This window comes from Methyloceanibacter sp. (genome assembly GCF_050728395.1).
GTDB lineage: Bacteria > Pseudomonadota > Alphaproteobacteria > Rhizobiales > Methyloligellaceae > Methyloceanibacter.
Map to the genome: position 1 here is coordinate 1 of NZ_JBOHJB010000004.1, position 57,671 is coordinate 57,671.

A 57,671-nucleotide genomic window follows, 5' to 3' on the forward strand; every position below is an offset into this window, starting at 1 on the left:
CCCTCACCCGGCGCGTTCCGCGCCGACCTCTCCCCGAGGGGAGAGGTGAAGCGAGGCTTGGACGACTAGCCCCCTCTCCCCTTGGGGAGAGGGTTGGGGTGAGGGGGAGAATCACTTCGAACGCCAAGCAGCTGACGCGCCCGGGCGAGGTCGGCGGGAGTATCGACACCGAGCGGTACGGTGTCAACGAGGGCGACGTGGATGCGCATCCCGGCTTCCAGCGCCCGAAGCTGCTCGAGCTTCTCGCGGGTCTCGAGCGGCGACGGCGGCAAGGACACGAAACGGGCAAGCGCCGCGCGCCGATAAGCATAGATGCCGATGTGATGGTAAAGCGGCCCGTCGCCGTAAGGCACCGTGGCCCTGGTGAAGTAGAGCGCGCGCAAGGCCCGCGGACCGAGCGGCGAGCCGACGACCTTCACCACGTTGGGGTCGGTGCGCTCCTCCACCCGCGCGATCGTCGCGGCGATGGTGCCGATATCCGCGGCACTGTCATCGAGCGCGCCGAGACAGGCACGGACCAGCCGTGGATCGAGCGTCGGCAAGTCTCCCTGCAGATTGACGATGGTCTCGATCTCAGCTTCCGGATCGATCCTGGAGACGGCCTCGAAAATCCGGTCCGAGCCGCTCATGTGATCGGGGCGCGTTATCAGCGCTTCGCCGCCGGCGAGCCGCACCGCCTCGCAGATGGCCTCGTCGTCGGCGACCACCACCACGGGGCCGCATTTGGCCTCGACGGCTCGGCGCCAGACATGGACGATCATGGGCTCGCCGGCGATGTCGGCGAGAGGCTTGTCCGGCAACCTTGTCGCCTTTAGCCTTGCCGGAATGACGATCAGATTGGGGGCCATTTGGGTCAGATAACACGGAGATTGTGGTCTCGCGACATCTTGGCAGGGCTAAATGCCTCGGCTACAACAGCCGCCTACGCCGAGTACTCTCATTTTCCGTAGCAAGAACTTCGAAAACTAGCCTCTGCATCCGGGGGGAAAATCGACCATGAAGCATTACCGCCTGAACCAGATCGCCATGGCCGTGCTCGGCGCTCTGCTGCTCATTTTCGGCACAAAAACGCTCATCAACATCGCCTTTGAGGAGCACGAGCCTGAGAAGCCTGGTTTTGAGGTTGCCACCAAGCAAGGGGAGAAGGCTGGGGAGAAACCGGCGCCCGCCCCTGGCAGCGACCTCCCGGCGCTGCTCGCCAAGGCCGACGTGGCCGAGGGTGAGACAACCGCTGCGATCTGCAAGGCGTGCCACGCCTTAGAGGCCGGCGCCCCGAGCCCGATCGGCCCCAATCTGCATAACGTGGTCGGGCGCAAGATCGCCTCGGTCGAGGGCTTCAACTATTCGCCGGCACTGAAGGCCAAGGCCGGAGAGGTTTGGTCCTACGAGAATCTCAACCACTGGATCACCAACCCGCAAGCCTTTGCCGCTGGCACGATCATGGCTTTCCCGGGCCTGCCCGACGGGCAGCAAAGAGCCGACGTGATCATGTTCTTGCGCAGCAAGACCGAAAACCCGCCGCCACTGCCTGAAGTCGTCGCCGCCAAGGAGGCGCCGGCAGCCGAAGGAGCGAAGCCGGCTGAAGGCGCCGCGAAGCCTGGCGGCGAGGCAGCCCCAGGGGCTGAGATCCTTCCCGCTTTGGCCAAGGCGGACCCGAAGAAAGGCGAAGCAAGCGTCGCACTGTGCAAGGTTTGCCACGCGTTCGATAAAGGGGCGCCAAGCCCGATCGGCCCCAATCTTTTTGGAGTCGTCGGACGCAAGATCGCATCGCTCGAGGGCTTCAACTATTCGCCGGCACTGAAGGCCAAGGCAAGCGAGGGCGATTGGACCTTCGAGCATCTCGACCTCTGGCTCACCAATCCGCAGGCCTATGCCCCGGGAACCATCATGGCGTTCCCAGGCATTCCGGATCTCAAAACCCGCGCCGACGTGATCGACTTCCTGCGCACCAAGTCCGACAGCCCGGCTCCCTTGCCCGAGGCGGCACCCGCCGCGGCTCCGGCCCCGGCAGCCGAGGAAAAGCCGGCCGAAACGCCGGCGGCGCCGGCGGCGGAAGTGAAGCCGGCCGAGGCGCCTGCAGCTCCCGCGGCCGAGGAGAAACCCGCCGAGGCTCCTGCCGCTCCCGCCGCCGAGGAGAAGCCGGCCGAGACTCCTGCCGCTCCCGCCACCGAGGAGGCTCCGGCCGAAACGCCGGCTCCAGCACCTGATGCGGATTTTTCGGAGCCCTCCACCGCTCGTCAGCCTCAGGCAGTCGTCCCTGGTGAGGAGCCAGCCGGGGAAGCGGCCCCGGCGCCTGAGGAAGCTCCCGCGTCAGCTGCTGATTTCTCCGAGCCGTCGACCGAAAGGCAACCGCAGCCTGCTTATCCCGACGGCGAGCCGCAGTAGTTCGACAATTCGATCCTCCCCCGCGCTCCAAGCGGGGGAGGATCAACATGAGCGATAATTCATGGAGGGCTCGGCTGGCCCCATGCTAAGAGGCCCCGAGGGGCTCAGGCCCGGTCCTTAGACCTACAATCCCGATCAATGCAGCCCGTCGCGGGCAGGCAACGGATCAACGTCAAGCGTAAGCGCCCGCCATGATGCTTCGCCGCTTTCTCCTCCCTTTCGTCCTTGTCAGCCTCCTCACCCTTCCGGCGCGCGCGCAGGAAGGGCCGCAACCGCAGCATCGCCATGCCCTCTCGCTGATCGGCACGCCGAAATACCCGGCGGACTTTCAGCATTTCGACTATGTGAACCCGGACGCGCCGAAGGGCGGCGTCGTGCGCATGGCCGATATCGGCTCCTTCGATAGTCTGAACCCGATCCTCTACAAGGGAGAGGCCGCCGGGGGTCTCGGCCTCCTCTACGAGGCCCTCATGGCCGACAGCCTCGAGGAGGCGTCCACCTCCTACGGCCTGATCGCCGAATGGGCGTCTCATCCGCCAGACTTCTCCTCGGTGACCTTCAAGCTCCGCGACGAAGCGCACTGGAATGACGGAACGCCGATCACGCCCGGGGACGTCGTCTACAGCCTCGAAGTGAACAAGGCTGCCAACCCACGCATGGCGCTCTACTACAAGAACGTGGCCAAGGCTGAGCAGACCGGGCCGAACCAGGTGACCTTCACCTTCGACGTCAAGGGCAATCGCGAGCTGCCGATGATCATGGGCCAGCTCACCATCCTGCCCAAGCATTACTGGACGGGGAAAGACGCATCCGGCAATCAGCGCGACCCGTTGAAGACGACGCTCGAGCCGCCGCTCGGCTCGGGTCCCTACCGCATCAAGCAGGTGACCCCGGGCCGCACCATCGCCTACGAGCGCGTGCCCAACTATTGGGGCAAGGATCTGCCGGTGAATCGCGGCCAGTGGAACTTCGACGAGATCCGCTTCGACTATTACCGCGACGAGACGGTCGCCTTCGAGAGCTTCAAGGCGGGCAATCTCGACTATCACCAGGAGATAAGCGCCAAGAACTGGGCGACGGCCTACGATTTCGCCGCGGTCCGCGATGGATGGGTGAAGCGCCAAGAGGTCCCGATCAAGAGTGCGCAGCCCATGCAGTGCTTCGTGCTCAATATCCGCCGGCCGCAATTCCAAGACCGCCGCGTGCGGCAGGCCTTCAACCTCGCCTACGACTTCGAATGGGCGAACAAGAATTTGTTCTACGGGCAATATGCCCGCGTCGGCAGCTTCTTCCAGGGGAGCGAGCTCGCGGCGCCCCTCGCGCTCCCGCAAGGACGCGAGCTCGAGATCCTGAACGAGGTGAAGGATCAGGTGCCTCCGGAAGTGTTCACCGAGGTGCACAAAAATCCGGTGAACGGCAATTCCGACGACATGCGCGGCAATCTGCGCAAAGCCGTGCAGCTCCTGAAAGAGGCGGGTTACGAGGTGAAGGACGGCGTGCTGGTCGACAGCAAGACCGGGCGGCCCTTCACCGTCGAGTTCCTGCTGGTCTCGCCGCTGTTCGAGCGCATCGTGCAGCCCTATATCGGCAACCTTGCGCGGCTCGGCATCAAGGGCAGCTTGCGCATGGTGGACAGCGCCCAATACACGCGACGCCTGAACGGCTTCGACTATGACATCGTGGTCGGCAATTTCGGCCAGTCGGAGTCGCCGGGCAACGAGCAGCGAGACTTCTGGGGCTCCGAAGCAGCGGGGCGTGAAGGCAGCCGCAACCTGATCGGCATCAAGGACCCGGCCGTAGACAAGCTGGTCGACCACGTGATCTTCGCCAAGAACCGCGAGGAGCTGGTTGCAGCCACCAACGCGCTCGACCGCGTGCTGCTGTGGAACGACTTCGTGGTGCCGCAATGGTACGCACCGGTGGTGCGCATCGCTTTTTGGGACCGCTACGGCCAGCCCGCGATCCTGCCAGGCCTCACCCCCGGCTTCACGCAAGTGTGGTGGTTCGACAAGGAGATGGCCGCCAAGCTGCCTGGAGCCTCCAAGCTTTGACGGCGCGGCCGATGCTTCGCGCGCTCGCTGTCGGCGCCGTTTGTGCCGGCGCCCTCCACATCACGGCAGGCGCCTGTCAGGCGGAGGCAAAGCATGGGCTTTCGTCTTTCGGCGATCTCGCCTACCCCGCCGACTTCCAGCACTTCGCCTATGCCAATCCCGACGCGCCGAAGGGAGGCACCTTCACGCTCGTCGGCTGGGGCGGCGTCACCACCTTCGATAGCCTCAACAACTACATTCTCAAGGGCGACGCGGCGCAGGGACTGGAGCTTCTGTTCGATTCGCTGATGGCGCGGGCGGCGGACGAGCCCGATGCGGTCTATGGCCTCGTCGCCAAAAGCGCCGAAATTGCGCCGGACGGCATGTCGGTGACCTTCGAGCTTCGCCCCGAAGCGAAGTTCAACGACGGAAGCTCCCTCACCGCCCACGATGTGGTGTTCTCCTTCGAAGCACTCAAGACCAAGGGCCATCCGCTCTACGGGCAAATGCTCGCCGACGTGGTGAAGGCGGAAGCGCTCGATCCGCATAGCGTGCGCTACAGCTTCAAGGGCACGCTCACACGCGATCTGCCGCTCACCGTGGCCGGTCTGCCGATCCTCTCCAAGGCCTATTACGCGACGCGCGACTTCGCCCAGACCACGCTCGATCCGCCACTCGGCTCAGGCCCCTATGTGGTCGGCGACTTGAAGCAGGGCCGCACCATCGCCTACAAGCGCAACCCCAATTATTGGGCCAAGGATCTGCCGGTCAATCGCGGGCGCTGGAACTTCGACGAGATCCGCTTCGAATATTTCCGCGACCGCACCGCCGGCATGGAGGCCTTCAAGGCCGGCACCTACGACTTCCGCGAGGAGTTCACCTCAAAGGTCTGGGCCACGGAATACGATTTCCCGGCGATCCGCGCCGGCAAGGTGAAGAAGGACGTGCTGCCCGACGAGACGCCCTCGGGCACGCAAGGCTACTTCCTCAACACGCGGCGCGAGCAGCTGAAAGACCCGCTGGTGCGAAAGGCGCTCGACTTAGCCTTCGATTTCGAATGGACCAACCGCAATCTGTTCTACGCGCTCTACACCCGCACCCAGAGCTTCTTCGAAAATTCCACCATGAAGGCGGAAGGCGCGCCGTCGCCGGCCGAGAAAAGCTTGCTTGAAAGTCTTGGCGCGCCGGTCTCCCCTGAGGCGCTCGGCCCTGCCTACCTCCCGCCAAAGACCGACGGCTCCGGCAACATTCGCAACCAGCTCGAGGAGGCCGGCAAGCTTCTCGATCAGGCCGGCTGGACCGTCAAGGACGGCAAGCGGGTGAACGACAAGGGCGAGCAGATGAAGCTCGAGATCCTGAATTTCGAGCCAGCCTTCGAGCGGGTCACGGCGCCCTTCGTCAAGAATTTGCAGTTGCTCGGCATCGACGCCTCGATGCGCATGGTCGATCCGGCGCAGTATCAGCGCCGGTTGAAGAGCTTCGACTTCGACATCACCACCGAACGCTACCAGATGCGCAACACGCCTGGCGTGGAGCTGCGCAGCTATTTCGGCTCCGACGCGGCCTCAATGGACGGATCGCTCAACCTCGCCGGCATCTCCGATCCAGCCGTCGACGCTCTGGTCGAGCGGGTGATCGCGGCGAAGAGCCGAGAGGAGCTTGAGACCGCGGCGCGTGCGCTCGACCGCGCGCTGCGCGCCGGACACTATTGGGTGCCGCATTGGTACAAGGCCTCGAACACGATCGCCTATTGGGACAAGTTCTCCCGGCCGGAAACCAAGCCGCGCTTCGACCGCGGCATCCTCGACACCTGGTGGTATGACGCGGCCAAGGCCGCCAAGCTGGCCACCGCGGCCGACGCCAAAACTTCCGACACGGAAGGCGGCAGCGCGCCCCGCCGCTCTTCCCCGGTCGCACTGATCTTCGGCACGCTGCTCGCGCTCGGCTTCGCCGGTTACGCGCTGATCAGGTTCCTCCGCCGCAAGCGGTAGGACGCCCCCGGACCGGGCCTGCGGCATACCGGCTTCTCCCAGGTGAGAGAGGGTGGTATCGGCGGCCGAAAGCTGCGAAACTCCCCGCGAATCTCAGCAAAAAAAGGGCCTCGCTCGGTACCAGCATGACTGCCTATATCCTGCGCCGGCTTCTGCTCATCGTGCCGACCATGATCGGCATCATGCTCGTGACCTTCGTCGTCGTGCAGTTCGCGCCAGGCGGCCCGGTCGAGCGGCTGATCGCGCAGCTCACCGGCACCGATGTCGGCGCCACGGCGAGATTCAGCGGCGGCGGCGGCGATTTCGGCGTCGGGCGGCCGCCAGGCGGCACGCCTGGCGACATATCGGCGCCGTCAAAATATCGCGGCGCGCAAGGTCTCGACCCTGAATTCGTCAAGAGCCTGGAGAAGCAGTTCGGCTTCGACAAGCCGGCCTATGAACGCTTCGGAATGCTGATGTGGAACTATTTCCGCTTCGATTTCGGCCAGAGCTATTTCCGCGATACCAGCGTGCTCAAGCTGATCGGCGAACGGTTACCGGTGTCGATCTCGCTCGGGCTGTGGATGACGCTCATCTCCTACGCCATCTCGATTCCGCTCGGTATCCGCAAGGCGGTGCAGGACGGCTCGCGCTTCGACGTGTGGACGAGCACGGTGATCGTCATCGGCTACGCCATTCCCGGCTTCCTGTTCGCCGTGTTCCTCATCGTGCTGTTCGCCGGCGGCTCGTTCTGGAACATCTTCCCGTTGCGCGGGCTGACCTCGGAAAATTGGGCGCAATTGTCCTGGCCCGACAAGATCCTCGATTATCTGTGGCATCTGGTGTTGCCGATGATCGCCATGTCGCTCTCGGCCTTCGCCACGCTCACCTTCCTCACCAAGAACTCGTTCCTCGAGGAAATCCGCAAGCAATACGTCACCACGGCGCACGCCAAGGGCCTGACCGATCACCAGGTGCTGTACGGGCATGTGTTCCGCAACGCCATGCTGATCGTCATCTCTGGCTTCCCCGGCGCCTTTATCAGCGCCTTCTTCGCCGGCTCCATCGTGATCGAGACCATCTTCTCGATCGAGGGGCTAGGATTGCTCGGCTTCGAATCGATCGTGAACCGCGACTATCCCGTGGTGTTCGCCACCGTCTACATCTTCTCGCTGATGGGACTCGTCATCAATCTCGTCTCCGACCTCACCTATACCTGGGTCGATCCGCGCATCGATTTCGAGACGCGCGAGGTTTAGTCGATGGATATACCCACCGACGCCGCAATCATCGACGAGGCCACCATCGCCGACCTTCCGGGGCGGCGGTTCGTGCTGTCGGCGCTCAATCAGCGGCGCTGGCAGACCTTCAAGGCGCATAGACGCGGCTACTGGTCTTTGTGGATCTTCCTCATCCTGTTCGTGGTCAGCCTGTTCGCCGAGTTCATCGCCAACGACAGGCCGCTGATTGTGAGATACGACGGCCAGTATTACTTCCCGGTGTTCAAGTCCTATCCGGAGACCGCCTTCGGCGGCATCTTCGAGACCGAAGCCGTCTATCGCGACCCTGCGGTCAAGGAGATGATCATGCAGAAGGACGGCTGGGTCCTGTGGCCGCCGATCCCCTTCTCCTACGACACGCCGAACAAGAACCCGCCAATGGCCTTCCCGGTGAAACCGACCTGGATGCTGACCAAGGAGGATTGCGAGGCGGCGATCAAGGGCGGATTCCACCCTTGCAATGCCGAGCTCGAATGGAACTGGCTCGGCACCGACGATCAGGGGCGTGACGTGGTCGCCCGGGTGATCTACGGCTTCCGCATCTCGGTGCTGTTTGGTCTGGTGCTGACTTTCTTCGCCTCGCTCATCGGCGTGATGGCGGGGGCGGTGCAGGGCTTTTTCGGCGGCTGGACCGATCTTTTGTTCCAGCGCTTCATCGAGATCTGGACCTCGGTGCCGCAGCTCTATCTCTTGATCATCATCGCCGCCGTGATTGAGCCGAATTTCTGGATCCTGCTCGGCATCCTGCTCGCCTTCTCCTGGGTGGCGCTGGTTGGCCTGGTCCGCGCCGAATTCTTGCGCGCCCGCAATTTCGAATATGTCACGGCGGCACGAGCGCTCGGCCTCTCCAATCCGAGGATCATCTTCAAGCATCTCCTGCCCAACGCTATGGTGGCGACGCTCACCTTCATGCCGTTCATTCTGAACGGCTCGATCGGCACGCTGACCTCGCTCGACTTTCTCGGCTTCGGTCTGCCTGCCGGCTCCCCATCGCTCGGTGAACTGCTCGCCCAAGGCAAGGATAATCTGCAGGCCCCTTGGCTCGGGCTCACGGCCTTCTTCGTCATCGGCGTCATGCTGAGCCTCCTGATCTTCATCGGCGAGGCGGTGCGCGACGCGCTTGACCCGCGCAAATCCTTCGGCTGAGGAGTAACGATGCACGGCTCCCATAACCACGCCCCCGGGCAAGCCCACAGCCACCGCCGTGATACCAACGAGCGGCGCATGGGGCTTGCTGCGCTCATCACCGGGCTCTTCATGTTCGTCGAGGTTGCCGGAGGCATCCTGTCAGGGTCGCTCGCGCTCTTGGCCGATGCCGGCCACATGCTCACCGATTTGGGCTCGCTGACATTGGCCTGGTTCGGGTTTCGCCTCGCACGCCGGCCCGCCGACTGGAAGCGGACCTATGGTTTCGATCGCTTCCAGGTGCTCGTCGCCTTCGCCAACGGCCTCGCGCTCTTCGCCATCGCGGCCTGGATCGTGCTCGAGGCTGTCGAGCGCCTCAACCAGCCGCAGCCCGTGGCCGGCGGAATCATGATGGTGGTGGGCGCGGCCGGCCTCGTCGTGAACCTGGTCGCCTTTGGCTTGTTGCATGGCGCGGACCGCGAGAACCTCAATGTCAAAAGCGCAGCCATCCACGTGCTCGGCGATCTCCTCGGCTCCGTGGCGGCTCTCGCTGCCGGCGCCGTGATCTTCCTCACCGGCTGGACGCCCATCGATCCTTTGCTTTCGATCCTCGTCGCCGTCATCGTGCTCAGGAGCGGCTGGAAGGTCGTGGAAGCCTCAGGCCATATCCTGCTCGAAGGGGCACCGCACGAATTGGACACGCGCAACATCGAACCAGACCTTGTCGCCAACGTCCCCGGCGTCACCGGGGTGCACCATGTGCATGTGTGGTCGATCACCCAGGAGCGGCAGATGGTGACACTGCATGCCTGCGTCGAGGACGGTCTCGAAGGGGACCGCATGGTGAAGGCCATCAAGCAGCGGCTGCATGCGCGCTTTGGGCTGGATCACGCCACGGTCGAGATCGAGCACGGCATCTGCGCCGATGCTGCGAGCGAGAAGCAGAACGCCTGATGTGCTAGAGTGCAGCCATGAACAAGATCGTGAAAGAGCATTATCCCGCGGCCAAGTTGCCGGTCGAGCTACGCGAGGGCATCGATCCTGGCGGGCATGTCACCGTGACGGTGGTCGAAGAGGAGAAGCCCCACAAGCACCTGAGGACTCTGGAAGAGATTTGGGAGGAAGCGGACAGGCTGATACGAGAAGGACAAATTCAACCTGTGACAACGGAAGAAGCTGTCGCACGTATCAGAGCATTGCGCGATGAGTGGGACTAGCGCCCTCCCACCATGCGCATCTACCTCGACACGAATGTGTTCGTCACCGCAGTCGAGCACACTGGCGAGCTGAGTGAGCTTGCGAAGGCAGTCATTGAGGCAGGCAAAATTCACCCCGGTTTGTTGGTAACAAGCGAGCTGACTTTGGCCGAACTATTGGTGAAGCCCTTTCAGCTTGCGCGTGACGGTATCGTTTTGCCAAGAGACACAGAAAATCCGATCATGTTGACGCCGGGCACCGTTGCCGCCATCTATGCCGACCTTGTCGAACAGCGCCCGGGATTAGATGTGATCGCTGTGGATCGCAGCATACTCATTCTAGCAGCGTTCCATCGAGCCGAAGAGCCGAGAACCAAATTGCCTGACGCGATCCATCTTGCAACCGCTGAACAGAGCGCTTGTACCGTCGTTGTGACCGGCGATCGAAAGCTGAAGCCATCAGCGCAGCATGTTTTCGAGCGCGTCGATCTAAAGATTGCTGACCTGAAGCGACTCCTGGATGAGGTCGCATCGCGATGACAGCGCCACTCGTCAACGTCGAGGACCTGGCCGTCGATTTTCGTGGCGGCGGAGGCAAGCTCGTCCACGCCGTGAGGAAGGTGTCCTTCGACATCGGCAAGGCCGAGACCGTGGCGTTGGTCGGCGAGTCTGGCTCGGGCAAGACGGTCACCGCGCTCTCCATCCTGCGCCTCCTCCCTTACCCCGCCGCCTCGCATCCCTCAGGCGTCATCAGATTCAAGGACGAGGATTTGATGGCGCTGCCGCTCGACGGATTGCGCCATGTCCGCGGTAATCAAATTTCCATGATTTTTCAAGAGCCTATGACCTCGCTCAACCCGCTTCACACCATCGAGCAGCAGATCGGCGAAGTGCTCAAGATCCATCGCGGCCTTTCCAACAGCGCGGCCCAGGCGCGCGTGCTCGATCTCCTCGACAAGGTCGGCATCGAGGACCCGAAAGGCCGCCTCGCCTCCTATCCGCATCAGCTCTCCGGCGGTCAGCGGCAGCGGGTGATGATCGCCATGGCGCTCGCCAACGAGCCAGACCTGCTGATCGCCGATGAGCCGACCACGGCCCTCGACGTGACCATCCAGGCGCAGATCCTCGACCTGCTGCTCAAGCTCAAATCGGAATTCAACATGGCCATGCTGCTCATCACCCACGATCTCGGCATCGTGCGCAAAATGGCCGACCGGGTGTGCGTGATGACCAATGGCGAGATCGTGGAGCGCGGTACCGCGCACGACATCTTCACCTCGCCGCAGCATCCCTATACCAAGCATCTGCTTGCCTCGGAGCCAAAAGGCTCGCCCCCCGCCGCTAATGCCAAAGCGCCGATCATCCTCGAGGCCAAGGATTTGAAGGTGTGGTTTCCCATCAAGCGCGGCTTCATGCGGCACACGGTCGGCCACATCAAGGCCGTCGACGGCATCGATTTGGCCGTGAAGGAAGGGCAGACGCTCGGCGTTGTCGGCGAGTCCGGCTCCGGCAAGACGACGCTCGGCTTGGCCCTGCTCAGGCTAGTGTCGAGCGAAGGGCCGATCGTCTATCTCGGCAATCGCATCGACGGTTACGACTCAAAGCGCATGCGGCCGCTCCGCCGCGACATGCAGATCGTGTTCCAGGATCCTTACGGCTCGCTTTCTCCCCGCCTCTCCGTCGGGCAGATCATCGAGGAAGGCCTGCTGATCCAGAAGCCTGGCATGGATCGCACCGAGCGGCGGGCGCGCGTCTCGCGGGCGCTGAAAGAGGTCGGGCTCGATCCCGCCTGCCAGGACCGCTACCCGCATGAGTTCTCCGGCGGTCAGCGCCAGCGCATCGCTATCGCCCGGGCGCTGGTGCTCGAGCCGAAATTCCTCATTCTCGACGAGCCGACATCGGCGCTCGACGTATCGGTGCAGGCGCAGATCGTCGATCTCCTGCGCGACCTGCAGAAGCGCTACAAGCTTGCCTACCTCTTCATCAGCCACGATCTCAAGGTGGTGCGGGCGCTGGCCAATAACATCATCGTTCTGCGTCACGGCAAGGTGGTGGAGCAAGGCCCGGCGCGCACGGTGTTCACCAAGCCCAAGACCGACTACACCAAGGCTCTGCTCGCCGCCGCCTTCGAGCTTGAAGCGACGCGGAGCAGCTTGGTCGCGACATAGAGAACCACGTCATTGCCGGGCTTGACCCGGCAATCCATTCCACTCGCGCTCCGATTTGCTGAGGCGTAACGGCATGGATGCCCGGATCAGGTCCGGGCATGACGAAGGTGCGTGTGTGATTGCTGCGAAGCGGAACTCTGCATCCGCCCTGCGCGTTGGTCATGCAGATCAACGAACGAAGGAAACGCATCATGCGCGGCATTCTGCTCTGGCTGATCGGCATCCCGATCCCGATCATCATTCTGCTCTGGCTGTTCGGCGTGCTGCACTAGCGTGACGACGCTAGCGCACCATGCCTGACAAGCCAGCCGGGCGCCTCACGCCGATAATCTCGCCACCTTTCGCCGCGGCGATGCGCCCGCGGGCTTCGGCCAGAGGCTCTTCCACCACCATCATCTGATAGGCGCTCGCATGAACGAGGTCTCGCCCGCTCGTCATGATGCCGACATGGCCGTCCCAGAACACAAGGTCGCCGCGAGTGAATGCGCCGCCGCCTTGCCAGTCGAGCGGGCGGCCTATTTCCCTCGCCTGCATGTCGGCGTCGCGCGGGCAAGGAAGCCCGGCCGCCTCGCTGGCGAGCTGCACCAGGCCTGAGCAATCGACGCCGAGGCTGGTGCGCCCGCCCCACAAATAGGGCGTGCCGCGAAAGCCAAGCGCCACATCGACGAAATCGCGCGCCGGCTTGTCCAGCTTGCGCACATGCGCGGCGATGACGAAGCCGCCCGACTTGAGCGCCAGGAATCTGCCCTCATCGCCCGCTACCGAGAGAAGCGCATTCAGGCTCAACAGCGCGAGCGGCGGCGTCTTGATGTCGGGGCTCGCATAGACATAGGTGCGTAATGCGGCGACTCGATGGGTCGGCGTCCCGACCGCGGAGGTCAGGCCCTCGCTCGGCAGGTAGCCGACATAGGCGTCGCGCGAGAGCTGCACCCAGGCCCAGCCCTCGCTCTCGTCGAACAAAGTGAGGGTCTCGCCAAACAACGCTTCGGTATCGAGGATCGCATCGAAGCGCGGCTCGCGGCGCAAGGGGAGCGCCGGCACCTCGACCTGGCGGCGTACTCCCTCAACGTAGCACGGCGCGACCACCTGGCCGCGCAGGGACTCAGCGGCCAAGCTTGCGCGATAGGCGTGGCGGCGCGGGTCTAGCAGCACGCCGCTGGTCACGGCCCGAATTCTTTGCGGAAATAAGCGAACAGCGCGCGAGCCCCTTGCGGCTCGCCGCCCTGCGGCCGTCCAGGCTGCTCGCGCGGCACCCAGCCGAAAATGTCGAGATGAGCAAAGCGCTTGGCGTCGGTGACGAAGCGCTTCAGGAACAGCGCGGCGATGACCGAGCCGGCATGGGAGCCCTCGGCGATGTGGTTCACATCGGCGATGTTGCTCTTGATGAGCTTGTCGTAGGGCGCCCAGAGCGGCATGCGCCAGAGCGGATCGCCGACGCTTAAGCCACTCGCGAGCAACCCCGCCGCCAATTCCTCATCGTTGGTGTAGAGCGGCGGCAGGTCGGGGCCAAGCGCCACGCGAGCGGCGCCGGTCAGCGTGGCGATGGTGATGAGATAGTCCGGCGCCTCCTCGTCGGCGAGACTCAGCGCATCGGCGAGCACGAGCCTGCCTTCCGCGTCGGTGTTGCCGATCTCCACCGTCATGCCGTTCCGGCTGCGCAGCACGTCGCCAGGCCTGAAGGCGTTGCCTGCGATCGAATTATCGGCGGCGGGGATCAGCACGCGCAAGCGCAATGGAAGCTTCGACTGCATGACGAGATGGGCGAAGGTGAGCGAAGCGGCGGCCCCTCCCATGTCCTTTTTCATCAGCGCCATGGCGCTTCCAGGCTTGATGTCGAGCCCGCCGGTGTCGAAGCAGATGCCCTTGCCGACGATGGTGACTTTTGGGGCCCGCTCCGAGCCCCAGCGCAGATCGATCAGCCGCGGCGACCGGTCGCTCGCCCGGCCGACGGCGTGGATCATGGGAAAATTGTCGGAAAGCAGGCTCGATCCTTCTGTCACCTTGATGGAGGCGCCATGCTCGGTGCCGATCTCGCGAGCCGCGGCTTCGAGCTCGGCAGGGCCGAAATCGTTGGCCGGGATGTTGATGAGGTCGCGGCCGAAATAGAGCGCCTCGGCGAGTGCCAGCACCGCCGCCCGCTCCACGCCGTCCGGCAGCGCCAGCCGCTTAGGCTTGCCGTTGTTCTCGGTCTTGTAGCGGCCGAAGCGGTAGGAGCCGGCAAGCCAGGCAAGCGTCGCCAATTCGGGATCGGGAAGCTTCGAGGCGAAGCGATAATCGCCGGGAGGGAGCGCGCCCGGCAGCGCGCCGGGAAGCAGCGGCGAATGTTCAGCCCAATCCTCGCCGTCGGTGCCGAGCAGTGCGCCGGCGATGCCGCCGCTTTCATCGGGCAGGAGCAGGACGGCGCCTGGTTTCGGCGACCAGCCGCGCGCTTCGAGCCAGTTGCGCTGGACTGCGGTCAGCGCTTTCAGTTGCGCATCGTCCTTGGCGGCGACGAACCAGATCGGAAGGGCCTCGCTTCCCCGCTCGAGCAGCAGCTCTCCCAAGTCACGGCGCGATCTCGGCAAGGTTCTGGTCGACATGGAGCAACGATCGGAACGGGGCTTGATGGCGGGCCGCATTAATGGCAGGGGTGCGCCACAATGACAATGGCGCAAGGCGGGATCATGTCCGGGCACGGCTACACTCTCTTCATCGGCGACAAGAACCTCTCCTCCTGGAGCCTGAGGCCCTGGATCGCCATGAAGCATTGCGGCATCCCCTTCGCCGAGGAACGCATCCGCTTGCGCCAGCCTGAGAGCAGGGAAGCGATCTTGCGTCATTCTCCTTCGGGCAAGGTTCCGGCGCTCAAGGCGAACGGGCTGGTCGTGTTCGACAGCCTCGCCATTCTCGAATATCTCGCCGAGCGCCATCCAGAGCTGCACCTATGGCCGCGCGAGGTCGAAGCCCGCGCTCGCGCGCGCTCGATCTCGGCCGAGATGCATTCGGGCTTCGTCACCCTGCGCAACGATATGTCCATGGACTTGCTTGCGCGGCTGCCGGCCCCGCCGTTAAGCGAGGAGCTTGCCAGCGACATCGGCCGCGTCGTGGCGATCTGGCGCGAGACTCGGGCGAAGTATGGTGCGGGCGGCCCCTTCCTATTCGGCGCCTTTACCTCAGCCGACGCCATGTATGCGCCGGTGGCGACCCGCTTCCGCACCTACGGCGTGGATCTCGCTGCCTTCGGCGACGACGGCACCGCCGCTTCCTATGCCGAGACCCTGCTTGCACTGCCCGAGATGGCCGAGTGGACGGAAGGCGCCGAGGCCGAGATCAGGTCGCGGAAGGCGGGCTGACGAAAAGCCCTCAGAGCGCCGTGGTCAGCGCGCCGCCGAGCTGGGCGAGCACGGCCACAAGTGCCAAAGCGAGACCGGCGGCGATGACGCCATACTCGACCGCGCGATTGTCGGCGTCGTTTTTCGAGAACAACTGGACCAATCGGTTCATCACGCCCTCCCCGCGCGACCGTCCGAACCGGGCGTGTCGCGCGCACCGGGAGATATGGTGGCGAAGACCGGCTAGCGGCGGGTAAATCGCTGCGGAAATTTCCTGCTTGGCTTAACAAAAGGTTGCCGGACGGCCTTTAGGCGCGGGCGCGTTCTGGCGTTTGCCGGGCAGCCTTCTGGACAACGGTGCCCCACAGATCGTATTCGTCGGATGCTTCGATCGCGACGCGCGCCCGGTCGCCGGCGCTCAAGCCCGCCTCGCCGTTGAGGTAGACATTGCCGTCGATCTCAGGCGCGTCCCAGGCCGAACGGGCAATAGCGCCCTCGGTATCGACTTCATCGACGATGATCTCGATGGTCTTGCCAACCCGTTCGGCAAGCACGCCGGCGCTGATCGCCTGCTGATGCTGCATCAGCCGCGCGTAACGCTCCTCCTTCAATTCTTGCGGCACCTGGCCGGGAAGAGCGTTGGAAGCGGCGCCGTCGACATCCTCATATTTGAAGCAGCCGACGCGGGCGAGCCGCGCTTCGGTCAGCCAATCGAGCAGAAGTCCGAAGTCCTCTTCGCTCTCGCCGGGGAAGCCGACGATGAAGGTCGAGCGGATGGCAAGATCCGGGCAGGCCCTCCGCCAGGAACGAATGCGATCCAGAGTCTTCTCCTGATGCGCCGGCCGCCGCATGGCCTTGAGCACGCGCGGGCTTGCATGCTGGAACGGGATGTCGAGATAAGGCAGCACGCGCCCCTCGGCCATCAGCTTCAGGACCCGATCGACATGGGGATAGGGGTAGACGTAATGCAGCCGCACCCAGGCGCCGAGACTGCCAAGCGCTTCGGCCAGGCTCAGGAACCGCGCCTCGCGCTCCTCGCCGCGCCAGGCGCTTTTGGCATAGCCAATGTCGAGACCATAGGCGCTCGTGTCCTGGGAGATGACGAGCAGCTCCTTGACGCCCGCCGCCACCAGCCTTTCGGCCTCGCGCATCACATCGCCGATCGGCCGGCTGGCGAGCCGCCCGCGCAAATGTGGGATGATGCAGAAGCTGCATTTGTTGTTGCAGCCCTCCGAGATCTTCAAATAGGCGTAGTGGCGGGGCGTCAGCCTGATGCCTTGCGGCGGCAAGAGATCGAGGAAGGGATCGTGCGGGCGCGGCACGGCCTTATGCACCTCCTCCACCACAGCCTCATATTGATGAGGGCCGGTGATGGCGAGCACGCCGGGATGCGCCGCGCGGATGCGGTCCTGCTCGACGCCAAGGCAGCCGGTGACGATGACCTTGCCGTTCTCTGCCAGGGCCTCGCCGATGGCCGCAAGCGACTCCTCCTTGGCGCTGTTGAGAAAACCGCAGGTGTTCACCACCACGGCGTCGGCGCCCTGATAGCTCGCCGACAGCTCGTAGCCCTCGGCGCGGAGCTTGGTGATGATGCGCTCGGAATCCACCAGCGCCTTGGGGCAGCCCAAACTGACGAATCCGATCTTCGGACCACTTCGTGGTGTGGATCCTCTTGAAGGTGATTTCTTCTTTGGGACGGGTTTCGGCATGGGCGCCCTTATAGGCAAGCGCGGGACGCTTGTCTGCCGGCGTGTATAAAGACCACGAGCGGGCGATGAAGGGCGGGATGAAGAAGCTTGCCGGCCAAATGCTGACGACCAGGGGGGTGGTAGCCTTCTGGCTGCTCTGGTGCTTGGCCTTCGTGCTCATGCTCTGGGCCGCTTCGCCGGGGCGCACCCTGCAGGACGCGCTCGCCGCCGAACTCCTGCAAGGCCATCTCGCCGGAGGCTATCAGCTCCGCAACCCGCCGCTCTATGAATGGCTGCTGTGGACAGTCCGGCAGTTCGTAGGTCCTGGCCCGCTGTCTTACCTCATCCTGCGCTACAGCCTGATTGCAGCCACCGGCATTCTGTTCACCCTGGCGCTCCTCCGCATGGTCGCGAGTGCGCGCCTTGCCGCCGCCTTTTCCCTCTCGCTCGTGCTGTTCTTCTGGTTCGGCTGGGAAATCCATCACAGCGTCTCCCACACGCTCGCGCTGCTCGCAAGCTCTCTCGCCCTGTTCATCGCAGCCCTCGCCTATGCCGAGCGGCTCACGGCGCGGCTGGCGCTCCTCCTCGGCCTCGTCGCCGGCGTTGGGCTCATGGCCAAATGGAGCTTCCTGCTCGTGGTCTTGAGCCTTGGCGTGGCGCTCGCCGTTACACCGGAGACGCGGAGGATCTATCGGGAGCCGCGCACACTGCTCGCGCTCGCCGGCGCAGCGCTGCCGATCCTGCCTTTCGCGCTGTGGCTCGCCACGATCGATCCCGCTCTCATCGGCCGCCGCACCGTGCCTTCAGGCCGCGAGCTGTCGCTTGACCAGGCGGTTCAGGGCATCGCCGCCTTCCTCACCGGCATCCCGCTCGTGTTTCTGCCGTGGATCGCCTTCGTGCTGTTCTTCGCCTGGCGGTTCCCGAAGACGCCGCCGTCGCCGCCGACGCTGTCTCACGCGGTAGCCATCAGGCTCGCGAGCCTCACGGCGATCGCGACGCTGGCGCTGATGGCCGCACTGCTGCTCGTCGCGTTTACAACGAGCGGCGCACTTTTCGGCATCAGCCGGTTCGCCATCCACTACCTCTTCCCGTTCTCTCTGTTCGCCGCGCTCGCGCTCGCCGGCCTCCTCGCGCAACGCGTGGAGGAACAGCGTTTTGCCCAGAGGCTGGCAATCCTTTCGCTCGCCGTGGCTCTCGTCATCTTTGTCGTCAAGCTCGCGAGCTTCCATGTGGTGCCGGGACGATCGGAAGCGACCAACCTCCTCCCTTACGCGCGGCTCGCCGACGAGCTCTCGCGGCGCGGCCTCGGCACCGCGCAATTCGTGACGCTGTCGCCGCGCGATGCCGGCAATCTCGCCATCTATCTGACTGCGGCGCGGGCGCTGTCGTTGAGCGCGAGGATCGAGCCTCCGCCGGCTGATCCCGTGCCCGATCGCGCTTGCGTGCTGTTATGGGGCGGGGAATATTCCGTGCCGCCGGCTGAGCCGCCAGAGCCCAATCCGTCACCGAGCAAGCTGTTAAAGCCGCTCGGCTTGGGCCAAAGCGGAGGGCAAGCTGAAGCAATCACCGTGGACTGGCCGAAGCCGCTGATCGGGGTACAGCGGCGGTCGGTCTGGCATCTGCTTCGTGGGGCAAGCGTCGAGGACGTGTGCCGCAGAGTGGCGGCCAAAGGCATGCTCTAGCCGTTCATTGTCATGCCCGCGCAGGCGGGCATCCAGTAACCATCGCCGGCGGAAGTTTAGTGAGTCTCAATTCGTGTTGCCCGCCGATTGCTTTGGTGCCCGCGCCGGTAGCACCTGAAGCCAATCTTTCGGCGTGCCGTTGAACACGTTGCGATCGACCGGCTTGTCGATGCCGGGCACGGAGCCTGTGGTGGTGAACTGCCAGAACAGCCAAGGCCGGTTCCGGTAGATCTCCTTCGGCTCGGCGGCGACGGAGCGCAGCCAGAAATTGTAGCCGGGCAGCTCGCCGTCCAGCACCTCGCGGTGAAACGCGACATCGGTATAGATGATCGGGCGCTTGCCGGTGTGCGCCTCCATGACCTCGAGCATGATTTTGACCTTCTCGAGCGCGAGATTGGCCGGGATCCGTTTCGGGCACGAGCGCGAATGGCCGTTCCATTCGAGATCGAGCACCGGCGGCAGCGCATCGGGATCGTCCGGCACGTTGAGGATGAACCACAGCGCCTGCTCGTTGGCGGGGCGGCACCAGAACACCATGTGGTAAGCGCCGCGCGGGATTCCTGCGCGCTTGGCGGCCTGCCAGTTCTGGGCAAATTTCGGGTCGAGATAGTCGCCGCCTTCGGTGGCCTTGATGAAGGCGAATTGCGTGCCGGAGGCGCGCACCTTGTTCCAGTCGATGTCGCCCTGCCAATTGGAGACGTCGACGCCCTGCACCGGCATGGTATGGGCGCGGGCCACGCCGTCATGGGGGGCGTCGTCGGCAACGTGGGGCTGGCGCGCCACGACGCCGCTGCCCGCGCCGGCGGAGACGGCAACGCACAAGCCCATAACGGCAACGCCGCGCAGCGCAACGAACATGAACGACGACCCCCGGGCCCCTCGCGGAACTCGTTCGAACTTGACTCAGCTGTCAGAATTGGCCGGAAGGGTTAAGATTTCGCACGGCTCTAGGAGGCCCCAAGGAGGGTCGAGGGCTCAGCGCAGGATGTTGTCGAGGTCGGGGTCGCGACCCTGATCGCTCTCCTCCGGCGGCGCCTCCTCATCGGGCTCTTCCTGGTTTGCCGGCGGCTTGGCGTTTTGCCCGCCACCGCCATTGCCGCGCTCGTTGCCGACGCGCACGCCGCCAAGGATCCGGCCGATGGCTTCGCCCACCGGCTTGCCCTTGAGCTTCTTCTGCAGCACGTCGCCGATCTGGTTGATGGTCTTCGACGCCTGCTCGGGGTTCGAGAACATGCTCTTGATCTCGGGCTTGAAGGTCGGACGGTCGAACGGCCCCTCGATGCGAACCGGGATGGAGAGGCCGGCGAGCGAATTCGCTCCGCCTTTGCCTTCAGGTCCGGCAACGATCTCAGGCTGAGTGAGGAAATCGAGGCTGCTCGTCACCACGTCGACGGTGCCGCGCCCGGTGACTTTGAGCAGCGGGCTCGTCATCTCGAGGTCGTGGGTCTCGGCAACGCCGCTCGCGATGTTGAAGCTGCCGCCGAGCGAGCTGAACGTGGTCTTGGCGCCTGGGCCCTGCTCCAGATTCGGCATCTGGCCCGCGCCTACGCCCTGGATCAGTTCGGTCAGATTGATGCCTTCGATCGAGCCGTCGCTGATCTCGATGCTGCCCTGCCCGGCAAGCGAATGTTTCATTTCATCTTCGCTGCCGCCGGTGCCGCTCAGTTGCAGAGCCACTTTGGCTTTGCCGGCGAGCAGATTGAACCCTGCCGCGCCGTTGAGCAGCGGCTGCGCCGACACGCCGTCGAGCGAGAGATTGCCGGCAAAGGTCGGGATCGGCTTTGAGGCATCGAGGGTGAACTTGCCGCTGCCCTGCCCGTCATAGAGCTGCATGCCGGCCAAGGTGGCGTCGAGCACGCCGTCGCGCAACGTCAGGCTGACCGAGCTCGGTCCGATGGTCATCTGCGAGATCTTGGTCTCGTGCACATTGACATTGACATCGGCGTCGAAGGCCGCCGGCGTGACGTTCGGGGCGGCGGCCCGATCTGCCGTGGGAGAGGGGGCTTCCGGCGATTGGGCGGTCTCTCCCTGCGCCTCGCCGCTCCGGGTCGTGGCGCGCTCATTGTCGCCTTTCTCTCCGGCGCCGGTCGAAGCCCCCGGCTCGGCAGGGGCTGCGCTGTCCGACGCGGGCTGGGCCGGCTCGGATGCCGCTTGCCGCGCTGCCTGGGCGCCGCTGGACGCGAGCAGCGGGTTGAGGTCGAGCGTTTCGAGCGCGAGCGCGGCGCGGAGATGCGGCCTCGGGCTCTTCAGCGTGACGACCGCTTGGCCTTGCCCGGTCGCATGGCTCAGCGCAAAGCGCGCCTGAGTGAAGGAGATCTCCCCGGGCTGCCAGGTGATGTGGCTCGACAGCTCGCCGCTACCGACCGCCGTCTCGGTGGCCGGCTGCTTGCGCAGCCAGGCGAGCAGCGACGGCACCGACTGCGACTTGGCGGTGAGGTCGCCTTCGGCGGAGAAGGCGGGCTTGGTTGCGACAGTGCCGCCGAAATTGGCGTCGATGGCGTCGGTATCGAGCGCAAGCTCGAGCCTTGCCGAACGCGTCTCGAGATCGGCTGGCGAGGTCAGCTTGAGGTCGAAGCCGACGCGCAAGCCCTTCCAGTCGAAGTCGCCCTTGGCGGTGAGCGGGTCGACGAGATGGGGCAGGCTCAAATTGGCGTTGATCTTTTCGATACGCCGCTCGGCCCCGTTCTCGTCGTAGATGATGCGGACCGTGCCGTCCTCGATCTCAACGTCATCGAGCCTGATGTCGTGGCGGGTGGCGGCGAACGCGGCACCAGCGGCGATGATAGGGAGCTGCGCCGCGGCGTGCTTCTCAGGCCGCGAGCCGGCGTCGCCCTGCTGCTCCTTGCCCGATTGCGGCTTGAGCCGCACGGTGAACACCGGGCGCTCCATGACCACGCGCTTGGCATCGACCTCGCGGCTGAACAGTTGGCCGAAGCTCACATCAAGCGCAAGCCGCGCCACTTTCAGATCCGCCCCTGCCCGGTTCTCAGGATCGACGATCTCGACATCGGTGAGAACGATATGCGGGCTCGGCATGAGCAGGACCGAGCTTGAGCCATTGACAGTCAGCTCGCGGCCGGTCTGCTCCTTGACGCGCGCCGCCACCCGATCGCGCACCGCAGTGGCCGATATGAGCAGGTTGAAGGCGACCAGGGCGAGCACCAGAAGGGCTACGACGCCCGCGCCGATTTTGAGCAGCAGTTTCATTCGCATCAGGCTCAATCCGCCGAGAGAGCGGACCCAAACTGCGGCAATGTCATGCCGGGAACGCGCGCCCCACTTCCCGTCTATGTAGGTGCCGAAGCGGATGACGTGAATGGCCGGCAGCAACGCTTAGCCATGACGCGGGGTCGCGGGGCCGAGCTTAGTCCGAGAAATAAGGTGAGAATAGGCCCTCGCCCTGCGTTTAGCGGTAGCAGTGGCTCTTAGCGCACCAGGATAGCGTGATTGTCCCATTCGTAAGGCGAAGAGCGGCGGTCCTCATCGGGCGCGTCGGTCACATCGGTCTCGACCAGCCAGCCCTGCCCGCTGGTCAGGAGGAAGCTTGCTCTGTGCCTGGTGGGCGCGATGCCGCAGCCGTCACTCAGCTCGCAAGAGCCTAGAAACCGCCGGCCGGCCACGTCCCAATAGGTGATCAGGCCGCCTTTCGGCGCCGAGGCCGCGACAATAGTGCCGCCTGAGTCGGCCGACACCGAGCCGACATAGTTCTTGAGCGCGGTCTGTGTGTCGGCGGGCGCCGGCACGATCACCAGCCGCTCGCCACGCCGGTGAAAGCCGAGCAGCGGCGGTGCATCGGCCTCAGGCCCGCGATATTGGCAGCCAAACACCACCGTATCGCTCGCGGCAAGCGCCAGGTGACGGATGGAAAGCTGGTGCAGCTCGGGGGCGAGCGTGTGCTCCTCGAGAAGATCGCCGGTGGCAAGATCGACATAGACGAGCGACGGCTTCATGTCGGGAAGGTTCAGCTCGTCTCCGCCGGAGTCGGGGTGGGTTTTGATGCCGCCATTGGCGATCACCATGGTTCGGCCGTCGGCGAGCAGCGCCACGTCATGCGGCTCCATGCCGCGCGCCGGGAACTCGCCGATCTGGCGATAACCGTCGGTCGCGTCGCGCACGCCGATAATGCCTTGCGCGTTCTGGTAGTCGTTCTCGGTGGTGTACAGCAGCCTGCCGTCGGCCGAGTAGACGCCATGGCCGAAGAAATGCCGGTCTGGCTTCGAATTGAACCAGACTGGTTGCCGCCCGTCGGTCGGCACGGCGACGCCGAAGCGGCCCGGCCTGCGAGCAAAGGCCACCCATTCGCCTGAGCCTGGGCGAAGCGCGATGTCATGGCCTCGTTCAGGAAGCTCGATCGCGCGGACATCGCCGCCATCGAGTGAGAACAATGCCGCGGAATAGGTGCCGCGATCGTCGCGGCGCGCGGCGGCGAACAATTCTTCGCTGCGAGCGGCCTTTGCCCCGTGCCAAGGGAGCGCGAGACAAGCGGCGCTCGATGCCGCGCCGATGAGCAGCTCACGGCGGTCGACCATCATGTTCAGTCTCCGTCCATGGCATTGAAACCGAAAGTGAGACCGGCGCCGCGCGAGATCATGTCTCCGGCGGTGGTGGCGGCAGCCTTCAATGATACGCGCAAGGCTTCGAGCTTGGCGCGGATGTCCTCGTCGTGCACGGCTTGCGTGATCGGCTTGTCCAGCCCACGCAACACCTCGATGGCGTGGTTGAGGTCGAAGACGATCGAATCCTCCACGCCAGCGGTGTCGTCATGCACCACTTGGGCGAAGCCGCCTTTGGCGAACAGCTCGCGCACGCTCAGAAGATTGTCCGCCATGTTGGCGAAGCTCAGGCCGCTCCGCCAGAAGGGGGCAAGCTGCGGTCTTGCCTGCTCCGGCTTGGGGCCCAGAGCCTTCGCCATCTTCTGATCGCGCACCAATTCGATACCGGTGGCGAAGGTCTTGAACAGCTCGAGCGTCACCTCTTTTTGTGTATGGTAGGCGCTGTTGGCGGGACCCGGATCGAGATAGGCCTTGGTGTAAGCCGCGCCATCCTGCCAGCCTGCGGCGATGTCCTTGGCCATGCCGGCAACATTGCCGGCGATGATCTCGGCGAAGCGGCAGCGGAAGGTAGCTGCGCCACCGCCCTTCGCCAGCGTGCCGGCGTCGTCGCCATAGAGCAGATATTCGAGCGCCGGCAGGCCTTGCAGCGCGACGCTCTTGCCGGAGAGCGACGCGGCTTCGGTCACGCTCTGGTCCTGCCTGCCGAGCGCCTCGCGCATCTGGCGCGTCCCGAGGCCCTTGGGGTCGGGCCAATAGAAGATGCGCTCGTAGCGATGCTGTTCGGCCACGGGACCGAAGCGGATGGGTTCGACCAGGCTCCAGGCTTCCACCGTGGCAGCGAAGGCGTTCTGCGTATCTCTCAGCGCCGAGGCTGACGGCGTTCGGCAAAGAGCCGCGACCGATTGGTTCAGGGCCTCCGTGCTGTCGGCGAGATGCGCGTAGCCAGGCCTGATGTACTGCTCGAGCGAGGCCTTGGCGATGACAGCGTGATCCGCCTCGGCCTGGACCGGGGTATCCGCGCTCAAACAGAGAATCGCAACAATTACTGCGTGGGCAATGTTTCGCCCCCTCCCCCCTTGTGGGGGAGGGTAGGGAGGGGGGTCAGAAGCGAGGATCATGCACAGTGGTTCACCCCCCTCCGACCGCTCAAAGAGCGGTCGTGCTCCCCCACAAGGGGGGAGCGGGAGCCATTGAGCAGCTTTGGAGCCAGCGCTGGTCACAGCGAACTCACGAAAGCGATCAGGCGCTCCCGGTCCTCTTTGGAGAGCTTGGCAAATTTGTCGCGCGAGGGCTGGCCCTCGCCGCCGTGCCAGAGAATGGCCTCGGTAAGGGACCGCGCCCTCCCATCATGCAGAAACAGCGTATGGCCGTTGACCGTCTCGGTGAGGCCGATGCCCCAGAGCGGCGCCGTGCGCCACTCGCTGCCTGACGCCTCGCCATCGGGGCGATTGTCGGCGAGCCCTTCTCCCATGTCGTGCAACAGGAGATCGGTGTAGGGCCAGATCAACTGGTGGGAGAGATGCGGCTGGCCGGGCGCTTCGCCGGTCACGAATTTCGGCCTGTGGCAGCTCGCGCAGCCGATCGAAGAGAACAGCTCCTTGCCCTTCAGCACCTTGGGGTCCGCGGGATCGCGCCGCGGCGGGACGGCAAGGTTGTGGGAATAGAACGCCACGAGCTTGAACAGGTCGTCGCCGAGCTCGACGTCCTGATATTGTGGCGAATTGCCGTTCGGCGCGTCGAGGCAATCCTTCTCTTTCTCGGTGCAGTCGCCTGATGGCGCCGGAATCATCATGGTGGAAAGCCCGATATCGCCGTTGGCGGCCTCAGCCGCCTGCTGGTTGATGCTGGGCACGCCGGCCTTCCAACCGAAGCGGCCGAGCACGACCTTGTTCTGTTCGCGCGACCAGACCTGGTTGGGCTTGCCGGAGATGCCGTCCTGATCGGCATCGCCGGGGTCCGCGTTGGCGAGGATCTGCTCCTCGGGCACGGCTTCGAGCAGGCCAAGCCCGATCATCGGCGGCGCCACGCGCGGGCTCATCATGGTGTCCGGGGCAAGCGGCCCATAGCCGAGATCGACGATGCTGTAGCCAGGCACCCTGAGATGCACCGTCTCTCCGCCGGCAAGCTTCACCGCCTTCTCCTTGTAGTCGATGTTGATCTGGCCTTCGGCCTTGTGACCCTGAATGGAGAGGTCCTGCAGCTGGCCGCCATAGGTCGGCTCGGGGATCGAGTTCAGCCGATGGGAGGCGAGCTTCGCCTTTTCCTCATCGGTCTTGGCTGGGACCGAAAGACGCATGAGCATCGAGTGGCTGTCGTCGGGGATGCCCTTGGTGAGGGGCGGGTGCCCGCGGCCGTCCTTCAGATGGCAGTTTTGGCAGGCGCGAGAATTGAACAAGGGCCCGAGCCCGTCGGAGGCGTCGGTCGAAGCCGGCGCCGAGACCCAGTTCTTGCGGAAGATGGCGTTGCCGATCTTGAAGTCGAGCTCGCGCTTGAAATCCATGTTGCCTGAGGAGGCGGAGAAGGCGTTGGCGTTGGTCACGCTCGCCTTGGAGGTTGCGCCGCCGCCCGGCTTGTCCTCGCCATCCTCGATCTTGGAGAAATCCGTGGCTGGCTTCATGAGGCCGGGGACGCTCGCATCAGTGCCCGCGCCAAGACTCTCCCACGCGCCGGCGATGAGCGGCAGACTTCCGCCAAGCAGGATCAGCGCGGCGAGCGAGAGCTTACGCGACAGGGTTGGCTTCGGCGATGCTCCGCACAGTGCTGGGACAACGCGACAGCGGGACTTGGAACGGTTTGCGCGCAATCGGCCTACGTCAGACCCTGACTTCGTCAAAAACTCATGGTGGAACGTGCCCCAAACACCGCGGCATTTTCCACGGCGCCTCTGCCATCTTCGTCGGGCACATTGCCGCCTGGCTGCCAGAAGTACTGGAAGTCAGGCTGCAGCGTCCAGCCTGTGGCAAGCTGCATAGTGTAGCAGATCTCGAGCAGCGCCTCGTAATTGCGCGCAACCGGCGAGCCTGAGTCGATGTCGAAGCCGTGCACCTGGTTGGAGATGCCGGTATAGGCGACGCCGATGGCGAAGGAATCGTCGGGCCGCTTTTGGATCATGCCGGAGAAGGTGATGCCGCCATCGGCATAGAAGTCGACGAGGTTGCGGTCGGACGGGGCGCCGATGACACGGCCGAACAGCGCCACGCCCTTGGGGTCTTCGCTTCCCGGCAGGCGCCAGATGAGCTGGTCAATGATGCCGTAAAAGCCCCAATCATTATCGAGTGGCTTGCCGGGAAGTCCGGTCGCGGCGATCAGATTGCCGCCGGCAGTGAAGCGCTGGTGCTCGAAATCGCCGAAATGGTTCCAGCCGCCGATCTTCACTTGTCCGGCGAGCCGCTCCTGATTGTACTTATAGGCGCCCTCGACCATGAGCAGCGGCGGGTCGTCGAGCTCGAAATCGAGGCCGTTGTTGTTGCACACCTGCGGATCGTCGCTCGCGCAAGGCGGAGCCGGATCGCCGTTATAGAGACCGACCAGAAGCTGGAAATTGTCGTTTGGCGTGACGGCGACGCGGACGCCGGGCGTGGCGAGCGGATAGGCCGGACCGCCGCTCGGTAAATCGGCGGCGGTGATCGACGGCCAGCCCCAGGTGCCGTTCAAGAAGAAGCCGCCGCCTTCGGAGATCACGAACTCGGCGTCTGCGGCGAGCTGGCCGAACCGTACGGCGAGCTTGTCGCCAAACATGTGCTGCTCGAGCCACAGCTCGAACAGGCGCGTCGCGGGCGTCGCTTCGAGGTTGCTCACCGGCATCAGACTGCCGATGTTGTCGGCCGTGATGCTCTGGCCATGGATCTGGAAACCATTGGTGTGGAAGCAGAGGCCCTTCCAAAAGCCGAGCTTGTGCAGGTCGGCATCGATGGCGACGTCGAGCACGCCGTCATATTTGCCGCCTTGATTGAACCCGCCGCTGTTGACGAAGGCCTCACCGTAATAGGTGGCGCTGATGCCGATGCCGCCTTTGGCAAGGGCCGGGCGCAGGCCACCGAGACTGGCCCAGCCAGGGCCGAGCTTCGACAGCAGGGTCTCTTCGGGGATGCCGTTGTCAGGAACGTCACAATCCGCCCGCGCCACGCCCGGCATAACAGCGAGGCAGGCGGCAAGCATGCCGCCAAGTGCCATGGCCCGCAGACTTCGGCGCGCCTCCAGCAATGGCCGGATCTCTGGTCTCTTCATAATTTCAGCCCCCCAACTGGCTTTCGTTCTCACGTCAGTTCGTTCGTTTCGCTTCGGGGCCTCTCGATCCAGGCCCCCTTTGCGCTCTGTTATGTTATAACATCATATGAAGCTTGCGCCCGCAATAGGTCCTAAGTCCACCTATTGCGCGTTGGCCGGTGCCGACACGCCGGCGGATTTGTTCTCCTCCTTCACCTTGTTCGGATCGTCGAGGCTGTCCGAGCCTTCGAACTTGATGCTGCTGAGATCGAGGGCGGCGACGGCACGCTCGATTTCCTTGGTCTGGTTGAGCAGGCTGTCCACGACCTTCTGCACGGTCGCGTTGCCCACCTCGTTTCCCTCGCCGATCATCTGGTCGTAGGACTCGACCATGACGCCGCGGCGATAGAGCTCGCCCATGGCGTCCATGGTCAATTCGATCTTGGCCCTGACCTCGTTATCGATCTCAGGCGACTTCGCCTTGACGAGGTCCGACACGCTCGGGCCCTGCACCACCGAGCCGTCCACGCGGCGGTAGCGGCCGAGATAGACGTTGCGGATGCCGAGGGCGTCGAAATAGTGCGAGGCGAACGTGTTGTCGGAGAAGCAATCGTGCTCCTCCTCCGGATCGTGGATCATCAGGCCGAGCTTCATGCGCTCGCCGGCAAGCTCGCCATAAGACAGACTGCCGAGCCCGGTGAGGATCGCGGCGAGACCGGCTTCGGCGGTGCCATCCTCAATGGTCTTGCGCGCTTCGCCGCCGGGGGCCCATTGCGCCGCCATCCAGGCAAGGTCGTCGACAAGCAAGTCGGTGGTGGCGCGGAGATATTGCGCGCGCCGATCGCAGTGCCCTCCGGTGCATTTCTTGGTGTTGTAGTCGCTCGCCGGGCGATTGCCGTTGCCCGGGCCGGTGCCGTTCAGGTCCTGGCCCCAGAGCAGAAACTCGACGGCGTGATAGCCGGTGGCGACATTCGCCTCCACTCCGCCGACCTCCTGCAACTTGTCGGCGAGCAGCTCCTTGGTGATCTTCGAGGTGTTGAGCTTCTTGCCGCCGATGGTCAGCGAGGTGTTGGCGATGACATCGGCAGCGTAGAGCTCGTTCTCGGGAGAGTCGGTGCCGTAGGAGCCCGAGACGTAGTCGATCAGGCCCTCGTCGAGCGGCCAGGAATTCACTTTGCCCTCCCAATCGTCGACGATCTTGTTGCCGAAACGGAAGGCCTCGGTCTGCATGTAGGGGATGCGCGCGGCGACCCAGGCGGCGCGGGCGGAGAGCATGGTCTCGTCGGTCGGGTTGGCGAGAAGCTGGTTGACGGCGAGCTGCAGCGTCTTCGCCGTGGCGACAGAGTCGGCATAGCCGGCCGCGGCAATGTCGGTGTAGGTCTTGAGCACATCCTTGACACCCGCATCTTTGACACTCGTGTCCTTGACGCTCGGCTCGGCGGCTGCCGGCGGGAGCCCGAGACAAATGCCGAGCGCAAGGAGAGCAGCCGGCCTGGCAAGCGAATCAATCCGAAACATGTGCACCCCTTCAGCGTAGGCACTTCGGCCGTCGAGCCCCTATCCCAATCGATGAGGGAAAAAGCCCATGACCTTGGAACAAGGGTGCGACGGTCTTTGGTCTTAAGCCCTCGGACCGTCGCAAGGTTGAGAATGAGGAAGCGCATCCGGGGGTCGCCGATTGCGCCTCGGGGTCCCGTCCCGCGAGCCGGAATCCTTGCAAAAAACCTAGCTCACGAGCTAACATGCACGTAGTGAAATCTTTTCAGCAGAATTATTTCAAATCATGCATCTGAAAGAGGTCGACGCCAATCTGCTCGTCATTCTCGACGCGTTGCTCGTGGATGCGAGCGTCACCCGGGCCGCCGAGCGTCTGGGGCGAAGCGCTTCAGCCATCAGCCATGCCCTTGCCAAGCTTCGCGAAATCTTCGCCGACGAGCTGTTCGTGCGCGCCGGCCAGCGGCTCGTGCCGACGGCAAAGGCGCAGGAGCTGGCTCCCACCGTCCATGTGATTCTCGCCGGCATGGAGAGCCTGCTCCGTCCGGCCAAGCCCTTCGACCCGCGCGACGCCGAGCGCGACTTCGCCATGACCGCGAGCGAGGTCGGCGATCTGATTCTGGTGCAGCCGCTCAGGCGGCGGCTCGAGGCATCGGCTCCGTCGGTGCGCGTCGGCTGGATGCCGGGCCAGGGCGAGGAGACCATCGACGCGCTCCGCCAGGGGCGCTGCCATTTCGCCATCGACATCGAGGCGATGCCGCTGCCGGCCCCTGACATCCGCGTGCTCAAGCTCTATGACGACCGGCTCGCGACCGTTGCCCGCTCCGGCCACCGCTTGAGCGAGCGGAAACCTGATGCACGGACCTTTGCCGCGAGCGACCACATCGCGGTGAGCGCGCTCCCCACCATCGAGCTGCTCGATCGCGAGCTCGCCAAGCTCAAGGTCGCCTGCTTCGTCTCGGCGCAGGTTCCTTCGGTGCTTGCCGGGCTCTTGCTCACGCTCAACAGCGATGCGCTGCTCACGCTGCCAACCTCCCTTGCGTCGATCCTGGAGAAGCAGTTTGCCCTTGCCCGCGTGAAGCTGCCGATCGATTCCGTCTCATTCCCGGTGCGTCTCCTCTGGCATTCGAGCTACGATCGCGACGAATGCCACAACTGGGTACGCGATGAGATCGCGGCGCTCGCCCGCGAGAGCCGACGGGCCGCGTGAGGAGGCGTGAATAGGGTGCGAGGATGAGGATGCCGAGACGTGCCCTGTTCCTGGGCTTGCTCTTCACCGCAATGCTTTCGCCTGGATCGAGCGCGCCAAAGGCGGCCGAGCCGAGCGCCATCGAGAGCGACCTCGTCGTCACGGTGCAGGGCGAGGAGCGCCACGCCGGCCTCGATGAGGCGCTCAAGCTGCTCCACATTCCCTCCGCCAGCATCGCCCTGATCGATGAGGGGCGCATCGCCTTTGCCCGGGCCTATGGCAAGGACGCGACGCCCGAGACTCTATATCAGGCGGCGTCGCTCTCGAAATTCGTCGCCGCCGTCGGCGCCATGCGGCTCGTCGAGAGCGGTACGCTCGCGCTCGACCAGGACGTGAACGACAAGCTCACCTCGTGGAAGGTGCCGGGCAATTCTTTTGATGCGACCCACAAGGTCACCTTGCGCGGGCTGCTCAGCATGACCGGCGGCATCGGCGTGCCGGGCTTCCTCGGCTACGAGGCAGGGGCGCCCCTGCCTGCGCTCAGGCAAATTCTCGACGGCACCACGCCGGCAAACTCGCCGCCGGTGACGGTGATCGCGGTTCCCGGCAGTGCCTATCGCTATTCCGGCGGCGGCTATGAGATCGCCGAAGCCCTGATGCAGGACATAACGGGAAAGCCGTTCCCGCAGCTCATTCAGGACCTCGTGCTCGATCCGATTGGCATGACCGATTCAAGCTTCGACCAGCCGCCGAGCGCGGCTTTCGCCGGAAGAGCCGCGAGCGGCCATTTCAGCGACGGCGCGGCGCTGCCCGGACGCTTTCATGTGTTCCCCGAGCACGCCGCCGCCGGGCTGTGGTCGACGCCGACCGACCTCGCCAAGCTCCTGGTGCAGCTTGCGGATACCTGGCAGGGCCTCTCCTCGATCTTCCTGCGCCGGCAGACGCTCGAGGAGATGCTGACGCCCCAGAATGGCGGCCCTTATGGCCTCGGCGCCGCAATTGCCGGCGACGGCGCCTCCCTCGTGCTGATGAAACGCGGCCAAAATGCCGGCTATCAGGGTTATCTCATCCTTTACCCGGCGAGCGGCCAGGGCCTGGTGGTCATGACCAACTCCGACAATGGCTCAAAGCTTGCCGAAGCCCTGATCAAGCGCGCCGCTTCGGCCTATGGCTGGCCGGAACTGCCGCCTCTCGCCGATTGAATTTTTGAATCGGAACCTGCAAGCCTCTCGCATCCGTCACAAAGGACCACTACATTGGTGGCGCGTCCCGCCGTGCCGAGGGCGGGGCCCTGGAGGAGTAAAATGCCTGCATGGCTTCGCGCCGGCCTTTTCGCCGCGCTGTTCGTATTTGCCGCCGCCCCCCTCACCCCCGTCCAATCCGCCGAAAAGACCTTTCAAGACGCCGACCTAGACGACGCCGCGATCACGCTCGAGGCGGACCTCAAGGACGAAGCGGGCACCGTCGAGAAGCCGGTCATCGCGCTCAGGAAAGACGCCGACACGGCGCTGAGAAAGAGCGATGTTCAGGGCGCCGCCGACACCTACGTCCAGATCGTCACCGTCGCGCCGAACGATGCCGCAGCCTGGCGGCGGCTCGCCGATCTCTGGCTCAAGATCCCAACCACCGATGAGGATGACGGCACCACCCGCTACGAGCGGGCGACGACCGCCTCCTATATCGCCTATCAGCGCTCGAGCACCGCTGCCGAAGAGGCCAATTCGCTCATCATGCTCGCCACGGCTTACGGCAAGCGCAGCGAATGGCGCCCAGCGCTGAACGCTCTTCGCCTCGCGCTCAAGCTCGATGAGACGCAGGAGCTGAAGACCACCTACGACTCCTTGCGCGAGAAGTATGGCTTCCGCGTTGCCAATTTCAGCGTCGACTCGGACGCCGCTTCGCCGCGCGCCTGCTTCCAATTTACGGAAGCGTTGCCGAAGCGCACCGACTTCTCGCCTTTCGTCGCCGTGGCCGGCCAGGACAAGCCCGCGCTCTCCGTCGACGATCAGCAGCTTTGTGTCGAGGGTCTGAAACACGGCGAAAGCTATTCGATCACGCTTCGCCAAGGCCTGCCCTCGACCGTCGACGAAAATCTGCTCAAGACCGCCGACTTCAACATCTATGTGCGCGACCGCAGCCCCTTCGTGCGGCTCGCCGGCAAGGCCTACGTGCTGCCCAAGACCGGTCAGCAGGGCATCCCGCTCGTCAGCGTCAATACCGACACGATCAAGGTGACCATCTACCGGATCGGCGACCGAAACCTGATCGACCAGGTGCTCGGCGACGACTTCGAGCGCAATCTCGCAGGCTACACGCTGAACGACATCGCCGAGCAGAAGGGCGAGAAGGTGTGGACCGGCGAGATGAAGGCGGAGAAGGAGCTCAACACCGAGGTCACCACTAACTTTCCGGTCAACGAGGCCGTGCCGGCGCTTGACCCCGGCGTCTATGTGCTCGCCGCCGAGCCGGCCAGTGTTCAAAGCGACGAATACAATGAGCGCGCCACGCAATGGTTCATCGTCTCGGACCTCGGGCTCACCGCCTATTCCGGCTCAGACGGCGTCCATGCCTTCGTCAACTCGCTTGCCACCACCGCGCCGGTCGTGGGCGTCGAGCTCAGGCTGATCGCCCGCAACAACGAGGTGCTCGCTACCAAGACCACCGATCAGAACGGCCGGGTGGCCTTCGAGCCTGGGCTTTCGCGCGGCGAAGGCGGATTGGCGCCGGCGCTGCTCGTCGCTTCGCTGGCGTCGGGCGACTACGCCTTTCTAAGCCTCAAGGCTTCGCCCTTCGATCTCACCGACCGCGGCGTGGCCGGCCGCGACGCGCCAACCGGTCTCGATGCCTATGTGTTTACCGAGCGCGGCGTCTACCGCACCGGCGAGACCGTGCATGTCACGGCGCTGCTGCGCAACCCGGTGAACGTCGCCGTCCCCGATGTGCCGCTCACCCTGGTCGTCACCCGCTCTGACGGCGTTGAGTACCGACGGAACGTCGTGCCCGATCAGGGGATCGGCGGCCGTGCCCTCGACGTGCCGATCATCTCCTCGGCGCCGACCGGAACTTGGCGCGTGGCTGCCTTCGCCGATCCAAAGCAACCGGCGATCGGCGAAGCGACCTTCCTGGTCGAGGACTACGTGCCGGATCGGCTTGAATTCGATCTCACCACCACCGCCACCAGCATCTCGCCGGCATCGCCTGCCAAGATCAGCGTCGACGGCCGTTTCCTCTATGGCGCGCCGGCCTCAGGCCTCACGCTTGACGGCGAGGTCAACATCGCCAAGGTGACCGAGCTTCCGGGCTTTGCCGGCTATGTGTTCGGTCTCGACGACAAGAGCGACGCCGACCAGGACGATGAGTCGGACACCATTCCGCTCGCCGATCTGCCGGAGACCGACAGCGCCGGCAAGGCGACCTTCACCGCGACGCTCGACAAGGTGCCGGCCTCGACCCGGCCGTTGCAGGCCGAGATCGTGGTGCGCATGGCTGAAGCCGGCGGCCGCGCCATCGAGCGCAAGCTCACGCTGCCGATTACGCCGTCGGCGCCCATGATCGGGGTGAAGCCGCTGTTCACCGGCAAGGCTCTCGGCGATTCAGACACCGCGAGCTTCGACGTGGTCATGGTGGCCCCCGACGGCAAGCCGATGGCCAAAACGGGCCTGCACTGGCAGCTGTTGCGCGTCGATTCCAAATATCAGTGGTATCGCAGCGAGGGCTATTGGCAGTTCGAGGCGGTCAAGGTCACGCGCCGCATCGCCGACGGCACCATCGACGTCACACCGGACAAACCCGGCCGCATTGCGGTGCCGGTGACCTGGGGCCGTTACCGGCTCGAGCTGACGACCGCCGATCCGCAAGGGCCTGAGACCACCTTCGGCTTCGATTCAGGCTGGTATGCCGAAGCGAGCGCCGATACGCCCGATCTGCTCGAGATCGCTCTCGACAAGCCTGAATACCGCCCCGGCGACAGCATGACCGTGGCGGTCACCGCGCGCACCGCCGGCGAAGTGACGCTCGCCGTGATCGGCGACAAGCTCCTCTCCACCACCACCGCGCATGTCGAGCCCGGCACCGCCAAGCTGCCGCTCAGCGTCGGTGCCGATTGGGGCACCGGAGCCTATGTGCTCGCCACCTTACGGCGTCCGCTCGACGTCGAAGCCAAGCGCATGCCTGGCCGCGCTATCGGCGTTGCCTGGTTCGCCATCGACAAGGCGGCGCACACGCTTGGCGTCTCCATGGATCTGCCGGATCGCATCAGACCTGAGACCGCGCTTCGCGTGCCGATCAAGCTTGCCGGGCTCACTCCCGGCGATGAGGCGCGAATCGTGGTGTCGGCGGTCGACGTCGGCATCCTCAACCTCACCAATTACAAGGCGCCGGCGCCGGAAGACTATTTCCTCGGCCAGCGCAAGCTGTCGGCTGAGGTTCGCGACCTCTACGGCCAACTGATCGACGGCATGCAGGGCACCAAGGGTCAGATCCGCACGGGCGGCGACAGCGGCGAAGCCGAGTTGCAAGGAAGCCCCCCGACGCAAGCCCCGCTCGCGCTCTATTCCGGCATCGTCACCGTCGGCGCCGACGGCACCGCCGAGACGAGCTTCGACATTCCGGCCTTTGCCGGCACGGTCAGGGTGATGGCGGTCGCCTGGAGCAAGGACAAAGTCGGCCACGCCTCGGCCGATGTCATCGTGCGCGATCCCGTGGTGGTCACCGCCACGTTGCCGCGCTTTCTGCTCTTGGGCGACAAGAGCACGATCAGGCTCGACCTCGACAATGTCGAAGGCGAGTCTGGCAACTACCAGGTTGCGGTCACCGGTGACGGGCCGCTCGCTCTCTCGCAAGCCAACAAGACCATCTCGCTCGACGCCAAGAAGCGCGCCGGCCTGAGCCTCCCCGTCGAGGCCAAAGGCGTAGGCGCCGGCACGGTGACGGTCAACGTCACCGGTCCGGGAGACTTCGCCGCCGAGCGGCGATACGCGCTGGACGTGAAGCCATCGGCGCAGATTCTCGCGCGCCGCACGGTGAAGCCGCTGGAACCTGGGCAGACTCTCACTCTGAACCGCGAACTCTTCGCCGCTCTCGATTCCGGGACTGGCAAGCTTGCGCTTTCGGTTACGCCCTCGGCCGCGCTCGATGTGGCCGGCCTGCTGCAAGCGCTCGACCGCTACCCACTGGGCTGCACCGAGCAGATCGTGAGCCGCGCGCTGCCGCTGCTCTATGCCAATGAGCTCTCGGTCAATCTGCACCTCGCCGTGGACACCGGCCTCGACCAGCGCATCGCCGATGCGATCGAGACGGTGCTCGCCCGCCAGGGGTCGGAAGGCGCCTTCGGGCTGTGGTCGGCCGGAGGAGACGACGCGTGGCTCGACGCCTACGTGACCGACTTTCTCACCCGCGCCAGGGCGCGTGGCTTCTCGGTTCCGGACGAAGCCTTCAAGCTCGCCATCGAGCGCTTGCGCAACTATGTGAGCACGGCGCCGGAGCCCGCCACCGACGGAGGGCTCGCGCTCGCCTACGCCCTCTATGTTCTGGCGCGGAACGGCGTGGCCCCGGTCGGCGATGTCCGCTACCTCGCCGACGCCAAGATCAACGATCTCAAGACCGCGACGGCGAAGGCCGAGATCGGCGCCGCGCTCGCCATGCTCGGCGACCGCATCCGCGCCGAGAAGGTGTTCGACATCGCGCTCAACTCGCTCGCCAAGGAGCCGAAGATCGAGATCGGCCGCACCGATTACGGCTCGCCGCTCCGCGACGCCGCCGTGCTGGTGACGCTTGCGGCGGAAGGCGACGCGGCAAAGCCGATCCTGGTCAACGCCACGGAGCGCGTGGATGCGGCCCGCAATCTCGTGCAGCGGACTTCGACGCAGGAGGACGCCTGGCTCGTGCTCGCAGCGCGCGCGCTCGGCAAGCAGAATGTCAGCCTCAATGTCGAGGAGGCTGAGCAGGTCGGGCCTTATTACGCCACCTACAATCAGGCCGACATCGAGCAGAGCGACGTCACCGTCACCAATACCGGCGACACACCGGTCGATACCGTGGTCACGGTGAGCGGTTCGCCGACCTCGCCGGAGCCTGCCGCCGATCACGGCTTCAAGATCGAGCGGAGCTTCCACACGCTCGGAGGCGCTGACGCCGAGGTGACCCACGCCAAACAGAACCAGCGCTTCGTGGTGCTACTCAAGATCACCGACGCGCAGCCGCAATTCGCTCGCGTGGCGCTGATCGACTATCTGCCGGCGGGCTTCGAGATCGACAATCCGCGGCTCGTGTCCTCAGGCGACACCGGCACGCTCGATTGGATCGAGGACGCCGGCACGCCGGTGCATACCGAGTTCCGCGACGACCGCTTCACCGCGGCCTTCGACCGCACCAACAGCGATCCTGCGGTGTTCACCGTGGCCTACGTGGTGCGGGCGGTATCGCCGGGAGACTACGTGCTGCCGCAGGCCGAGGTGGAGGACATGTACCGTCCAGACCGCTTCGGCCGCACCGGCACCGGCAAGGTCGGGGTGCAGGCCGCCAAATGAACCAGCGAAGTTCCGATCGTGCGGCGAGCTCCCCGCTCCCCCCTTGTGCGGGAGCACGATCCGGCGTCGCCGGATCGGAGGGGGGTCAATCCTCTGACGCGAACGGCCTTGTCATCCCCCACCCTGCCCTCCACCGCAAGGGGGGAGGGGATGGCCAGCGCGGGTGGAGAAGGTTTGCGAAGGTCCCAGCGATCGGTTTCGCAGCGATGGTCTGCGTGGCGATCGGTGCGGGGTGGGGACTGATCGACTCATTCGGTCCGGCGCCGCTCGGCCGCGACCTCGAGTTCTCCAAGACCGTGCTCGACCGCAACGGGCGCTTGCTTCGGTCCTATGTCACGAGCCAGGGCCGCTGGCGCCTGCCGGCCACGCGAGAGCAAGTCGACCCGCGCTTCTTCGACGTGCTCTTCGCCTATGAGGACAAACGCTTCTTCCAGCACCACGGCGTCGATCCGCTCGCCTTCGGCCGCGCCGCACTGCAATTCGTCACACACGGGCACATCGTCTCCGGCGGGTCGACCATCAGCATGCAGGTCGCTCGCCTGCTCGAGCCGCGGCGCGAACGCTCGCTTTACGTCAAGCTCAGGGAGGCGGTCCGTGCCATTGAGATCGAGCGCGTTCTAAGCAAGAACGAGATCCTCGGGCTCTATCTCACGCTTGCTCCATACGGCGGCAATCTCGAAGGGATCAGGGCCGCCTCGCTCTCTTATTTCGGCAAGGAGCCTCGCCGGCTCACGCTTGGCGAAGCGGCCCTTCTCGTGGCCTTGCCGCAGTCGCCGGAAATGCGACGGCCCGATCGCTTCCACGCCGCGGCCAAGGCGGCCCGCGACCGGGTGCTCGACCGCATGGCGCGGCACGGCATGTTCAGTCCGGCTGAGATCGAGCGCGCCAAGCTCGAACCGGTGCCGCATGTGCGCAAGAAAATGCCGATGATCGCGCCGCACGCGGCCGACGACGCCGTGGCCGGCACTCCGAACACGCGCGAGATCAGGCTGACCATCGACGGCCGCCTGCAGAAGACCCTGGAAGGGCTCGCGCTCGACCGGGCCCGCGCGCTGGGGCCCGACATGTCGGTCGCCATCATGGTCGTCGACAGCGCAAGCGGCGAGGTGCTCGCCCGCGTCGCCACGCCCGACTATTTCGACGAGCGGCGCGCGGGCCAGGTCGACCTCACGCGCGCCGTGCGCTCGCCTGGATCGGCGCTCAAGCCCTTCATCTATGGCCTCGGCTTCGAGGATGGGCTGATCCATCCAGAGACGCTGATCGAGGACCGGCCGCTCCGCTATGGCAGCTATGCGCCTGAGAATTTCGACCTCACCTTCCAGGGCACGGTCACTGTGCGCCGGGCGCTCCAGCAGTCGTTGAACGTGCCTGCGGTCGCGGTGCTCCAAGAGGTGGGCCCGAGCCGGCTGACGGCACGGCTTGCCGAGGCGGGCGCCACACTTATGCTGCCGCGGCGCGAGGCGCCGGGGTTGGCACTCGGCCTTGGCGGCGTCGGCATCAGGCTCGCCGACCTCACCATGCTCTATTCAGGCTTTGTGCGAGGCGGCACCGTGCAGCCTCTCGTCGAGCGGATGGACGCGGCAAAGCTCCCGGCGAAACGGCTTTTGGAACCGGTCGCCGCCTGGTACATCGCCAACATCCTGCAAGGTACGCCGCCGCCGCAGAGCGCCGCAGGCGGCCGCATCGCCTTCAAGACCGGCACGAGCTACGGCTATCGCGATGCCTGGGCGGTCGGCTTCGACGGCAAGCACACCATCGGCGTGTGGGTCGGACGTCCCGACGGCGCTCCGGTGAGCGGTCTTGCCGGGCGCACCGCCGCGGCGCCGATCCTGTTTGACGCCTTCGCCAGGGGACCGCAGCCTTTGGCGGCCTTTCCGCCGGCGCCGGCAGGCGCCCTGATCACAACCACAGCCAAGCTGCCGCCGCCGCTGCAGCGGTTCCAGCCGCAGCAGATTGCTGCCGCAAGCTTCGCTCGGCCTCTGCACATCGCCTTCCCGCCGAACGGGGCGAGTCTCGAGCTTTCGACAAGCGACGGAGAGGCGCCTGATCCCCTCCCGGTCAAGATCGCCGGCGGCACGCCTCCCTTGACGGTGATGCTGAACGGCATGCCGGTCGCCGCCAAACCGGGCGCACGCACGCTGTTCTTCGCGCCCGAGGGCCCTGGCTTCGTGCGCCTGACCGTAACCGACGCAGCCGGCGCCGCCGACAGCGTGCTGGTGCGGCTGCAATAGTTCGGTGTCTTCCCGTTCGCTCTAGCTCAATCGTAGCCATAGCGCCGGCGGAGCGGCGCGGTGAGTGCCGAGACGAGCGAGCGGTAAGCGTCTGGCATGTCGCGCGTCCAGCCGGTGTCCTCCTTCACCTCGGCGACCGACAGGTTCGCCGACCGCATGCGGTTGCCGTAGAGCTGGTGGCGATTGCCGCTTCCGCCGATGTCGCCGGCGCGCCACTCCGACCCCGGCAGAATCTCGGCAAACAATCCCCGCATGGTTTCGCCCGGCGAGCGCGCAAGATCCTCGTAGCGGACACGGACATAGCGGTCTGGATAGAGGCGGCCGAACCGTTCGCAAGCGAGGTTCGCGACCCACCAGCCGAGGGTGGCGGAGCCTGAGCGCAGCGGCATCAGCGGGCGCGTGCCGCGCCGTCCCGACTTCTTCACCGCCGACCAGGAGACCGCGCGCGGATCGCGCACCAGATGCACGAGCAGAAAGTCGTCGCCGAGCTCCCGGGCGAGGCTGAAGGGGACGGCAGCCGAGCGCCAAGCGGTTTTGGAGGAATCGACCAGTACGGCGTGCGCGCCGCCATCCTGCGCTACAAGTGCGCGCGCCAGCCTTTCATGGGTCATGCCGTCGAGCGTTTCGGTCGAGGCAAGCAACGGGCCCCACACCGGGCAAAGCATGACCTCGCGGCCGCAGGTGCATTTGCCCTTGCGCCCGCGCTCGCGGAGCACGCTTGCCACTTCGCCGCAGCCGACGACCTTTGGACTTGCCGCCAGCAGATATTCGAGCAGCGTGCTGCCGCTGTGGCCATAGCCTCCGATATAGACGAGCCTGGTCACTTCGGTCCTGGGCGGCAAATCCGCGCGGTCGCGGCATCGACGATGGGTGGAGCGGCCGCTTATGTCACTTTCCGCGCCGAAACACGAGTCCTCCACGCCGCTGCGACGGCACCGTTCCGCCATGCTTGCCCCGCAGGCTGGCGTTGTTGCGCCCCTTGCCCTACAAGCTCGCAGCCGAAATCGGGGAACGAGGATCGGATGTCGTCAAGTGCCGCCGGTGGTAATGGAAGGCCTTTCCGCGGCGGCCCCCTCATTCCCATCCTGTTCTTCATTACCCCCCTCTTTACCGCCGCGTCGCCGCGGCTTGCGCCCTTCCTGCTTCCCATCGTCGCCGGGGTTCTGCTGATTGCCGCGCTCCGCCGTGGTCTTCCCTGGCGCGACCTGCTCAAGCCGAATGTGGCTTTGATCGCTCTTCTTGCCATCTCGGCTTACGCAGGCTTGAGCGCGATCTGGGCCGCCGACCCTGAAGCCGCTCTGTCCAAGTGCGGGCTTCTCTTCGCCACCACGCTCGTGGTGTTTGCCGCGTCGGCGGCGATTCCGGTCCTCGATGCCGATCAAGTTCGCCGCGCCTCGCAGGCTTTTGTCGCCGGCGCATTTTGTGCCGCAGGCTTCGTCGCCATCGAGCTCCTGACCGACGGGGCGATCACCCGCGGGGCGATGAACACTTTCCCGGCGTTCAGGCCGGAGCGCGCCAAGCACGTGACCATCCATCACGACCGGGTCACCAAGATCAACCTGTCGGAGTTCAATCAGGACATCGCCATACTGGCACTGCTGCTCTGGCCCGGGCTGTTGGCGCTGAGGGCTCTTGACGGCCCTCGCCGCAGGCTCCTCACCGTGCTGTTCTTCCTAGCGCTCGCCGTGCCGATCGCCATCTCCGAGCACGATTCATCGCAAGTCGGCCTGATCGCCTCACTGCTCGTACTGCCGCTCGCCTGGGTTCGCCCGCGCGCCGTGGCGCGCGGACTCGCCACCGCCTGGTGCCTTGGTTTCGTGCTCGTGATCCCGCTCGACTTTCTTGCCTTCAAGGCAGACCTGCATCAGGCGAAGTGGCTGCCCATGTCGGCGCGGGCGAGGATCATCATCTGGGAATACACGGCCGAGCGCGTGCTGGAGAAACCTCTTCTCGGCATCGGCGCCGACTCGACGCCGGCCACGATGACCAAGCCCAAGAACCCGTCGGACAAGCCGAAGGGTTTCGTGATCCGCCGCACCACCGGGCAGCACGCGCACAATCTCTTCCTGCAGTCCTGGTATGAGCTCGGAGTCCTTGGCGTGATCCTGGCGGCGATGGCCGGCGCCGCCGTTGCGTTGCGCATCCTGCTGTTGCCGGCGGCGGCGCAAGCCTATGGCGCCGCGTCCTTCACCATGGTCGCCGTGATTGCGGCTTTCGCCTGGGGCATGTGGCAGATCTGGCTGATCTGCGCCGTCGGACTTCTGCCACTCTACCTGCTGATGTCCGCAGCGCTGCTGCGGCGCCCCGCGAACAGCGAGACCGCGCCCGCGTCTCGATGACGCGGCACCGTCTTATGCCGGAGGCCGGGTCCTCACGCTTCCGCGCTTTCAGCGCCGACGGCGCCTGGCAGTTTCATAGCAACAGCAAAGACTTCGGCTGGCGAGCGCCACTATTGCAGTGCAACAATGCTGACCGAGTCGAACTCCGTTCGAGTTGAGGCCCAGTGCCGCCGCGACAACGTGCGCAGTCTGTGCGCCCAACGCCTGCCCCACGACGAGAGTTTGGTTTGGTGGTGGCTAGGCCGTCTAGACCTGCCTGGACCACTGAAACCTCAAGGAGTACTCCGATGCAGAAATATCTGATTGCTGGCCTGCTCGTCGCAGGCATGGTGAGCCCGGCTTTTGCCGCCGAGTTCTTCGTGGCGCAGAGCGCAAGCACCCATAAATGCTCGGTCACGGCGAAGAAGCCTGACGGCAAGGCGATGATGGAGGTCGGCACCGACACCTATAAGAGCAAGCCCGACGCCATGAAGGCGATGAAGGGCATGGCTGAGTGCAAGGCCTAAGTCTAGGGCAAGCTTGGCGGGACGCGGACGCCCGGTCCTGAGCCCGAGCGCCCGGTCCGCTGGAAACCGCCTCAAGACCCGCCGGCTGTCAGATGCTGCAAGGGCCTTGAGGCGGCCCCTCAAACCGTCCAATACGGTCCCAGAAAGGCTGCCTCCCTCAACCGAGCGATGAAGCCGACCCGATACTCCCTGGGCGTTTGCAGGCCATCCATCACATTCTTGCACATTCTTGGACCAGTCCCTTTCAGGTTGGCCACCAGGAATAATGGATCGCGGACGGCGATCAACTTGTGGCTTTGCCAGATGCCTCCTCGAAGACGTTGGTGAGTTGCTTGGCCAATAAGCCACCGATCACGTCCTCCATGTCGGACACGTCCACGCGATGGAGCGCGAGCACCGCTGATGGGCGAAGGCGATACTCGCCGCCCTTCTCCAGGGCATCATCGACAATCTGCATGCCGAGGTCGAATTGCCGAAGGCCATTGCGGACCTCGGCTCGTGCCCTCTCCTCGAGATCGGGAATAAGTTCGGCGTCAAGCGCCTGACTATGGCGCCTTATTTCGTCCGGGGACATACGGCTGCTCGGCGGCCAGCTTGTTGGCCTCGGCGTCGACCAATTCCCTGGTGATCAGATCGTTCTCGATAGCGGTATTGCCGAAGGCGAAGCTACGGCGCTGCTCCTCGCGCTCCTCGGGAGACATCTGCACGCGCTCGGCGGCGTCGAGCAAGGGCTTAAGGTGTTCACGGATCATGCGGCTCCTCCGGGTACTGGTCGGCAATACTAACTGATTTGCCCATGTAGGGACACTATCTCCCGAATGCAAAAATGGATGGGGCTGAAGCGTAGGGGGTCTTGTGTGGGCCTCCGCTCAGGTCGGCAGGGCCATGAGCCTCTTCAACGCGTCGGGCTCTATCAGCTCTCGAGCGCCTGTGAAGCCGGGTAGAGCCGGTAGCGCCGGGGGAGGAATGCGAGTTTTCCCGCGTAATTGAGGCTCAAATCGGCGGGAAGCTCGATCTCGATGCGATCTCTCCCCGAGCCCACCTCGACATCAACGCGGCGCAAGCCGGCGTGACGCCGCAAAACCCTCACTTCGCCCGAAATCGCGCCAGGCTTGCTGTCAACGACGTCGACGTCATGCGGACGCAGGAACAGCCGCGCCGGACCGTTCGGCACGTCGCCGGCGGAAAGGTCGAGTGGCTTTTCGTCGAGCCACACCCTGCCCCGATCGACGCGCACGGGCAGCACGCTCGATTCGCCGATGAAGGAGAACACGAAGGGTGAGTTCGGCGAGTCGTAGATTTCGTCGGGCGTGCCGATCTGCTCGATCTTGCCTTGGCTCATCACCACAACGCGGTCGGCAAGCTCGAGCGCCTCTTCCTGGTCGTGGGTGACGAATACGGTGGTATGTCCGGTCTGGTCGTGAATTTCGCGGAGCCAGCGGCGCAAGTCTCGCCGCACCTTGGCGTCGAGCGCGCCGAACGGCTCGTCGAGCAGAAGCACGCGCGGCTCGATGGCGAGCGCTCTCGCGAAGGCGACGCGCTGGCGCTGGCCGCCGGAAAGCTGCGAGGGGTAGCGCTTTTCGAGGCCGGAGAGCTGCACGAGGTCGAGCAGCTCGAGCGCGCGCTTGCTGATCTCCTTGCGGCTCGGTCGCCGCGACCAGGGCCGCACGCGCAAGCCGAAGCCGATATTGTCGAGCACCGTCATGTGGCGGAACAGCGCGTAGCTCTGGAACACGAGACCCACGTTGCGCTGCTGCACGGTAAGCTTGAGCGCGTCCTCGCCGTCGAACAGCACGCGGCCGAAGGTTGGAACGTCGAGGCCGGCGAGGATCCTGAGCAGAGTCGTCTTGCCTGACCCTGACGGCCCGAGCAGCGCCACGAGCTCGCCCGCCTCTATCTCAAGCGAGACGCCATGCAGCGCCGGCGTGGTGCCGAACGTCCTCACGACTTTTTCTATCGAGACATCCACGGGTCTGTCCCAATGCCATGCAGATTGTCCCGGCTCGCGGGCCAGGGCGGCGTAGTTCACCTCATTTGGGACCCGAGCGTCCATGACTTTCTCCTAATGGCGGCGCGAGGCGGCGATCTGGTTGGCGTAGCGCCATTCCAGCGCAATCTTGATGACGAGAGTGACAAGTGCGAGCAATGCAAGCAGCGAGGCGACGGCGAAGGCCGCCGCGAAGTTGTACTCGTTGTACAGAATCTCGATGTGCAGCGGCATGGTGTTGGTCTTGCCCCTGATGTGACCGGATACTACCGATACGGCGCCGAACTCGCCCATGGCGCGCGCGTTGCACAGCACGACGCCGTAGAGCAGCGCCCAGCGGATGTTGGGCAGCGTCACTCGAAAAAAGGTTTGCCAGCCGCTCGCGCCAAGCGACAGCGCGGCTTCCTCATCCTGCGTCCCCTGCTCCTGCATCAACGGTACGAGCTCGCGGGCGACGAAGGGGAAGGTGACGAAGATGGTGGCGAGCACGATGCCGGGAAGCGCGAAGATGATCTGGAGGTTATGGCTTTGCAGATAGGGCCCGAGATAGCCCTGCGCTCCGAACAGCAACACATAGATCAAGCCGGAGATCACCGGCGAAACCGAGAAGGGAAGATCGATGAGCGTGTTCAGCACGCTCTTGCCCTTGAACTCGAACTTGGCGATTGCCCATGAGGCTGCAAGCCCGAACGCGATATTGGCGGGCACGGCGATGGCCGCGACGAGAAGCGTAAGCTTGATGGCGGCGACCGCGTCGGGCTCGGTGACGGCGGCGACATAGGCGCCCAAGCCCGCCCGCAGCGCCTCGACGAATACCGCCGCCAGCGGCAGCAACAGAAACAGCACGAGGAAGACCACGGCAGCCGTGACCAACAGGACGCGAACCGGATACCGCTCCGTGGTTACGGCGGAGCCAGATGCAGGCTGGCTGACAAGAAGTGGCGCAAGGGCTGCATCAGTCATGGCCAAATCGCCGCCGCTGCCAAGCCTGGATCAGATGCACGAAAAACAGAAGCGCGAAGGAAATCATCAGCATCGCCGTGCCGATCGCCGCGGCTTGCGGATAGCTGAACTCTTCGAGCCTGATGATGATAAGCAGCGGCGCGATCTCGGAGATGTAGGGCATGTTGCCGGCGATGAAGATCACCGAGCCGTATTCGCCGACGGCGCGGGCGAGCGCCAGCGCAAAGCCGGTGAGGATCGCCGGCAACAGCGTCGGCAGCATGACGCGGAACACGGTCTGGCGCCTGTTGGCGCCAAGGGTGGCGGAAGCTTCCTCGAGCTCGCGATCGAATTCCTCGAGCACCGGCTGCACCGTGCGCACCACGAAGGGAAGGCCGATGAAGATCAGCGCGATGGTGATGCCGAGGGGCGTATAGGCGACCTTCAAGCCAAGCGGTACGAGCCAGCTGCCGATCCAGCCGTTTGGGGCATAGAGCGCGGTAAGGGCGATACCGGCGACCGCGGTCGGCAGCGCGAAGGGAAGGTCGACGAAGGCGTCGAGCAGGCGACGGCCGGGGAAGCGGTAGCGGACCAAAGCCCAGGCGATGACGGTGCCGAACACCGCGTTGACCGTGGCCGCGAACAGCGACGTGAGGAAGCTCAAGCGCAGCGCGGCGAGCGTGCGCGGCCCGGTGACCACCTCCCAAAAGCCTGAGAGCCCGAGCGTCGCCGATTTGAGCACGAGAGCTGCGAGCGGGATGAGGACGATGAGGCTCAGATAGGTCAACGTGAAACCGAGCGCCAACCCGAAGCCCGGGATGGCACTCGGCCGTTTCAGCCCAAGGCCGTGAGCAGCGGCCATGGGTCAGCTCAGTTCGTCGACTTCGGCTGGTAGATCTGATCGAAAATGCCGCCTTCGTCGAAGTGCTTCGGCTGCGCTTTCGCCCAACCTCCGAACAGCAGCGGATCGTCGACCGACACGAGCTTCACGTCGACGAAGCGCGCGAGGTCCTTGGGATCGGCAGATTTCGGATCGGACGGGCGATAGTAATTGTGGGCGATGAGCTTCTGAGCTTCCGGCGTGTAGAGGAAGTTCAGATAGGCCTCGGCGACTTTGCGGGTGCCCTTGGCGTCGACCACCTGGTCGACGACCGCGACCGGAGGTTCGGCCTTGATGGAGAGCGACGGCACGACGATCTCGAACTTGTCGGGCCCGAGCTCGTCGAGGGCGAGGAAGGCTTCATTCTCCCAGGCGAGGAGAACGTCGCCGATGCCGCGCTGGGCGAAGGTGGTGGTGGAGCCGCGGGCGCCGGTATCGAGCACCGGCACATTGGCATAGAGCTTCTTGATGAACTCCTTGTCCTTCTCCTCGTCATGGCCGAATTTGTGGTCGGCGTAGGCCCAGGCCGCGAGATAGTTCCAGCGCGCCCCGCCGGAGGTCTTCGGGTTCGGCGTGATCACCTCGACGCCGTCTTTGGTCAAATCATCCCAGTCCTTGATGGCCTTCGGATTGCCCTTCCGCACCAGGAACACGATGGTCGAGGTGTAGGGCGATGAGTTGTTGCCGAGACGCTGCTGCCAGTCAGACTTGATCCTGCCGGCCTTGGCGATCTGGTCGATGTCGCCCTCAAGAGCGAGCGTGACCACGTCGGCTTGCAGCCCATCGATGACGGCTCTCGCCTGCTTGCCGGAGCCGCCGTGGGACTGCTCGATCTTCACGGTCTCGCCGGTCTTGGCCTTCCACTCCTTGGCGAAGGCTTCATTCACGGCTTTGTAGAGTTCACGGGTCGGGTCGTAGCTCACATTGAGCAGGGTCGTGTCGGCAAGCGCGGCGCCTGCGGCGACTACGGCAATTCCGGCTGCCACGAGGGCAGCTAGGGTGCTTCGAAATCTCCTCATGATGCGATCTCCTCTGTGTAATACCCTAAACTCTATCTAGTCTGTAGACATTATCAAGTCCGCCAACTACCAGTTTTGCGAATGAATGGAAACCCCGTCCGCTACCAAACGGCCGGGGATTGGAATTGGTTTCCAGTTTTGGGGTGTGACGGCGGTCTTAAAGGCGCGCCAGGGCGTGCGTTCCGGTTTCCGGCTCGTCGGCGAGGAGCGATGAGGCGAGGGAATCGGCGATCGTGGTGCGGTCGAGCACCTCTCTTGCCGACTCGGCGACCTTGGCAAAAACCCGCCTGATCTCGCAGGCCTCCTCGCTCTGGCAGTCTGAGCAGCGCCGGTACGCGATGCGGCTGAGGCACGGCAAGGGCGCAATCGGCCCATCGATGATGCGCAGCACCTGCCCGTAGGTGATCTTGTCGGGGGGCATCAGCAGGCTATAACCGCCGAGCTTGCCGCGCCGGCTGTGCACGATGCCGTGGCGCTTCATCTCGAGCAGGATCTGCTCCAGGAACTTGCGCGGGATGTTCCTGCGGGCAGCGATCTCGCCGATCATCAGCGAGTCGCCTTCCCTGGCGAGCGCCACCAGGGCGCGGAGAGCATATTTTGCTTTTTGCGAGATCAAGGACGAAATGCGATTCTCAAATGAAATCCTATGGAGTGAGTCGAGTATATAGCCTTTTGGGCCTTGGGAAACAACCAAGGCGAGTGCGACTTTATGGATAGACCGACATTCGATCAGCTTTGCGCGTGCCGACCGATAATCCACAGCCCTTGACGAGAGGCGCCCGCGTGCCGCACCAACAGGCGATGGCGAAAACGCCCCAGAAGCTGCACATCAAGACCTTCGGCTGCCAGATGAACGCCTACGACTCCGAGCGCATGGCGGAGGCGCTTGCTGGTCATGGCTACGCGCCGACCGACGATCCGGCCGAGGCAGATCTCGTCATTCTCAACACCTGCCACATCCGCGAGAAGGCCGCCGAGAAGGTCTATTCCGAGCTTGGCCGCGTGCGCACGCTAAAGCAGGCGCGGAAGGCGCGCGGCCTCGACACCATGATCGCGGTTGCCGGTTGCGTGGCGCAAGCCGAAGGCAGCGAGATCCTGGACCGCGCGCAAGTGGTCGATCTCGTGGTCGGCCCGCAAAGCTATCACGAGCTTCCCTCGCTGCTTGGCCGGGTGCGCGACGGAAAAGAGCGCGTGGTCGCCACCGACTTCCCGGCCGAAGACAAGTTTCTCTCGCTCCCCGATCGGCCGGTCTCCCGCGCCCAGCCTTCAGCCTTCATCACCGTGCAGGAAGGCTGCGACAAGTTCTGCACATTCTGCGTGGTGCCCTATACCCGCGGCGCCGAATATTCGCGGCCGGTCGCCGCCATCCTCGCCGAGGCCGAGAGGCTTGCCCGCTCGGGCGCCCGCGAAATCACGCTGCTCGGCCAGAATGTGAACGCCTATTGCGGCGAAGGCCCCGACGGCCGGGATTGGTCGCTCGCCAAGCTGCTCAAGCGGCTTGCCGGCGTTCCCGAGATCGAGCGGCTCCGCTACACCACGAGCCACCCGCGCGACATGGATGACGATCTCATCGCGCTGCACGGCGATGAGCCGAAGCTCATGCCCTATCTGCATCTGCCGTTTCAGGCAGGCTCCGACCGTATCCTTCACGCCATGAACCGCAAGCACACGGCCGGCGACTATGCCGAGCTGGTGGGACGCATCCGCGCCGCGCGGCCTGACATCGCTCTCTCCACCGACATTATTGTCGGCTTCCCCGGCGAGACCGGCGCCGATTTCGAAGACACCTTGGCGCTCGTGCGACGCATTGGTTTTGCCCGCGCCTTCTCCTTTAAATATAGCGCCCGTCCGGGCACGCCGGCCGCGAGCCTGCCGCATCAGGTGCCTGACAAGATCGCGCGCGAGCGCCTGCATATTCTGCAGAGCCTGCTCGAGGACGAAGCGCGGGCCTTCGATGCGGCGACGGTCGGGCGCAAGCTTAAGGTGCTGTTCGAGCGGCAGGGGCGGAAACCAGGGCAGATCGCTGGGCGTTCACCCTATCTCCAGGCCGTGCATGGGGATGGCCCAAAGGATTTGATCGGCCAGATCGTGGATGTTGACATTGTGAGCGCGGGGCCGAACAGTCTCACCGGTGTCATCAAATCGGAGTTTGAATGGCGCGAACCAGTTCAGGCGGCCGTGTGACCGGCAAGGCCAGCGGACGGAGACCGCCATTGACGCGTGGGCGCAAGACCGCGTCTGATAAGCGCGCAAATGCCTCGTCTGCCAATGGCCGGGAAGAACCCCTGGTGGTGTTCTTCGACGACATCAGGCTCGTGCGCGATCTCCTCGGAGACTATGACGCCAATCTCGCAGTGCTCGAAGACCGGCTCGGCATCCAGGCCGTGGTCAACGGCAATGTGGTCTCCTTGCGCGGGCCGGAGCACTCGCGCGAGACCGCGAAGTCGGTGCTCGAGCAGCTCTATGGCCGGCTCGCGCAAGGCGAGATGATCGGCGTGGGCGAAGTGGTCGGCGCCATCCGCCATGCGCGGACGCCCGAACCTGCCGTCGAGGCCGAGGCCGAGCAGCACGATGGGAAGGTTCCTGCCGCCCAGCAGATCCGCACGCGCAAGCGCCTGATCACCGCCCGCACCCCGGCGCAGAGCGCCTATCTCTCGGCGCTCGATGCCCATGACCTCGTCTTCGCCACCGGCCCGGCGGGAACCGGCAAGACCTATCTCGCCGTCGCCTACGCTGCTTTGTGCCTGGAAAGCGGCAAATGCGACCGACTGATCCTGTCGCGCCCCGCCGTGGAGGCCGGCGAGAGGCTTGGCTTCCTGCCGGGCGACATGCGCGAGAAGGTCGATCCCTATTTGCGGCCGCTTTACGATGCGCTCTACGATGTGCTGGCGCCTGAACGGGTCGAGCGCGGCCTTGCCACCGGCATGATCGAGATCGCTCCGCTTGCCTTCATGCGCGGCCGCACGCTCTCCCACGCCATGATCATTCTCGATGAGGCACAAAACACCACGCCGATGCAGATGAAGATGTTCCTCACGCGCATAGGCGAGGGCAGCAAGATGGTCGTCACCGGCGATCCCACGCAGGTCGATTTGCCTACGGGCAAGGATTCGGGGCTGCTCGAAGCCATCTCCATTCTCGAAGGCATCGACGATATCGCCCATATCGCCTTCACCGGCCGCGACGTGGTGCGCCGCGAGCTGGTCGGCAAGATCGTCGACGCCTATGAGGCGGCGCCCAAGCGGGGTGAGCGCCATGGCTGACCCTGGCCCAAGTCCCACCGGCTCATCGCTCGAGGTTGAGGTCGTCCGCCATGCGGAGATTTGGCGCCGCATCGCGGGGGGCGACGCCAGCCTCGCGCGCGCGGCGCGCGCCGCATACGCCGCGGCTTCGCCGGGCCAGCAGGAGGCCTGCGAGGCGACCATCGTCTTGACCGACGATGCCGAGATGCGCGCGCTGAACCGCGCCTGGCGCGGCAAGGACTCTTCCACCAATGTGCTGTCGTTTCCAGCTGGCTCCACTCCCGGCGCGATCGCTGGCGAACCTCGTCCGCTTGGCGATGTGGTGCTCGCCGGCGAAACCGTGCTTGCCGAGGCTGCCGGCAGAGATATTCCGGCCGCCGATCACGCCGCCCATCTCGTGGTGCACGGCATGCTGCATCTGCTCGGCTTCGATCACGAGCGAGACGAAGACGCCGAGGCGATGGAAGCACTGGAGACGAGTGTGCTCTCTGCGCTGGGCATCGCCGATCCCTACGCAGAGGACGCGCAAGCCGACCCTGTTGAGGTATCTCCATGAGCAACGCCCCGCTTTCCGACGACGAGCTTCCGGCCGCCAGCGATCCGTCGCCTGAGGAGGAACCGTCATGGCTCGAGCGCCTGCTGGCGCGGTTCGGGCTCGGCGAGGAGCCAGACTTGCGCGAGGTGATCGAGGATGCCCTTGCCCGCGGCGCGGTGGGCGGCGACACCTTCAGCGGGCAAGAGCGCGCCATGCTGCTCAAGATGCTCCGCTTCGGCAAGCTCACGGTCGAGGACGTCATGGTGCCGCGCGCCAACATCATCGCCGTGGAGGAATCGATGACTGTCGCCGAGCTGATGGGCGTGTTCCGCGAGGCTGAGCATTCGCGGCTCCCGGTCTACCGCGAGACGCTCGATGACCCGCGTGGCATGATCCACATCCGCGACCTCATGTCGTGGATCACCACCGCGGCGGAGAAGAGCGGCGGCCCGAGCCTCGAGCTTGGCGCCGTCGACCTTGCGAGCACCGTGGGCGCGATCGATATCACCCGCGAAATTCTCTACGTGCCGCCGTCGATGCCGGTGCTGGATCTCTTGCTCCGCATGCAGCTGTCGCGCCGGCACCTTGCGCTCGTCGTCGACGAATATGGCGGCACCGACGGCCTCGTCTCCATCGAGGACCTGGTCGAAGAGGTGGTGGGCGAAATCGAGGACGAGCATGACGTCGCCGAGGAAGCGATGATCCGGGAAGATGCGCGGCTTGGCCTCATCGCCGAAGCCCGCGCGCCGATCGGAGACCTTGAACGGCATCTCGGCGTCGAGCTCGTCACGCCGGAACAAGAAGAGGACATCGACACGATCGGCGGTCTCGTGTTCTCGCTTGCCGGACGCATCCCGGCGCGCGGCGAGCTGGTGCGCCACCCGTGCGGCATCGAGTTCGAGGTGCTGGAGGCCGATCCGCGCCGCATCAAGAAGCTGCGCATCCACAAGGCGCAGGAGCGCAAAGAGACGCCAACCGAAACGCCGGCGCCCGAGAGCGGCTGAGTGCTTTTGACGTCCGTGCAAGCGGCAGCCGATCGGGTCGCGGCGCTGAAAGGGGGCAAGCGCGCTTTGCTCGCAGTCTTCGCGGGCGCCATCTCCGTGCTCGCCTTTGCCCCGCTGCATGTCTGGCCGGTGCTGTTCTTGAGCTTCGGCCCGCTCGTCTGGCTGCTCGACGGGTGTCACGCCGGCCACGCGAGGCTTGGCATGCGGCTCCGATGCGCCGCGCTCACCGGGTTCTGGTTCGGCTTCGGCTATTTCCTCACCGGTCTTTATTGGACTGCCGAGGCCTTTCTGATCGAGCCCTGGCGCCATGGCTGGCTCATCCCCTTCGCCATGACCGGGCTCGCAGGTGGCATGGCGCTGTTTTATGCGGCGGCCGCGGCGCTTGCCGCGGTCCTGTGGCGCCCCGGCGCGGCAAGGGTGTTCGCGCTGGCCATAGCCTTCGGCCTCGCCGAGTTCGCCCGCGGCCATGTGCTCACCGGGCTGCCCTGGAACCTCGTGGGATACGGGCTCGCGGCAACCCTTCCCATGATGCAGGCGGCGTCAATCTTCGGCGTCTACGCACTCAGTCTCCTCGCGCTGCTACTGTTCGCAAGCCCCTTCGCCATTTGGGCGCCGCAAGGCTCGGGGCTCGCGCGGCGGAAAGGCACCGCGCTCGTCGCGCTCTTCTTCTCGGTGGCGCTTGCTGTCGGGGCGATGTGGGGAGAGGAGCGCATGGCAAATGCCGGCGCCGGCACCACCGTCGTCAAACTCCGCATCGTCCAAGCCAATGTCGATCAGGCCAGCAAATGGCGCCCGGAGAACAGCGAGGAAATCTTCAACACCTATCTCGATCTCACAAAATCCGGCGGCGGCGCCGGAGGGCTCGACGGCGTCACCCTCGTGGTCTGGCCGGAGACGGCAGTTCCTTTCCTGCTCGCTGATTCCTCCGAGGCGCTTAACGCCATCGCCGATGTGCTGCCTGAGGGCACGAGCCTGCTCGTGGGATCTGCGCGAGTCGTCGCGGAGCGCGACGCCGACGGGCGCCTTGCCGCCGAACGGGTCTACAACAGCCTCATCGTGGTCGGCGACGAGGGGCAGATCCTCGGCAGCTACGACAAGGTCCACCTCGTGCCGTTCGGCGAATATCTTCCGTTTCAGGATTTCATGGAGAGCCTCGGCTTCTTGCAGCTCACCGGCATCCGCGGCGGCTTCAGCGCCGGCACTGGGCCTCGCCTGCTGTCAATCCCGGGTGCGCCGCCGGCGCGGCCGCTCATTTGTTACGAGATTATTTTTCCCGACGAGGTGGCCGACAGTTCGCAACGAGCCGGCTGGTTCCTCAACGTCACCAACGACGCATGGTTCGGCACCAGCGCAGGTCCTTATCAGCATTTTCATCAGGCACAGCTTCGCGCCGTCGAGCAAGGATTGCCGGTGGTGCGCGCCGCCAACACCGGCATCTCGGCGATCATCGATCCCTACGGACGCGTGCTCGGCGAGCTCGGACTCAAGAAGGAAGGAGTCGTCGACGGGCTTTTGCCTGAGGCCTTGCCGATTACGAAATTCGTAATGTGCGGACGCTGGATCGAACTCGCCGTGCTCACCTTTGCGCTTCTTGGCTACCTCGCATTTTCTCTTCCGGTCGGCAAACCAAAGTGGGCCCTCGCGTAATGAAGGAATCGCGGGCATTTGAACACTTTGCAAATGCCTCGCAAGTCGACGTGCGGCGCCTAAGTGCTTGACGGCCCTCGGAACCACCCCTAATTAAATTGTTGATCTGGGGGACTAAACAAAACGTCGGTGACCGTCCAACCAACATGACATTGGTGAGTGAACGCATGGCAGGCAAGAAGCCTAACCCGGTGGATCAGCACGTGGGGAGCCGGGTCCGTTTGCGCCGTATGTTGCTCGGCATGAGCCAAGAGCGACTCGGCGAGAGCATGGGACTCACGTTTCAGCAGGTGCAGAAATATGAAAAGGGTGTGAACCGCATCGGCGCGAGCCGGCTGTTCCAGATCTCAAAAATTCTCGATGTCCCCGTTCAATTCTTTTTCGAGGAAGCTCCGCATGTCGACGGTCGCGCCACGCCAGGCATGGCGGAAGGCGCCTCGGAAGCCTTCATTCTCGAATTCCTCAACAGCCGCGAGGGTCTCGAGCTCAACCGCGCCTTCGTCAAGATCGCCGATCCGAAAGTCCGCAAGAGCCTGGTCGATCTCGTTCGGGCGTTGGGCGCGAGCAGCGATAACGCTTAAGAGTCATCAGGCGGCTTGACCGCCACCCCTCTTCTTGTATTAAGCCGGCGCGGGACAAGGGTTCCGTCCTCCACCGTCGGATTCATAGAGGGTCACGTGGCGAACAGTCGAAACTATCTCTTCAGCAGCGAGTCGGTGTCGGAAGGTCACCCCGATAAGGTGTGCGACCGCATCTCCGATGCCGTGGTCGATCTCTACATGGCCGCCGATCCGCATTCGCGGGTGGCGATCGAAACATTGGTGACGACCAACCGCATCGTCATGGCCGGCGAGGTGCGCGGACCGGAGTCCGTGACACCGGCGCTGATCGAAGACGCGGCGCGCCGCGCCGTGCGTGAGATCGGCTACGAGCAGAAGGGCTTTCACTGGAAGAACGCCGAGTTCGAATTCTACGTGCATGAGCAGTCGGCAGACATCGCCATGGGCGTCGATCCCGATGCCGAGAAGCAGAAGGAAGAGGGCGCCGGCGATCAGGGCATCATGTTCGGCTATGCCTGCCGCGAGACCGAGCCCTTGATGCCGGCGCCGATCTACTACGCCCACCGCATCTTGCATGAGATGGCGAAGGCGCGGCACACCGGCAGGGTGCCCGAGCTTGGCCCTGACGCCAAAAGCCAGGTCACCCTCGCCTATGAGGACGGCAAGCCGGTGCGCGCCGACTCGATCGTGGTGTCGACCCAACACGGCGAGGATGTGAGCCAAGAACGCGTACAGGAGATCGTGCGCGGCTTCATCGACGAGGTGATGCCGCAAGGCTGGGTCGGCCGCGACACCAAGTTCTATGTGAATCCCACCGGCCGTTTCGTCATCGGCGGCCCCGACGGCGACGCCGGGCTTACCGGCCGCAAGATCATCGTCGACACCTATGGCGGAGCAGCGCCGCATGGCGGCGGCGCCTTCTCGGGCAAGGACCCGACCAAAGTCGACCGCTCGGCGGCTTATGCCGCGCGCTATCTCGCCAAGAACGTGGTAGCGGCGGGGCTCGCCGACCGCTGCACGCTGCAAGTCTGCTACGCCATCGGCGTGTCGGAGCCGCTTTCGCTTTACGTCAATCTGCACGGCACCGGCAAGATCGGCGAATCGGAGCTCGAGCAGGCGCTCCGGCGCGTCATGGATTTGAGCCCGCGCGGCATCAGGGAGCATCTCGGGCTCGGCCGCCCGATCTACGAGCGCACCGCGGCCTACGGCCATTTCGGACGGCAGCCGGACAATGACGGCGGATTTTCCTGGGAGCGCCTCGACCTGATCGAGCCGATCCGCGCCGAGCTGTCGTAGATTACCTTGAGCCGGTTGGGCCTTACCCTTCGAGACGGGCCTTCGGCCCTCCTCAGGGTGAGGGTAACCTCCTCATGCTGAGGAGCGCTGCGCAGCAGCGCGTCTCGAAGCATGAGGCGCAACACGTGAACGAGCCGAGACCTCTTCGATCCTATGGAAGGCGGAAGGCGAGGCCGTTGAGCGAGCGGAAGGACCGCCTGCTCAACGAGCTGCTGCCAATTTTGCGCCTTCCTTTGCAGGAGCCGGCCCCCTCCCCGCTTGCGAGCCTGTTCGCGCAACCCGTCAGTCAGGTGTGGCTCGAAATCGGCTTCGGCTCAGGCGAGCATCTGGTCTGGCAGGCTGAGCATCATCCCGAGATCGGCCTTATCGGCTGCGAGCCCTTCATCAACGGCGTGGCGAGCCTGCTTGGCAAGATCGAGCCTTTGGGCCTCAACACCATCCGCATCCATGACGGCGACGCCCGCGACGTGCTCGCCTGGCTGCCGCCGCAATCGATCGCGCGCATCTTCGTGCTGTTCCCTGATCCCTGGCCGAAGAAGCGGCACCAGAAGCGACGGCTGGTTTCGCCCGATGCGGTCGCGGATTTCGCGCAGGCTTTGAGACAAGGCGGCGAGCTCAGATTTGCGAGCGACAGCGGCGACTACGCCGGGGAGGCTCTCCTAACCATCCTTGCAAGCCGAGCCTTTGCCTGGACGGCAGAAGGCCCCAAGGATTGGCGGGCAAGGCCTTTCGACTGGCCCGAGACCCGCTACGAACGGAAGGCCTTGAGCGAGGGCCGCAAACCGGCCTATCTCAGCTTCCGTCGCCTCTGACGATGCTGCCTCTTGCTGGGAAGAAATCGATGCGCGCCCCTCTCCTCGTGCTGATGCTGCTCTCGACGCAAGCGGCTGCCCTCGATCAGGGCCAGATCCAGAGCGCATGCTACACCGATTGCGAGAAGGAAACGGGCTCCAATCCGGACTACAAGGCCTGCCTCGCCCGCGCCGCCGACACCGCCGATGCGCTCCTCAATCAGGAATTTGCCGCGCTGCAGGAAGCGGTTAAAGCCGCCGCCCGTGACATGGAGGTGAGGCCCGAAGCCCAACTCGACATGCTGAAAGACGCACAGCGCAAATGGATCGGGTTCCGCGACGACACTTGCAATTTCGAGGACAGCCTTGCCTTCGGCGCCACTGCCACCGGCGGCTATCTCTCCTCCTGCATCTGCGCCCTAAGCTACGAGCGAATCAACGATTTCGACCGCATCCGCCACTCAATCCTTGGGCGGTGAGGCAACACACGCAAAGACTTGACCCCCCGGCTTGCGGGGGGTGACGAACCCTTGGGGAGCATCGAAGTGGCCTTGAATCATCGAGAAAAGCTCGTATATTAGCCGCGAACTCATGATGGTTTTGATCAGGAGTGGGCCTTTCGCCCGCTCCTTTTTGTTAGGCGACCCGCTTGCTCATTTCGTTTGCGGGAGTCATGGCTTTATCAATGTCGAGCCGCTCATCAAGCGCTGACCGCCGCTTCGCCCGCGAGACGGGCGCCGGGCGCGAGATCGCCGATCTCGCCGAGCCGGTGCTCGAGGAGCGTGGCTTCCGCCTGGTGCGGGTGAAGGTTTCGGGCCGCGACGGTGGCACGGTGCAGGTGATGGCGGAGAGGCCTAAAGGTCAGATGACTATCGAGGATTGCGCAGAGATCAGCCGGAAGCTTTCGCCGCTGCTCGACTCGCTCGATCCGCTGCCTGGAGGCTACCGGCTCGAGGTCTCGACGCCGGGCATCGACCGGCCTCTGGTGCGCCCGAGCGATTTCGCGTCGTTCACCGGTCATGAGGCGAAGATAGAGCTGAAGGAGCTGGTCGACGGCAGAAAGCGGTTCAGGGGTCGCATCGAAGGCGTGGCCGAGGACGAGGCGTTGCTGCGCATCGAACTGCCAGGCTCCGAGGAGCCGCAGGTGATCGGCATTCCATTCTCGCTGATCAGCGAAGCGAAGCTGGTCGCCGATCAGGCCGGCTTCCGCGCCGACCTCGCGGCGAGCAAGGCGCATTAGAGGAATTGTCGCGGGCACCCGCCCGCCGGTTGAGACTTAACGGAGGCAGAAACAGATGGCTCAGGCAGGCGTGAGCGCCAACAGGCTGGAGCTCTTACAGATCGCCGAGGCGGTCGCGCGCGAGAAGGCGATCGATCGCCAGGTGGTGATCATGGCCATGGAGGATGCGATCCAGAAGGCCGCCAAGTCGCGCTACGGCAGCGAGAACGAGATCAAGGCCGAGGTCGATCCCAAGACCGGCGAGATCAGGCTCGCGCGGCTGCTCGAGGTGGTCGAGCAGGTGACCATGGAGGCGACGCAGATCTCCATCGAGGAGGCGCGGCGCCGCAACCCCGCGGCGCAAGTCGGCGATTTCATCGCCGAGCCGCTGCCGCCGCTCGATTTCGGCCGCGTGGCGGCGCAGAACGCCAAGCAAGTGATCGTGCAGAAAGTGCGCGAGGCGGAGCGCGAGCGCCAATTTGACGAATATAAGGACCGCGTCGGCGAGATCGTGAACGGCATCGTCAAGCGCGTCGAGTACGGCAACGTCATCGTCGACCTCGGGCGCGCCGAGGCCATCGTGCGGCGCGACGAGACTTTGCCGCGCGAGAACTTCCGCTATGGCGACCGCATTCGCGCCTATGTCTATGACGTGCGGCGCGAGCAGCG

General features: G+C 64.8%; 48 protein-coding genes (1 of these 48 running past the window's edge). 28 read left to right on the forward strand and 20 right to left on the reverse strand.

What is annotated here, in order from left to right; all coding sequences use genetic code 11:
• Window positions 1–65 precede the first annotated feature (65 nt).
• Complete coding sequence (locus tag ACREC7_RS01540) at window positions 66–848, reverse strand: 3-deoxy-manno-octulosonate cytidylyltransferase (protein ID WP_431553925.1); 783 nt, start codon at window positions 846–848, stop codon at window positions 66–68.
• A 148-nt stretch (window positions 849–996) separates the two neighbouring features.
• On the opposite strand from ACREC7_RS01540, the gene ACREC7_RS01545 reads away from it, so the two are divergent.
• The 9 genes from ACREC7_RS01545 (at window position 997) to ACREC7_RS01585 (ending at window position 12,154) form a co-directional block, all read left to right on the forward strand.
• Complete coding sequence (locus ACREC7_RS01545; RefSeq protein WP_431553926.1) at window positions 997–2,385, forward strand: c-type cytochrome; 1,389 nt, start codon at window positions 997–999, stop codon at window positions 2,383–2,385.
• Between the two features lie 191 nt (window positions 2,386–2,576).
• On the forward strand, window positions 2,577–4,436 hold the full coding sequence (locus tag ACREC7_RS01550; protein WP_431553927.1) for an extracellular solute-binding protein: 1,860 nt from the start codon (window positions 2,577–2,579) through the stop codon (window positions 4,434–4,436).
• Between the two features lie 11 nt (window positions 4,437–4,447).
• Window positions 4,448–6,406, forward strand: coding sequence for an extracellular solute-binding protein (locus ACREC7_RS01555; RefSeq protein WP_431553928.1), 1,959 nt, complete (start codon window positions 4,448–4,450; stop codon window positions 6,404–6,406).
• Window positions 6,407–6,531: 125 nt separating this feature from the next.
• A complete protein-coding gene (locus ACREC7_RS01560) occupies window positions 6,532–7,644 on the forward strand; it encodes a microcin C ABC transporter permease YejB (RefSeq protein WP_431553929.1) in 1,113 nt (370 codons plus the stop codon).
• A gap of 3 nt (window positions 7,645–7,647) precedes the next feature.
• Window positions 7,648–8,811, forward strand: a complete 1,164-nt coding sequence (locus ACREC7_RS01565; RefSeq protein WP_431553930.1) for an ABC transporter permease — start codon at window positions 7,648–7,650, stop codon at window positions 8,809–8,811.
• Window positions 8,812–8,820: 9 nt separating this feature from the next.
• Window positions 8,821–9,744, forward strand: a complete 924-nt coding sequence (locus ACREC7_RS01570) for a cation diffusion facilitator family transporter (RefSeq protein WP_431553931.1) — start codon at window positions 8,821–8,823, stop codon at window positions 9,742–9,744.
• 17 nt (window positions 9,745–9,761) lie between these two features.
• Window positions 9,762–10,007, forward strand: coding sequence for a hypothetical protein (locus ACREC7_RS01575; RefSeq protein WP_431553932.1), 246 nt, complete (start codon window positions 9,762–9,764; stop codon window positions 10,005–10,007).
• A 12-nt stretch (window positions 10,008–10,019) separates the two neighbouring features.
• Window positions 10,020–10,526, forward strand: a complete 507-nt coding sequence (locus tag ACREC7_RS01580; RefSeq protein ID WP_431553933.1) for a type II toxin-antitoxin system VapC family toxin — start codon at window positions 10,020–10,022, stop codon at window positions 10,524–10,526.
• A complete protein-coding gene (locus ACREC7_RS01585; protein ID WP_431553934.1) occupies window positions 10,523–12,154 on the forward strand; it encodes an ABC transporter ATP-binding protein in 1,632 nt (543 codons plus the stop codon). Before ACREC7_RS01580 ends, ACREC7_RS01585 begins: the two co-directional genes overlap by 4 nt.
• A 282-nt stretch (window positions 12,155–12,436) precedes the next feature.
• On the opposite strand, the gene ACREC7_RS01590 is transcribed toward ACREC7_RS01585, so the two are convergent.
• Both ACREC7_RS01590 and ACREC7_RS01595 read right to left on the reverse strand, forming a co-directional pair.
• Entirely contained in the window at window positions 12,437–13,318 is an 882-nt protein-coding gene (locus ACREC7_RS01590; protein WP_431553935.1) for an NlpC/P60 family protein, read from the reverse strand.
• Window positions 13,315–14,733 (reverse strand): leucyl aminopeptidase family protein, encoded by a 1,419-nt coding sequence (locus ACREC7_RS01595; protein ID WP_431553936.1) that lies wholly within the window; start codon window positions 14,731–14,733, stop codon window positions 13,315–13,317. The genes ACREC7_RS01590 and ACREC7_RS01595 overlap by 4 nt, the downstream gene beginning before the upstream one ends.
• Before the next feature lie 84 nt (window positions 14,734–14,817).
• On the opposite strand from ACREC7_RS01595, the gene ACREC7_RS01600 reads away from it, so the two are divergent.
• Window positions 14,818–15,486, forward strand: coding sequence for a glutathione S-transferase family protein (locus ACREC7_RS01600; RefSeq protein WP_431553937.1), 669 nt, complete (start codon window positions 14,818–14,820; stop codon window positions 15,484–15,486).
• Between the two features lie 10 nt (window positions 15,487–15,496).
• Here the strand turns inward: ACREC7_RS01600 and ACREC7_RS01605 are convergent, their stop codons facing one another.
• Together ACREC7_RS01605 and rimO are read right to left on the reverse strand one after the other, a co-directional pair.
• Window positions 15,497–15,637, reverse strand: a complete 141-nt coding sequence (locus tag ACREC7_RS01605) for a Flp family type IVb pilin (RefSeq protein WP_424390799.1) — start codon at window positions 15,635–15,637, stop codon at window positions 15,497–15,499.
• A gap of 136 nt (window positions 15,638–15,773) precedes the next feature.
• The gene (rimO, locus tag ACREC7_RS01610) at window positions 15,774–17,174 is read right to left on the reverse strand and encodes a 30S ribosomal protein S12 methylthiotransferase RimO (RefSeq protein WP_431553938.1); all 1,401 of its coding nucleotides are present in this window, start codon (window positions 17,172–17,174) and stop codon (window positions 15,774–15,776) included.
• 77 nt (window positions 17,175–17,251) lie between these two features.
• Between rimO and ACREC7_RS01615 the strand changes: the two genes are divergently transcribed.
• Window positions 17,252–18,835 (forward strand): hypothetical protein, encoded by a 1,584-nt coding sequence (locus ACREC7_RS01615; RefSeq protein WP_431553939.1) that lies wholly within the window; start codon window positions 17,252–17,254, stop codon window positions 18,833–18,835.
• Window positions 18,836–18,901: 66 nt separating this feature from the next.
• Here ACREC7_RS01615 and ACREC7_RS01620 read toward each other — a convergent pair whose 3' ends face one another.
• From ACREC7_RS01620 to ACREC7_RS01650, 7 genes are all read right to left on the reverse strand, one after another.
• Window positions 18,902–19,693, reverse strand: a complete 792-nt coding sequence (locus tag ACREC7_RS01620; RefSeq protein ID WP_431553940.1) for a glycoside hydrolase family 25 protein — start codon at window positions 19,691–19,693, stop codon at window positions 18,902–18,904.
• Window positions 19,694–19,810: 117 nt separating this feature from the next.
• Entirely contained in the window at window positions 19,811–22,048 is a 2,238-nt protein-coding gene (locus ACREC7_RS01625; RefSeq protein ID WP_431553941.1) for an AsmA family protein, read from the reverse strand.
• Between the two features lie 212 nt (window positions 22,049–22,260).
• Entirely contained in the window at window positions 22,261–23,367 is a 1,107-nt protein-coding gene (locus tag ACREC7_RS01630) for a DUF1513 domain-containing protein (protein ID WP_431553942.1), read from the reverse strand.
• 2 nt (window positions 23,368–23,369) lie between these two features.
• Window positions 23,370–24,413 carry an imelysin family protein gene (locus tag ACREC7_RS01635; RefSeq protein ID WP_431553943.1) on the reverse strand — a complete coding sequence of 348 codons (1,044 nt, stop codon included), beginning with the start codon at window positions 24,411–24,413 and terminating at the stop codon, window positions 23,370–23,372.
• Window positions 24,414–24,604: 191 nt separating this feature from the next.
• Window positions 24,605–26,191 (reverse strand): di-heme oxidoredictase family protein, encoded by a 1,587-nt coding sequence (locus tag ACREC7_RS01640; protein ID WP_431553944.1) that lies wholly within the window; start codon window positions 26,189–26,191, stop codon window positions 24,605–24,607.
• Window positions 26,192–26,217: 26 nt separating this feature from the next.
• Complete coding sequence (locus ACREC7_RS01645; RefSeq protein ID WP_431553945.1) at window positions 26,218–27,615, reverse strand: carbohydrate porin; 1,398 nt, start codon at window positions 27,613–27,615, stop codon at window positions 26,218–26,220.
• A gap of 141 nt (window positions 27,616–27,756) precedes the next feature.
• Window positions 27,757–29,112 (reverse strand): imelysin family protein, encoded by a 1,356-nt coding sequence (locus ACREC7_RS01650; protein ID WP_431553946.1) that lies wholly within the window; start codon window positions 29,110–29,112, stop codon window positions 27,757–27,759.
• A gap of 265 nt (window positions 29,113–29,377) precedes the next feature.
• Here ACREC7_RS01650 and ACREC7_RS01655 point away from each other — a divergent pair, with 265 nt between their 5' ends.
• From ACREC7_RS01655 to pbpC, 4 genes are all read left to right on the forward strand, one after another.
• The gene (locus tag ACREC7_RS01655) at window positions 29,378–30,298 is read left to right on the forward strand and encodes a LysR family transcriptional regulator (protein WP_431553947.1); all 921 of its coding nucleotides are present in this window, start codon (window positions 29,378–29,380) and stop codon (window positions 30,296–30,298) included.
• Window positions 30,299–30,327: 29 nt separating this feature from the next.
• Entirely contained in the window at window positions 30,328–31,479 is a 1,152-nt protein-coding gene (locus tag ACREC7_RS01660) for a serine hydrolase domain-containing protein (RefSeq protein ID WP_431553948.1), read from the forward strand.
• 102 nt (window positions 31,480–31,581) lie between these two features.
• The gene (locus ACREC7_RS01665; protein ID WP_431553949.1) at window positions 31,582–36,804 is read left to right on the forward strand and encodes an MG2 domain-containing protein; all 5,223 of its coding nucleotides are present in this window, start codon (window positions 31,582–31,584) and stop codon (window positions 36,802–36,804) included.
• Window positions 36,805–37,010: 206 nt separating this feature from the next.
• A complete protein-coding gene (gene pbpC, locus ACREC7_RS01670) occupies window positions 37,011–39,035 on the forward strand; it encodes a penicillin-binding protein 1C (protein WP_431553950.1) in 2,025 nt (674 codons plus the stop codon).
• Between the two features lie 26 nt (window positions 39,036–39,061).
• Here pbpC and ACREC7_RS01675 read toward each other — a convergent pair whose 3' ends face one another.
• Window positions 39,062–39,859, reverse strand: a complete 798-nt coding sequence (locus tag ACREC7_RS01675) for a sulfotransferase (protein ID WP_431553951.1) — start codon at window positions 39,857–39,859, stop codon at window positions 39,062–39,064.
• A 198-nt stretch (window positions 39,860–40,057) separates the two neighbouring features.
• Between ACREC7_RS01675 and ACREC7_RS01680 the strand changes: the two genes are divergently transcribed.
• On the forward strand, window positions 40,058–41,374 hold the full coding sequence (locus ACREC7_RS01680) for an O-antigen ligase family protein (protein ID WP_431553952.1): 1,317 nt from the start codon (window positions 40,058–40,060) through the stop codon (window positions 41,372–41,374).
• Between the two features lie 287 nt (window positions 41,375–41,661).
• Window positions 41,662–41,880, forward strand: a complete 219-nt coding sequence (locus tag ACREC7_RS01685) for a hypothetical protein (protein ID WP_431553953.1) — start codon at window positions 41,662–41,664, stop codon at window positions 41,878–41,880.
• Window positions 41,881–42,163: 283 nt separating this feature from the next.
• Here ACREC7_RS01685 and ACREC7_RS01690 read toward each other — a convergent pair whose 3' ends face one another.
• The 7 genes from ACREC7_RS01690 to ACREC7_RS01720 all read right to left on the reverse strand — a co-directional run bounded on the left by ACREC7_RS01690 (window position 42,164) and on the right by ACREC7_RS01720 (window position 47,324).
• The gene (locus ACREC7_RS01690) at window positions 42,164–42,454 is read right to left on the reverse strand and encodes a hypothetical protein (protein ID WP_431553954.1); all 291 of its coding nucleotides are present in this window, start codon (window positions 42,452–42,454) and stop codon (window positions 42,164–42,166) included.
• Window positions 42,426–42,632 carry a hypothetical protein gene (locus tag ACREC7_RS01695; RefSeq protein WP_431553955.1) on the reverse strand — a complete coding sequence of 69 codons (207 nt, stop codon included), beginning with the start codon at window positions 42,630–42,632 and terminating at the stop codon, window positions 42,426–42,428. The genes ACREC7_RS01690 and ACREC7_RS01695 overlap by 29 nt, the downstream gene beginning before the upstream one ends.
• 161 nt (window positions 42,633–42,793) lie before the next feature.
• Window positions 42,794–43,849: a sulfate/molybdate ABC transporter ATP-binding protein gene (locus ACREC7_RS01700; RefSeq protein WP_431553972.1), complete on the reverse strand. Its 1,056-nt coding sequence runs from the start codon at window positions 43,847–43,849 to the stop codon at window positions 42,794–42,796.
• Window positions 43,850–43,942: 93 nt separating this feature from the next.
• Window positions 43,943–44,830, reverse strand: a complete 888-nt coding sequence (gene cysW / locus ACREC7_RS01705) for a sulfate ABC transporter permease subunit CysW (RefSeq protein ID WP_431553956.1) — start codon at window positions 44,828–44,830, stop codon at window positions 43,943–43,945.
• Window positions 44,823–45,671 carry a sulfate ABC transporter permease subunit CysT gene (gene cysT, locus ACREC7_RS01710; protein ID WP_431553957.1) on the reverse strand — a complete coding sequence of 283 codons (849 nt, stop codon included), beginning with the start codon at window positions 45,669–45,671 and terminating at the stop codon, window positions 44,823–44,825. Before cysT ends, cysW begins: the two co-directional genes overlap by 8 nt.
• Window positions 45,672–45,679: 8 nt before the next feature.
• The gene (locus ACREC7_RS01715) at window positions 45,680–46,708 is read right to left on the reverse strand and encodes a sulfate ABC transporter substrate-binding protein (RefSeq protein ID WP_431553958.1); all 1,029 of its coding nucleotides are present in this window, start codon (window positions 46,706–46,708) and stop codon (window positions 45,680–45,682) included.
• Window positions 46,709–46,865: 157 nt separating this feature from the next.
• Window positions 46,866–47,324 (reverse strand): RrF2 family transcriptional regulator, encoded by a 459-nt coding sequence (locus tag ACREC7_RS01720; RefSeq protein ID WP_431553959.1) that lies wholly within the window; start codon window positions 47,322–47,324, stop codon window positions 46,866–46,868.
• Window positions 47,325–47,509: 185 nt separating this feature from the next.
• Here ACREC7_RS01720 and miaB point away from each other — a divergent pair, with 185 nt between their 5' ends.
• The 11 genes from miaB to nusA all read left to right on the forward strand — a co-directional run.
• Window positions 47,510–48,892 carry a tRNA (N6-isopentenyl adenosine(37)-C2)-methylthiotransferase MiaB gene (miaB, locus tag ACREC7_RS01725; RefSeq protein WP_431553973.1) on the forward strand — a complete coding sequence of 461 codons (1,383 nt, stop codon included), beginning with the start codon at window positions 47,510–47,512 and terminating at the stop codon, window positions 48,890–48,892.
• Window positions 48,862–49,971 carry a PhoH family protein gene (locus ACREC7_RS01730; RefSeq protein WP_431553960.1) on the forward strand — a complete coding sequence of 370 codons (1,110 nt, stop codon included), beginning with the start codon at window positions 48,862–48,864 and terminating at the stop codon, window positions 49,969–49,971. Before miaB ends, ACREC7_RS01730 begins: the two co-directional genes overlap by 31 nt.
• Complete coding sequence (ybeY, locus tag ACREC7_RS01735) at window positions 49,964–50,506, forward strand: rRNA maturation RNase YbeY (RefSeq protein ID WP_431553961.1); 543 nt, start codon at window positions 49,964–49,966, stop codon at window positions 50,504–50,506. Before ACREC7_RS01730 ends, ybeY begins: the two co-directional genes overlap by 8 nt.
• The gene (locus ACREC7_RS01740) at window positions 50,503–51,489 is read left to right on the forward strand and encodes a hemolysin family protein (RefSeq protein WP_431553962.1); all 987 of its coding nucleotides are present in this window, start codon (window positions 50,503–50,505) and stop codon (window positions 51,487–51,489) included. The genes ybeY and ACREC7_RS01740 overlap by 4 nt, the downstream gene beginning before the upstream one ends.
• Window positions 51,490–53,136, forward strand: coding sequence for an apolipoprotein N-acyltransferase (gene lnt, locus ACREC7_RS01745; RefSeq protein ID WP_431553963.1), 1,647 nt, complete (start codon window positions 51,490–51,492; stop codon window positions 53,134–53,136).
• 167 nt (window positions 53,137–53,303) lie between these two features.
• Window positions 53,304–53,717 carry a helix-turn-helix domain-containing protein gene (locus ACREC7_RS01750; RefSeq protein ID WP_431553964.1) on the forward strand — a complete coding sequence of 138 codons (414 nt, stop codon included), beginning with the start codon at window positions 53,304–53,306 and terminating at the stop codon, window positions 53,715–53,717.
• Between the two features lie 96 nt (window positions 53,718–53,813).
• Entirely contained in the window at window positions 53,814–54,992 is a 1,179-nt protein-coding gene (gene metK, locus ACREC7_RS01755) for a methionine adenosyltransferase (protein WP_431553965.1), read from the forward strand.
• Between the two features lie 176 nt (window positions 54,993–55,168).
• On the forward strand, window positions 55,169–55,804 hold the full coding sequence (gene trmB, locus ACREC7_RS01760) for a tRNA (guanosine(46)-N7)-methyltransferase TrmB (protein WP_431553966.1): 636 nt from the start codon (window positions 55,169–55,171) through the stop codon (window positions 55,802–55,804).
• Window positions 55,805–55,833: 29 nt separating this feature from the next.
• Entirely contained in the window at window positions 55,834–56,262 is a 429-nt protein-coding gene (locus ACREC7_RS01765) for a lysozyme inhibitor LprI family protein (RefSeq protein ID WP_431553967.1), read from the forward strand.
• A 206-nt stretch (window positions 56,263–56,468) separates the two neighbouring features.
• A complete protein-coding gene (rimP, locus tag ACREC7_RS01770; RefSeq protein ID WP_431553968.1) occupies window positions 56,469–57,023 on the forward strand; it encodes a ribosome maturation factor RimP in 555 nt (184 codons plus the stop codon).
• Between the two features lie 55 nt (window positions 57,024–57,078).
• A protein-coding gene (gene nusA / locus ACREC7_RS01775; RefSeq protein ID WP_431553969.1) for a transcription termination factor NusA crosses the window boundary here: on the forward strand, window positions 57,079–57,671 show its 5' portion. Its footprint extends 1,060 nt past the window's final position; 593 of the gene's 1,653 nt are visible here — the first part of the coding sequence; its start codon is at window positions 57,079–57,081; its stop codon lies off the right edge, out of view.

Excerpts from the sequence above, each read along its gene's own strand:
- ACREC7_RS01540 (WP_431553925.1), bottom strand. The coding sequence starts at position 848 with ATGGCCCCCAATCTGATCGTCATTCCGGCAAGGCTAAAGGCGACAAGG.
- ACREC7_RS01545 (WP_431553926.1), top strand. The coding sequence starts at position 997 with ATGAAGCATTACCGCCTGAACCAGATCGCCATGGCCGTGCTCGGCGCT.
- ACREC7_RS01550 (WP_431553927.1), top strand. The coding sequence starts at position 2,577 with ATGATGCTTCGCCGCTTTCTCCTCCCTTTCGTCCTTGTCAGCCTCCTC.
- ACREC7_RS01555 (WP_431553928.1), top strand. The coding sequence starts at position 4,448 with ATGCTTCGCGCGCTCGCTGTCGGCGCCGTTTGTGCCGGCGCCCTCCAC.
- ACREC7_RS01560 (WP_431553929.1), top strand. The coding sequence starts at position 6,532 with ATGACTGCCTATATCCTGCGCCGGCTTCTGCTCATCGTGCCGACCATG.
- ACREC7_RS01565 (WP_431553930.1), top strand. The coding sequence starts at position 7,648 with ATGGATATACCCACCGACGCCGCAATCATCGACGAGGCCACCATCGCC.
- ACREC7_RS01570 (WP_431553931.1), top strand. The coding sequence starts at position 8,821 with ATGCACGGCTCCCATAACCACGCCCCCGGGCAAGCCCACAGCCACCGC.
- ACREC7_RS01575 (WP_431553932.1), top strand. The coding sequence starts at position 9,762 with ATGAACAAGATCGTGAAAGAGCATTATCCCGCGGCCAAGTTGCCGGTC.
- ACREC7_RS01580 (WP_431553933.1), top strand. The coding sequence starts at position 10,020 with ATGCGCATCTACCTCGACACGAATGTGTTCGTCACCGCAGTCGAGCAC.
- ACREC7_RS01585 (WP_431553934.1), top strand. The coding sequence starts at position 10,523 with ATGACAGCGCCACTCGTCAACGTCGAGGACCTGGCCGTCGATTTTCGT.
- ACREC7_RS01595 (WP_431553936.1), bottom strand. The coding sequence starts at position 14,733 with ATGTCGACCAGAACCTTGCCGAGATCGCGCCGTGACTTGGGAGAGCTG.
- ACREC7_RS01600 (WP_431553937.1), top strand. The coding sequence starts at position 14,818 with ATGTCCGGGCACGGCTACACTCTCTTCATCGGCGACAAGAACCTCTCC.
- ACREC7_RS01605 (WP_424390799.1), bottom strand. The coding sequence starts at position 15,637 with ATGAACCGATTGGTCCAGTTGTTCTCGAAAAACGACGCCGACAATCGC.
- rimO (WP_431553938.1), bottom strand. The coding sequence starts at position 17,174 with ATGCCGAAACCCGTCCCAAAGAAGAAATCACCTTCAAGAGGATCCACA.
- ACREC7_RS01615 (WP_431553939.1), top strand. The coding sequence starts at position 17,252 with ATGAAGAAGCTTGCCGGCCAAATGCTGACGACCAGGGGGGTGGTAGCC.
- ACREC7_RS01620 (WP_431553940.1), bottom strand. The coding sequence starts at position 19,693 with ATGTTCGTTGCGCTGCGCGGCGTTGCCGTTATGGGCTTGTGCGTTGCC.
- ACREC7_RS01625 (WP_431553941.1), bottom strand. The coding sequence starts at position 22,048 with ATGCGAATGAAACTGCTGCTCAAAATCGGCGCGGGCGTCGTAGCCCTT.
- ACREC7_RS01630 (WP_431553942.1), bottom strand. The coding sequence starts at position 23,367 with ATGATGGTCGACCGCCGTGAGCTGCTCATCGGCGCGGCATCGAGCGCC.
- ACREC7_RS01645 (WP_431553945.1), bottom strand. The coding sequence starts at position 27,615 with ATGAAGAGACCAGAGATCCGGCCATTGCTGGAGGCGCGCCGAAGTCTG.
- ACREC7_RS01650 (WP_431553946.1), bottom strand. The coding sequence starts at position 29,112 with ATGTTTCGGATTGATTCGCTTGCCAGGCCGGCTGCTCTCCTTGCGCTC.
- ACREC7_RS01655 (WP_431553947.1), top strand. The coding sequence starts at position 29,378 with ATGCATCTGAAAGAGGTCGACGCCAATCTGCTCGTCATTCTCGACGCG.
- ACREC7_RS01660 (WP_431553948.1), top strand. The coding sequence starts at position 30,328 with ATGCCGAGACGTGCCCTGTTCCTGGGCTTGCTCTTCACCGCAATGCTT.
- ACREC7_RS01665 (WP_431553949.1), top strand. The coding sequence starts at position 31,582 with ATGCCTGCATGGCTTCGCGCCGGCCTTTTCGCCGCGCTGTTCGTATTT.
- pbpC (WP_431553950.1), top strand. The coding sequence starts at position 37,011 with ATGGTCTGCGTGGCGATCGGTGCGGGGTGGGGACTGATCGACTCATTC.
- ACREC7_RS01680 (WP_431553952.1), top strand. The coding sequence starts at position 40,058 with ATGTCGTCAAGTGCCGCCGGTGGTAATGGAAGGCCTTTCCGCGGCGGC.
- ACREC7_RS01685 (WP_431553953.1), top strand. The coding sequence starts at position 41,662 with ATGCAGAAATATCTGATTGCTGGCCTGCTCGTCGCAGGCATGGTGAGC.
- ACREC7_RS01690 (WP_431553954.1), bottom strand. The coding sequence starts at position 42,454 with ATGTCCCCGGACGAAATAAGGCGCCATAGTCAGGCGCTTGACGCCGAA.
- ACREC7_RS01695 (WP_431553955.1), bottom strand. The coding sequence starts at position 42,632 with ATGATCCGTGAACACCTTAAGCCCTTGCTCGACGCCGCCGAGCGCGTG.
- cysW (WP_431553956.1), bottom strand. The coding sequence starts at position 44,830 with ATGACTGATGCAGCCCTTGCGCCACTTCTTGTCAGCCAGCCTGCATCT.
- cysT (WP_431553957.1), bottom strand. The coding sequence starts at position 45,671 with ATGGCCGCTGCTCACGGCCTTGGGCTGAAACGGCCGAGTGCCATCCCG.
- ACREC7_RS01715 (WP_431553958.1), bottom strand. The coding sequence starts at position 46,708 with ATGAGGAGATTTCGAAGCACCCTAGCTGCCCTCGTGGCAGCCGGAATT.
- miaB (WP_431553973.1), top strand. The coding sequence starts at position 47,510 with ATGGCGAAAACGCCCCAGAAGCTGCACATCAAGACCTTCGGCTGCCAG.
- ACREC7_RS01730 (WP_431553960.1), top strand. The coding sequence starts at position 48,862 with ATGGCGCGAACCAGTTCAGGCGGCCGTGTGACCGGCAAGGCCAGCGGA.
- ybeY (WP_431553961.1), top strand. The coding sequence starts at position 49,964 with ATGGCTGACCCTGGCCCAAGTCCCACCGGCTCATCGCTCGAGGTTGAG.
- ACREC7_RS01740 (WP_431553962.1), top strand. The coding sequence starts at position 50,503 with ATGAGCAACGCCCCGCTTTCCGACGACGAGCTTCCGGCCGCCAGCGAT.
- ACREC7_RS01750 (WP_431553964.1), top strand. The coding sequence starts at position 53,304 with ATGGCAGGCAAGAAGCCTAACCCGGTGGATCAGCACGTGGGGAGCCGG.
- ACREC7_RS01765 (WP_431553967.1), top strand. The coding sequence starts at position 55,834 with ATGCGCGCCCCTCTCCTCGTGCTGATGCTGCTCTCGACGCAAGCGGCT.
- rimP (WP_431553968.1), top strand. The coding sequence starts at position 56,469 with ATGTCGAGCCGCTCATCAAGCGCTGACCGCCGCTTCGCCCGCGAGACG.